This window comes from Streptomyces sp. NPDC031210, from assembly GCF_055570395.1.
Window position 1 is genome coordinate 114,615 of sequence record NZ_JBVIHH010000011.1, and the last position, 57,671, is coordinate 172,285.

Here is a 57,671-nt window from a genome sequence, read left to right on the forward strand (position 1 = left end):
GACCAGGCCGGAGCGGACGCCGCGGTGGTGGGTGCAGTTCAGGTCGACGCCGACGGCGAGCTTGGTGGGGCCGCCGTGGAGCATGGAGCCGACGGAGCCGAGGGTTTCGGCCAGGACGGCGGAGGCGCCGCCGTGCAGGAGGCCGTAGGGCTGGGTGTTGCCCTCTACGGGCATGGTGCCCACGACGCGGTCGGGCGCGGCTTCGAGGACCTGCACGCTCATCCGGCGGCCGAGGTCCCCGGCGGAGAACAGGGCGGGCAGGTCGAGGCCGAGGCCCGACCACTGGTCGAGGATCTCCTGCGGAAACTGCGTCGTGCTGTGCTCACCCATGGACTGCGGCTCCGTTCGCTCGCGCGTGATCGACGTTGATCTGTGCCCGTTCCTATCAGGCCCCTGAGCAAGCGCTCAGCGCGGGGTGGGAAGTCCCGCGCCCGGCCGCGGCCTGGCGCCCGGCTGTGATCGTCAGTCCTGGCGGGTGCTCTCCAGGCGGATGACCACGGACTTCGCGGCGGGCGTGTTGCTGGTGTCGGCGGTGTGGTCGAGCGGGATGAGGACGTTGGTCTCCGGGTAGTAGGCCGCCGCGCAGCCGCGGGCGGTGGGGTAGTGCACGACGCGGAAGCCGGGGGCGCGCCGCTCGCTGCCGTCGGTCCACTCGCTGACCAGATCGGCGTACGCGCCGTCGGCCAGGCCCAGGCGGCCGGCGTCGTCGGGGTGGACGAGGACGACCCGGCGGCCGTTCTTGATGCCGCGGTAGCGGTCGCTGAGCCCGTAGATGGTGGTGTTGTACTGGTCGTGGGAGCGCAGCGTCTGGAGCAGCAGGCGTCCTTCGGGGACGGCCGGGTACTCCACGGGCGCGGCGGTGAAGTTGGCCTTCCCGGTGGCGGTGGGGAAGCGGCGGTCGTCGCGGGGGCCGTGCGGGAGGGTGAAGCCGCCGGGGCGGGCGACCTTGGCGTTGAAGTCCTCGAAGCCGGGGACGACCCGCGCGATGCGGTCGCGGATCGTCGCGTAGTCCTTCTCGAACTCCTCCCACGGCGTGCGGCTGCTCTCGCCCAGGACGCGCCGGGCCAGGCGGGCGACGATGGCCGGCTCGGACAGCAGGCCGGGGCCGGCGGGCTCCAGGCGGCCGCGGGAGGCGTGCACCATGCCCATGGAGTCCTCGACGGTCACGAACTGCGCGCCGCCGGCCTGGAGGTCGCGTTCGGTGCGGCCGAGGGTCGGCAGGATCAGGGCGCGGGCGCCGGTGACCACGTGGGAGCGGTTGAGCTTGGTGGAGACGTGGACGGTGAGGCGGGCGCGGCGTACGGCGGCCTCGGTGACGTCGGTGTCGGGGGTGGCGGAGACGAAGTTGCCGCCCATCGCGAAGAAGACCTTGGCCTGCCCGTCGCGCAGGGCGCGGATGGCGCGGACGACGTCGAGGCCGTGTGCGCGGGGCGGGGCGAAGCCGAACTCCTTCTCCAGGGCGTCGAGGAAGGCGGGGGCGGGCCGTTCGAAGATGCCCATGGTGCGGTCGCCCTGGACGTTGCTGTGGCCGCGTACGGGGCAGACGCCGGCGCCGGGGCGGCCGATGTCGCCGCGCAGCAGGAGGAAGTTGACGACTTCCCGGATGGTGGGGACGGAGTGCTTGTGCTGGGTCAGGCCCATCGCCCAGCACACGATCGTGCGGCGGGAGGCGAGGACCATGCGCAGCGCGTTTTCGATCTCCGCGCGGGTCAGGCCGGTGGCGCGCAGCGTCTCGTCCCAGTCGTCGCCGGTGCGCGCGGCGGCGGCGAACTCCTCGAATCCGTGGGTGTGTTCGCGGATGAACTCCTCGTCGACGGCGCCGGGGGTGGTGTCCGAGGCTTCCAGGACGAGGCGGTTCAGGGCGCGGAAGAGCGCCTGGTCGCCGCCGAGGCGTACCTGGAGGAAGAGGTCGGTCAGGGCGGTGCCGCCGCCGGCCAGGCCGCGCGGGGTCTGGGGGTTCTTGAAGCGTTCCAGGCCGGCTTCGGGGAGCGGGTTGATCGAGATGATCTTCGTGCCGCCGGACTTGGCCTTCTCCAGGGCGGTGAGCATCCGGGGGTGGTTGGTGCCCGGGTTCTGGCCGGCGACGATGATCAGGTCGGCCTTGTAGAGGTCCTCCAGCAGGACGCTGCCCTTGCCGACGCCGAGGGTTTCGGTGAGTGCGGAGCCGGAGGACTCGTGGCACATGTTGGAGCAGTCGGGGAGGTTGTTGGTGCCGAATTCGCGGGCGAAGAGCTGGTAGAGGAAGGCGGCTTCGTTGCTGGTGCGTCCGGAGGTGTAGAAGACGGCCTCGTCGGGGGAGTCGAGCGCGGTCAGCTCCTCGCCGATGAGGTCGAAGGCGCGCTCCCAACTGACGGGGACGTACGTCGCGGCGCCCTCGGCCAGATACATGGGGTGGGTCAGGCGGCCCTGCTGGCCGAGCCAGTAGCCGCTGCGGTCGGCGAGGTCGGCGACGGGGTGGGCGGCGAAGAACTCCGGCGTGACGCGGCGCAGGGTGGCCTCTTCGGCGACGGCCTTGGCGCCGTTCTCGCAGAATTCGGCGGTGTGCCGCTGCTCGCCCTCGGGCCAGGCACAGCCGGGGCAGTCGAAGCCGTCCTTCTGATTGACGCGCAGGAGGGTCAGCGCGGTACGGCGTACGCCCATCTGCTGCTGGGAGACGCGCAGGGCGTGAGTGATGGCGGGCAGACCGACGGCGGAGTGCTGGGGTTCGCTGACCTCAGGCGCGTCCTGGACGGGGTCCGACGTGGGCGGCTTGCCTGCCATGGCGCTCTCCCTTGAGCCGTGTGCTGTGCGCTCTCCGCCGGGTCGCGGCGGATCGTTGCCGTACCCATAGATCCTGTCACGTGCGGCGGGAGGCGGAGTAGTGGCGAGCGGGTCGGCCGGTTACGGCGGGGTGGGTGGCGGTGGGCGGACGGTGACGGGGCGGGGATTGTCAGTGGGGCGTGGCAGGATCGGGGGCGTGGCAGCAAAGGCAGCGAAGATGAGTGAAGCGACCGGCTCCGACGCGGCGGGGGGCGCCCGGCGGCGTCTGCTCCTGATGGACGGGCATTCCATGGCATACCGGGCGTTCTTCGCCCTGCCCGTGGAGAATTTCACGACCGCCACGGGGCAACCGACCAATGCGATCTACGGCTTCGCGTCGATGCTCGCGAACACCCTGCGCGACGAGGCGCCCACGCACTTCGCGGTGGCCTTCGACGTCTCGCGCAAGACCTGGCGGTCCGAGGAGTTCCCCGACTACAAGGCGAACCGCTCCAAGACGCCCGATGAGTTCAAGGGCCAGGTCGAGTTGATCGGCGAGCTGCTCGACGCGATGCGGGTCAAGCGCTTCGCGGTCGACGGCTTCGAGGCCGACGACGTCATCGCCACGCTCACCACGCAGGCCACCGAGCAGGGCTTCGAGGTCTCGATCGTCACCGGCGACCGCGACGCCTTCCAGTTGGTCTCCGACCGCGTCACCGTGCTCTACCCCACCAAGGGCGTCTCGGAGCTGACGCGCTTCACCCCGGAGATGGTCGCCGAGAAGTACGGCCTGACCCCCTCCCAGTACCCGGACTTCGCGGCGCTGCGCGGCGACCCGTCGGACAACCTCCCCGGCATCCCGGGTGTGGGCCCGAAGACCGCCACGAAGTGGATCAACGAGTTCGGTTCCTTCGCCGCGTTGGTCGAGCGCGTCGAGGAGGTCAAGGGCAAGGCGGGGCAGAATCTGCGCGACCACCTCGAAGCGGTCAAGCGCAACCGCCGCCTGACGGAGATGGTGCGCGACGTCGAGCTGCCGTGCGGCCCCGACGCGCTGGTCCGCGAGTCCTACGACCGCGACGCGCTGTCGGTTTTCCTCAACGGTCTGGAGATCCGTAACCAGGGCCTGCGCGACCGGCTGCACGCCGTGGACCCGGGCGGGCAGGACAGCGCCGAGCAGGCCGCGCCGGCCGCCGGCGTCGAGGTGGACGGCACCGTCATCGGCACCGGCGAGCTCGCCCCGTGGCTGGCCGAACACGGCACCGAGACGCTCGGCGTGGCCACCGTCGACGTCTGGACCCTGGGCAGCGGCAGTGTCGCCGAGGTGGCGCTGGCCGCCGCCGGCGGACCGGCCGCCTGGTTCGACCCCTCCCAGCTCGACGAGACCGACGAGAAGGCGTTCGCGGCCTGGAGCGCGGACCCGGACCGGCCCAAGGTCATGCACAACGCCAAGGGCCTGATGCGGGTCTTCGGGGAGCACGGCTGGAGCATCGACGGCGTGTTCATGGACACCGCGCTGGCCGCGTATCTGGTCAAGCCCGGCCGCCGCTCCTTCGCGCTGGACGCCCTCTCCGTCGAATACCTCGGACGCGACCTCGCCCCGGCGGCCGCCGGCAGCGGGCAGTTGGCCTTCGGCGCCGACGAGGAGGCCGAGGCGCAGGCCCTGATGGGCCAGGCCCGGACGGTCCTGGACCTGGGGGCCGCGTTCGAGACGAAGCTCGCGGAGGTCGGCGCGGCCGAACTCCTGCGGGACGTGGAGCTGCCCACCAGCGTCCTGCTGGCCCGGATGGAGCGGGCCGGCATCGCCGCCGACCGCGGCTGGCTGGAGCGCATCGAGCAGCAGTTCGCGGGCGCCGTGCAGCAGGCCGTCAAGGAGGCGCATGCCGCCGCCGGCCACGAGTTCAACCTCGGCTCGCCCAAGCAGCTCCAGGAAGTCCTCTTCGGCGAGCTGGGCCTGCCCCGGACGAAGAAGACCAAGACCGGCTACACCACCGACGCCGACGCGCTGGCCTGGCTCGCCGCGCAGACCGAGAACGAACTCCCGGTGATCATGCTCAGGCACCGCGAGCAGGCCAAGCTGCGCACGACCGTCGAGGGCCTGATCAAGACCATCGGCGCGGACGGCCGGATCCACACCACCTTCAACCAGACCGTGGCGGCCACCGGCCGGCTGTCCTCCACCGACCCCAACCTCCAGAACATCCCTGTCCGCACGGACGAGGGACGGGCGATCCGGCGCGGCTTCGTCGTCGGCGAGGGCTTCGAGACGCTGCTGACCGCCGACTACAGCCAGATCGAGCTGCGGGTGATGGCCCACCTCTCCGAGGACGAGGGCCTGATCGAGGCGTTCACCTCCGGCGAGGACCTGCACACCACCGTCGCCTCCCATGTCTTCTCGGTCGACAAGCACCAGGTCGACCCGGAGATGCGCCGCAAGATCAAGGCCATGTCCTACGGCCTGGCCTACGGCCTGTCGGCGTTCGGCCTCTCCCAGCAGTTGGGCATCCAGCCAGACGAGGCCCACAAGCTGATGGACAACTTCTTCGAGCGCTTCGGCGGGGTCCGCGACTACCTCCAGCGCGTCGTGGAGGAGGCCCGCGCCACCGGCTACACCCAGACGATCCTCGGCCGCCGCCGCTACCTCCCCGACCTCAACAGCGACAACCGCCAGCGCCGCGAGATGGCCGAGCGGATGGCTCTGAACGCCCCCATCCAGGGCACCGCCGCCGACATCGTCAAGGTCGCCATGCTGAAGGTCGACGCGGCCCTGCGGGCCGAGCGGCTGCGCTCCCGCCTGCTGCTCCAGGTCCACGACGAAATCGTCGTCGAGGTCGCCCCCGGCGAACGCAAGAAGGTCGAAGAGCTGGTCCGCCGGGAAATGGCCGCGGCCGCCCAGCTCCGCGCCCCGCTCGACGTCTCGGTCGGCTGCGGCGCGGACTGGGAGTCGGCGGCGCACTGAGGGGTGGCGACCCTCCGGGCGGGCTGGTTCAGCCGCCCACCCGGAGAGCCACCGTCGCTCGACGTCGGCCCCGCCCGCCTTCGCGGGCCAGGACGTCCCCCGCGTCGGCCCACCTGCCTACCGTCACTCGGCGGCGGCCGGCGCGGACGCCGCGTCGAACTGCGGGCCGGAGCCCGGCGCGGCGTCGCTGCCGGCATCCGATCCGGTCCCGGAGGAAGGGCGACCGGGACCGGCGGCGTGCCCGGATATCGTCCCCTCGGCCCGGCCCGATCGGCGCCCCGGCCGGTCCCCGGTGACCGTCCGGGCCCGTACGGCGCGGCGGTGCAGCAGGCGCACGGCCACCGCGTACAGCGGCAGGGCGAGGAGCAGGCCGGCGCCGGCGCCGAAGAGGACGGTCGGGACGTAGTCGAACCACCGCGCCGAATCGTCGTAGAAGGCGTATGCCCGCACGGTGCGGTGGACGGCGCCGATCGTCACGCACGCGGCGAGCGGGGCGGTCAGCAGCAGCCGCTGCCGGAGGGAGAGCGCGGGAACGGCGGCCGGCGGCTGGGCGCCCGGCCCGGCCGGTCCCCCGTCACGGCCGTCACCGCCCCGCAGCGCCGTCCACAGGAACCAGCCGATCGCCGCCAGCGCCAGGGCGGAGGTGCCGTACTGGAGGTACGCGTAGACCGGCTGCCCGCCGACCACCACGTCCAGACCGGGCACGAGCCGGGTGCCCCAGCGGCCTGGGTGGGTGAAGGCGTCCCAGACGACATGACTGGCCGAACCGAGCGCCGCCGACAGGTAGAACCAGCCGATCAGCGCGGCGAGTCGGCGTGGGCCGCGCGCAGTCCACGCGCGGCCGCGGGCGAAGGCGTACGCGCGTGCCTGCCACCCCCGGGGCAGCAGCGCCAGCAGCGGCTCGCGCAGCAGCAGCCAGCCGCCGGCCATCGCGGCGGTGACCAGCACGTCCACGGTCAGCACACCGGGCAGGCCATGGGTGAACTCACCGAACCCCATGGCTCCGGGAACCAACGTGTCGGCGAAGTACGTCATATCCGGTGCGAACGAGCCCGCTACCAGTGCCGAGGCGACCAGCGGACCGCGCGCCGCGCCCGTCCGGCGGATGGCCGGAAGTACGGCGGCCGCATGGCTGAGCGTGAACGGCATATGCCTCTCCTTGATCGATTCAGATCATTATGTCGGCTGATGAGAGTGGTAGCTGATGGGCCCGAGTTGTCGTAGTGTCGCCGGAGTTGGAGCGCGAGGGGGCGCGGACACCGCGTCAACCACGCGGCGGGCCAACGCCGTAGGTCAACGCGGAGGGGACGGCACCACATGGCAGCCAGGTACGGACGACGGCTCCGGAGGGGGGCGGCCTCGACGGCCGTGGCGGCGCTGGTGCTGGCCGCCCTGACCGCCTCTCAGGCCCCGGGCGCCACGGCGACCACGGCCACCCAGGAAGACGACCCGGCCCCGCCCGCCGACACCGCGATCGATGGCGGCTCCACGTACTACACCGATCTGCCGCCGCTCAACAGCCCGGTACCGCACGGCGACGCGGACCGCCCCGGGCGCGGCGTCACCCTCGGACCCGCCGAAGCCGGCATACCGGCCACCGTGCTGGCCGCGTACAAGAAGGCCGAGTCGGACCTCGCCGCGTCCGATCCGGGCTGCCGGCTGCCCTGGCAACTCCTCGCCGCGATAGGCAAGGTGGAATCCGGCCAGGCGCGCGGCGGCGCGGTCGACGCCGAGGGCACCACCCTCCGCCCGATCCTCGGGCCCCAGCTCGACGGCAACGGCTTCGCCCGCATCACCGACACCGACCGCGGGCGCTACGACGGCGACCTCACCCACGACCGTGCCGTCGGCCCCATGCAGTTCATCCCCTCCACGTGGTCCAACGGCGGTCCCGACCGGGCCGGTTGGGGCGCCGACGGCAACGGCGACGGCAAGAAGGACCCCAACAACGTCTTCGACGCCGCGCTCGCCGCCGGCCGCTACCTCTGCGCCGGCGACCGCGACCTGTCCGCGCCGGCCGACCTCGACCGGGCGGTCCTCGGCTACAACCACTCCGGGGAATACCTGCGGATGGTGCTGTCCTGGTACACGTTCTACCGCAAGGGCACCCACGAGGTGCCGGACGGCAAGGGTGTGCTCCCGGTGCACCGCGACGGCCCGGGGACCGGGCGCGGCAACGGCGATCCGGGCGGCGCGGCGGGCACGGACCGCGGCAGGCCCGGCCGGACCGGCAAGCCGGGCGGGGCGCACGGGTCCGGCGGCCACAACGGCGGTTCGACGGGCGGTGGTTCGACGGGCGGTGGTTCGACCGGTGGCGGTGCCACCGGCGGCTCCAAGGAAGGCCCCAACGACCCCAGCCGCCCCCGCGACCCCAACGTCCCCGACGGCCCGTCCGGCGGCACCCACCAGCCCGCCCCGAAACCGGTCCCCACCACCCTCGAACGCGTCGGCGACAAGGACCTGTCGGCCACCGAGGGCACCGACTTCACCACGTCGCCGCAGGTCCGCGTCAAGGACGCGGCGGGCAAGCCGCTGGCGGGCGTCCCCGTACGCTTCACCCTCCTCGGCGCCACCGACGCCCGCTTCCCCGCCGACGCGACCGCCGTCACCGTCCGCACCGGCAAGGACGGCCTGGCCACCGCGCCCAAGCCGCACGCGGGCGACCGGACCGGCACGTTCATGATCCGGGCGTCGGCGGTCGGCCGCGACCTCCCCGGCGTCGACTTCCGCGCGACCGTCGAGGCCAGGCCGGCACCGAAGGCCGACGCGCTGACCCGCACCTCCCAGGAGGAGTTGACGACGACCGCCGGCCAGACGTTCGCCGAGGACGCGGTCGAGATCAAGGCGACGTGCAAGGGCAAGGCCGCCGCGGGCGTCGCCGTCACCGCGGCCCTGGTCACCGACGACCCCGAGAAGCCCGTCGAGAACGACAAGGGGCCCTACTTCAAGGACCCCGAGGCCACCGGAGAGGACAAGGACAAGCCGGTCCGCACCCTCACCACGCTCACCACGGACGCCCACGGCCTGCTGAAGCTCCCGAAGATCTTCACCGACACGCACACCGGGACGTTCCTGCTGCGCCTGACCACCGCCGACGGCGCCGTACTCACCCTCAAGCTCAACGTCACGGCCCCCGCCGCCCCGTAACGCCAAGCGCCCGCCCGCCGGCCACCCCTGCCCACCCACCGCCGTCCCGCCCCGCCCGGGCAGGACGGCGGTGCGACGCGTTCTCAGGAGGCGGTGCAACGTGTTCTCATCTTCGCCGCCCGTTGCTACGGTGCCCCCGCCCTGACGCCATCGGGGTCCGGGACGCCCCCGGACCTCAACAGCAGCTCTCCGGGAGGCCGCTCATGCGCGCCCTGATCGCAGCCGCGGCCGGACTCGGCGCGGCCCTCGCCCTGATCCTGACCCTCACGGCGACCGGCGCGCCCAGCGGCGAAACCTCGCCCGAGCCGCTGCTCACCACCGTCCCCGCACACCCCTGAGGGAGGGACGCCACCGCCATGCGCCGCACCGAGCCCACCCGGGAGGCAGACCCCGGGCCCCCGGCCGAGGCCGGCACCACCACCGCTCCGGGCCGTGTCCGCCGCGAGGCCAGGGGGATGCGCCGCCGGGCGAGCCTGGTGCTGCTCGCCTTCGCCGTCTTCTTCACCGCCCTGTCCCCTCTGCTGCGGTGGTACGCCTTCCCGCGCCTCGCCAAGATCCCGCCCGGGCAGTACCAGCACATGGTGCTGGAGGCGAAGCCCGCCACCCTCCTCGACTACGGGACGATGAAGGCCAAGCGGGTACCCAAGGTCACCATCGTGCAGACCCTCAAGGGCGACGTCGCCGAATCCGAGCGGATCGAGAAGACCGCGGGCCGCGACGTCGTCGTCTGGGACACGCTGTCCTACGTGGCCGGACCCGACGGCAAGATGGTCTCCGCGATCCCCGAGCGCTACCTCTTCGACGCGCACTCCCAGGAACCCGTCCACGCCACCGGCGAGATGGTCGACGGCGACCGGGTCCACCGCGAAGGCATCGAGTACAAGTGGCCCTTCCTCACCGAGAAGCGCGACTACACCTACTTCGACGCCCAGACCCGCAGCTCGGCCCCCATCCACTACAAGGGCACCCGCACCTTCCACGGCCTGGAGGTCTACTACTTCGAACAGACCATCCCCTGGACCAAGGTGGCGTTCCCCAAGAAGATGCCGGTCAAGGGCGTCACCGCGGAGTCCGTCGCGAAGATGGGCACCACCCGCTGGTACACCACCAAGCGGATGTTCTGGGTCGACCCGGTCACCGGGGCGCCCGTCAACGGCCAGGAGATCCACCGGGAAGAGCTGCGCGGCGGCGATCTGCTGCCCGGCGGCGGCAAGGTCACCGCCTTCGCCGGGCACGTGAAGATGCGCGACGACTACATCGACTCCACCGTCGCGCTCGTCACCACCCAGCGCACCCTCGTCCTGCTGCTCACCCGCTACCTGCCCTGGGGCTTCCTGGCCCTGGGCAGCGCGCTGCTCGCACTGAGCCTGCACCTCGAAGCCCGCGGCCGCCGACCGCACACCGGCCCCGCCTGACGAGGGCCGGGCCCTCAACTCCGCCGCTGGCGCGCCGCCGTGTGCCGCGTCGGCTCGGCCGTCGACGGGTCCTCCGGCCAGGGATGCCGGGGATAGCGACCGCGCAACTCCGCACGCACCGACCGGTAACCGTCCCGCCAGAAGGACGCCAGGTCGGCCGTCACGGCGGCCGGACGCCCGGCGGGCGACAGCAGATGCACCAGTACGGGCACCCGCCCGCCGGCCACCCGCGGCGACTCCTGCCGGCCGAACAGCTCCTGGAGCTTGACGGCCAGCACCGGCTGCTCGCCGGAGTAGTCCACCCGTACCCGCGAACCACTCGGCACCTCGATACGCTCCGGCGCCAACTCCTCGAAGCGGGCCGCCTCCCCGCCCGACCACGGCAGCAACCGCGACAGCGCCCCTCCCGCGTCGATCCGTTCCAGATCGGCCCGCCGCCGCGCCCGCCCCAGCTCCACCCCCAGCCACTCCTCGACCCGCTCCAGCAGGGCCGCGTCCGACACGTCCGGCCACGGCGCGCCCAGCTCGCGGTGCAGAAAGGCCATCCGCTGCCGCAGCGACACGGCGCCCGCCGACCACCGCAGCAGCCCCAGGCCCTCCTGCCGCAGCCCCGCCACCACCGCCTGACGCAGCAGACCGGGGTCGGGCGCCTTCAGCGGCCGGGCGGCCAGCTCGATCGCCCCGAGCCGGGTCACGCTCCGGGCCACCACGTCCCCGTCCGCCCAGCGGACCTCCTCACCCGAGGAGTACAGCGCCCGAGCCGCGGCACGAGCGGTCGCCTCGTCGATCACCGCCGCCAGCCGCACCCGCGCGGACGCCGCCGCCACCGGCCGGTCCGCCACCGCGACCGCCAGCCAGGCCGCGTCCCGCAGCGGCGACCCGCCCCCGCCGCCCGAAGACCCCGGGCGGTCCCCCCACCCGGCGCCCGCTCCGGCCAGTTCCGCCCCGGTCCCCGAAGCCATCAGGTAACTCCCCGCGCCCCGCGCCCGCGCCACCCGCTCGGGAAACGCCAGCGCCGCGACCAGCCCGGCGACGGCGTCATCCCCCGAACCGGCCCCGGCCCCGGGCGCCGAGTCGCCCACGGGCTCGGCGCCGGAACCGCCGCCGCGACCGGAGCCGCGCCCGCCGTCCTGCCGAGCACCGTCCGCCGACCGGGCACCCCCGTCCGTCGCCCGCTCCCCGGCGGCCGACGCCAGCCGGCGTGCCTCCTGCCGCCACCGGGCGGCATACGCGTCGCCACCCCGGCGTGCCGTACGCCACGCCGCCGCCAGATCGTCCCCGTAGGCCCGCGGCGGCTCCTCGCTCAACAGGGCCACCACCTCAGCGGCGCGCCGTACGCCGACCTCCCCGGCACCGTCCAGCAGGGCGCGGGCCAGCCGCGGATGGAGTCCGATCCGCGCCATCCGTACGCCACGCCCGGTGGCCCGGCCGTCCGCGTCGACCGCGCCGATCGCCGTCAGCACCTCGCGGGCGGCCGCCAGCGCGCCCGCCGGCGGCGCGTCCAGCAGGGCCAGTCCGGTGGCACCCGGATCGCCCCAGCAGGCCGCCTGCAACGCGAACGCCGTCAGGTCCGCGACCTTGATCTCCGGATCGGGGAAGCGCGGCAGCCGCCCGTCCTCACCCTCCGACCAGCAGCGGTACACGACGCCCGGCGCCTCCCGCCCGGCACGCCCGGCCCGCTGCCGGGCCGCCGCCCGCGAGGCCCGTACGGTCGCCAGCGCGCTGAGGCCCCGCGCGTGATCCATCCGCGGTACCCGCGCCAGCCCGCTGTCCACCACCACGCGCACACCCGGCACGGTCAGGCTCGACTCCGCCACCGACGTCGCCAGTACCACCCGGCGCACGCCGGCGCCGCCCGCCAGGACCGCGTCCTGCACCTCGGCCGGCGCCCGCCCGTGCACCTGCGACACCTCGGCATCGACCCCGGCCAGTTGCCCGGCCACCCGCCCGATCTCCCCGACCCCGGGCAGAAAACACAGCACGTCCCCCGCCTGCTCGCGCAGCGCCCGCCGTACCACCGCCGCGATATGCGTCAGCAGCGCCGGATCCACCCGCATCCCGTGCGGCGGCCGCACCGGCCGCTCCGGAGGCGCCCAGAGGATCTCCACCGGATGCGACACGCCCGCCGCCTCCACCACCGGCGCCGGCCCCCGCGCACCGCCCAGCAGACGCGCCCACCCCTGCGCGTCCGTGGTGGCCGACGCGGCCACCAGCCGCAGATCCGGACGCAGCGTTTCGCGCACGTCCAGCAGGAACGCCGCGGACGTATCGGCGTCGAGATGCCGCTCGTGGCACTCGTCGAGCACCACCACATCCACCCCGGCCAGCTCCGGATCGCGCTGCAACCGCTGGAGCAGCACCCCGGTGGTCACCACCTCCACGACCGTCCGGGGCCCGGCCAGGCGCTCGCCGCGCACCGTGAAACCGACCCGCTCGCCGGTCTTCTCACCCAGCAGCCACGCCATCCGCCGGGCCGCGGCACGGGCCGCGATCCGCCGCGGCTCGGCGACCAGCACCCGTCGCGCCGGCCCCTCGCCGGTCAGCCCCGCGAGGAACAGCGGCACCAGCGTCGTCTTCCCGGTGCCCGGCGGCGCGCAGAGCACCGCGGTGCCGGGCCCGTCGAGGGCCTCGCGCAACGCGGGCAGGGCGGCGCGTACGGGCAACTGGTCAAGGGCGTCGCCGGGGGTACCGCCGACCGGAGGCTGGGGGAGGATCACGCCCCCAGTCTGCCGCCCCGGCGCCCGGGAACGGCCCGGAGCCGGCCTCTCGCCCTCCCGGCCGTGCGACCGGGCCCTGTCGGCCGGGCGACCGGGCCCTGTCGGCCTGGCCCCTGCCCTAGGACCCTCAGGCCCATAGGACACCCCCAGGCCCCTAGGACCTCTCAGGCCGCCAGGACCTCTCGGGCCTCTAGGCCCCCGCCACGCACACGAAGATCGCCGTGCCCGGGATCAGATGCCCGCGCAACGGAGACCAGCCGCCCCACTCCTGGGTGTTCCATTCCGGCCATTCCGGCTCGACGAGATCCTCCAGACGGAACCCGGCGGCCACCACGTCCCGGACCCGGTCACCCAGCGTCCGGTGGTGCTCCACATAGACCGCCCGGCCCGCCTCGTCCTGCTCGACATACGGTGTGCGGTCGAAGTAGGAGGCGGCCACCGACAGGCCCTCGGGGCCCGGCTCGTCCGGAAAGGCCCACCGGACCGGGTGGGTGACGGAGAAGACGAACCTGCCACCGGGCCGCAGCACCCGGCGCACCTCGCGCAGCACCCGCACCGGATCGGCGACGAACGGGATCGCGCCGTACGCGGAACACGCCAGGTCGAAAGAGCCGTCACGGAACGGGAGCGCCCCGGCGTCCGCCTCCACCAGAGCGGTCTCCCCGTCCTCCCCCGCCGGCCGCCCGTCCGCTCCCTGGGCGATGCGGAGCGCGTGCTGGAGCTGGCGGTGGGAGAGGTCCAGCGCCACCGGGCGGGCGCCCTGGGCGGCCAACCAGCGGGAACACTGCGCCGCCCCGGCGCCGATCTCCAGCACCCGGCGCCCCTTGAGCTCCGCCACGGGACCGAGCAGCCCGGCCTCCGCCTCGTCCAGCCCCTCGGGCCCCCAGACGAACCGGTCGTCCCCGAGGAACGCGCCGTGTTCGCTCTGGTACTCGTCGGCGTTGCGGTCCCACCAGCCCCGGTTGGCCCGGCTGCTCTCGGTGTCCGTGGTGTGACGGCGGGTCGCTTCCGGCTCGTTCTCTTGGTTCATGGCGCCCGTCGTCGTAGTGTTCGCTCTGCTTGTGGTTGCGGGGACTGTGAGGCCATTCGACCTCGCGAGACATCGCGTGTGCCGGTTATGGGGCGTTCCGCCCCGGGTGTGCGCCTTCGCGCATTGACCGTGTCCGGCTGCCCCCGTATGCTACAAGTTGCGCTGCGGGCTTGCGCGCCTCAGACGGAGCAGGCCGCGCTCGCATCTGTATGTATGTCCCCTCGGTTTTTGAGGCGTTTCGGATTGCTCCGGCATTAGCGGGAGCGAATCGGAGGGTGCGCCTCTGACGCTGTCCGGCTTATGCAGAGGCGATACCGGCTCTCGGCGTAGCAGTACCTACGACTTCAATGTCCGCACCGGAGCCCTTTCCCACATGACGAGCAGCACCGAGACCACCGCCACCACCCCGCAGGTTGCGGTCAACGACATCGGTAACGAGGAAGCTTTCCTCGCCGCGATCGACGAGACGATCAAGTACTTCAACGACGGCGACATCGTCGACGGCGTCATCGTGAAGGTCGACCGGGACGAGGTCCTGCTCGACATCGGTTACAAGACCGAAGGCGTCATCCCCAGCCGCGAGCTGTCGATCAAGCACGACGTCGACCCCAACGAGGTCGTCGCCGTCGGTGACGAGATCGAGGCCCTGGTCCTCCAGAAGGAGGACAAGGAAGGCCGCCTCATCCTGTCCAAGAAGCGCGCTCAGTACGAGCGTGCCTGGGGCACGATCGAGAAGATCAAGGAAGAGGACGGGATCGTCACCGGTACCGTCATCGAGGTCGTCAAGGGTGGTCTCATCCTCGACATCGGCCTCCGTGGCTTCCTGCCGGCCTCCCTCGTCGAGATGCGCCGTGTCCGCGACCTCCAGCCCTACGTGGGCAAGGAGCTCGAGGCCAAGATCATCGAGCTGGACAAGAACCGCAACAACGTGGTCCTGTCCCGCCGTGCCTGGCTGGAGCAGACGCAGAGCGAGGTCCGCCAGACCTTCCTCACCACCCTCCAGAAGGGTCAGGTGCGCTCCGGCGTCGTCTCCTCCATCGTCAACTTCGGTGCCTTCGTGGACCTGGGTGGCGTGGACGGCCTGGTGCACGTCTCCGAGCTGTCCTGGAAGCACATCGACCACCCCTCCGAGGTCGTCGAGGTCGGCCAGGAGGTCACGGTCGAGGTCCTGGACGTCGACATGGACCGCGAGCGCGTCTCCCTGTCGCTCAAGGCGACCCAGGAAGACCCGTGGCAGCAGTTCGCCCGTACGCACCAGATCGGGCAGGTTGTTCCCGGTAAGGTCACCAAGCTCGTTCCCTTCGGTGCGTTCGTGCGCGTCGACGAGGGCATCGAGGGCCTGGTCCACATCTCCGAGCTGGCCGAGCGCCACGTCGAGATCCCGGAGCAGGTTGTCCAGGTCAACGACGAGATCTTCGTCAAGGTCATCGACATCGACCTCGAGCGCCGCCGCATCAGCCTCTCGCTGAAGCAGGCCAACGAGTCCTTCGGTGCCGACCCGTCGGCGGTCGAGTTCGACCCGACCCTGTACGGCATGGCCGCGTCCTACGACGACCAGGGCAACTACATCTACCCCGAGGGCTTCGACCCCGAGACCAACGACTGGCTCGAGGGCTACGAGTCCCAGCGCGAGGCGTGGGAGAACCAGTACGCCGAGGCGCAGCAGCGCTTCGAGCAGCACCAGGCTCAGGTCATCAAGTCCCGCGAGGCCGACGAGCAGGCTGCGGCCGAGGGTGCTGCGGCTCCGGCTGCCACCGGCGGCGCCAGCACCGGCGGCGGCAACGTCTCCGGCGGCTCGTACTCCTCGGAGTCGGCGGACAACTCCGGCGCCCTGGCGTCGGACGAGGCCCTGGCCGCGCTCCGCGAGAAGCTGGCCGGCGGCCAGAGCTGAACGCTCACCGCTGGGCACTAGCCGATAGGCGAAGTGGCTGACAGACGAAGGCCCGTTCCCTTGGGGGAGCGGGCCTTCGTCGTGTCCGGGCCTTCGCCGTGAGCGGGTCTCCGTCGTGTCCGGGGGAGGGGGCTGGCTACCGGAGCCATGCGGGCCCCTGGTGGTTTCAGCCCACCGGGATGCCCGGGTTGGCGGTACCGCGCCCGCCGGTGACGACGTTGTCGCCGGCGACGGTGACCGGGCAGCGCGCCGCGTCATAGTTGGTGATGTTGAAGCCGTAGCGCCCCGGACCCGTGGCGCCCTTCACGTCCGAGGTGTTGCCCCGGAAGACCGTGCCGCAGCCCCAGCCCGGCTGCTGGCTGTGCGTCTCGTAGCCGTTGTTCGTGGTGCGGCTGCCCCGGTTGTTCTCGACCAAGACGTCATTGCCCTTCACGTCCACCCACGAGTCGTCGAAATGCGCGCCGGTCAGCCCGCTGCCATCGAACGTGTTCCCGCTGATCCGGGCGCCGGTGGTGCCCTCCTTGATGTCGACGTTCTCGCCGCCGACGCCGGGCCCGATCGTGTTGCCGAGGATCCGGACGCGGTCGCTCTTGTCGTCCGTACCGCCCGCGCTCCCCACGTACACGCCCTCGCCCATACCGCTGCCGTTCTTGCCCGTGTCGCGGATGGCGGAGTTCTTGAGGGTGCCGTCCTTGCTGGACTTGCGGAAATGCACGCCCTCCATGTCCACGTCATGGACGGTGACGGCGTCGATGACGACACCGTTCGCCCCGTCCACCATGATCCCCTTCTGGCCACCGGTCACGGTGATGCCCTCGACCGTCCAGTACGAGGCGCCGTTCAGGTGCAGTCCGTAGCCGCCGCCCGCCGCCAGGACGGCCTTGGAGGAGCCGGTGAGGGTGATCCGGGACGCGGAACCGCCGGCGACGGATGTCTTGAAGTTGCCCGCGTAGGTGCCGTCGGCGAGCCGGATGGTGTCCCCCGGCCGGGCTGCCGCGAGCGCGCTCTTGAGCTGGGTGGAGGTGGAGACGTCGATCACTCGGTCGACCACTCGGAGGGGGGCGGGGGCGGTGGTTGCGGTGGCTGTGCCGGACGGGCCGACGGCGGCGGCCACGGTACCGACGGCCAGCGACGCGGCGGCCGCTACGGTCAGGAGGGAGTGGGGGCGCATTCAAGTGCCTTCCTGCGTATGAACGTTGGACGGACGTGCGAAGCGCGAGGGTGATCCGGGAAGCTAGGGCGCCGCCGCACAATCGTCAAGCGCCAACTGCGCGGGGTGGGCGGTAGTTCGCGTAGACGGGCTATCGGGGGCGGAGCGGAGGGGGAGACGCGGGCCGCCTCCGCTGATGGGGCTTCGGGTGAGGGGGCTTCGGGCTGTGGGGTGGGGGCTGCGGGCTTCGGGGAGCGTGGGGTGCTTGGGGCGTATGGGGCGCGGGGGTGCGGGAGATGTGCGGGTGCCGAGGGGTGGGAAAGCCGGTGCCTGAGTGGGTGCCGTCCCGGGCGTCCGTGCTCGGACCTGGTGGGGGACCGCATTCCCGTAGCCGGTGCGGGAATGCGGTGTGTGTTCTGGATGTTCTTGCAGACGGACATGAGGAGGAGCGGTCACTGTGTTGGATCCCCAGGGGTTGTACGAATGGGAGCCGAGCGGGCTCGCGGCGGTCGAGGCCATCGCGGCCGGCGACTCCGCCGGGCTGGTGCTGCTGTACCACTTCGACGGCTACATCGACGCCGGCGAAACCGGCGACCAGATCGTGGAGCGGCTGCTCGACGGCCTGACGCACCGCGTCATCGCCCGTTTCGACCACGACCGGCTGGTCGACTACCGCGCCCGCCGACCGCTGCTCACCTTCGAAAGCCACCGCTGGACGGCTTTCGAGGCGCCCAGCATCGAGCTGCGGCTGGTGGAGGACGCGACGGGTGCGCCCTTCCTGCTGCTGTCCGGCCCCGAGCCGGATGTGGAGTGGGAACGCTTCGCGGCGGCCGTGCGCGAGATCATCGAGCGGCTGGGGGTCCGACTGTCGGTCAACTTCCACGGCATCCCGATGGGCGTCCCGCACACCCGCCCCGTGGGCATCACCCCGCACGGCAACCGCACCGACCTGATGCCGGGACACGGCAGCTTCTTCGACGAGGCGCAGGTACCCGGCAGCGCGGAAGCGCTGATCGAGTACCGCCTTGCCGAGACGGGACACGACGTCCTGGGCGTGGCGGCGCACGTGCCGCACTACCTTGCCCGTTCCGCGTATCCGGACGCCGCGCTCACGGTCCTGGAAGCGGTGACGGCCGCGACCGGCCTGGTGCTGCCCAGCGCCGCCCACTCCCTGCGCACGGAAGCCCTGCGGACGCAGGAGGAGATCGAACGGCAGATCTCGGAAGGCGACGAGGAACTGGTCGCGCTGGTCAGCGGCCTGGAGCACCAGTACGACGCGGTGGCCGGCGCCGAGAGCCGGGGCAACCTGGTGGCGGAGACGGTGGAACTGCCGTCGGCCGATGAACTCGGCAGGGAGTTCGAACGCTTCCTGGCGGAGCGCGAGGGCGACGGAGGCGGGAGCGGGGCCTGAGCCGCTGCGGGAGGAATGGGCGTCGGGGTGGGTTTGGGGGATGGGCTTCACGACGGGGATGGGTTTACGACACCCTGGACAGGCCCTGGGACCTTTGGCGCGCGGACCGGCGGCGCGCGGACCGTATAGCGTGGGGCTCATGGTGAAGGTGGGGCTGACCGGAGGAATCGGCGCGGGCAAGAGCGAGGTCTCGCGCATGCTGGCGTCGTACGGCGCGGTGATCGTGGACGCGGACAAAATCGCCCGCGAGGTCGTAGCCGCGGGCACGCCCGGACTGGCCGCGGTCGTCGAGGAGTTCGGCGGGCAGGTCCTCGCACCGGACGGCACCCTGGACCGCCCCAGGCTCGGCGGCATCGTCTTCGCCGACCCGGCCAAGCTCAAGGCTCTGAACGCGATCGTGCACCCCCTGGTAGGCATCCGCTCGGCCGAACTGGAGGCGTCGGCGGGGCCGGACGCCGTGGTCGTACACGATGTGCCGCTCCTGACGGAGAACGGCCTGGCGCCGCTGTACGACCTGGTCGTCGTCGTGGACGCCGCCCCGCAGACCCAACTGGACCGGTTGGTACGGCTGCGCGGCATGACGGAAGACGAGGCGAAGTCCCGGATGGCCGCCCAGGCGACCCGCGAACAACGGCTGGCCGTCGCGGATCTCGTCATCGACAACGACGGACCGCTGGAGGCGCTGGAACCCCAGGTCCGAGCGGTATGGGAGCGCCTTCGAAGCGCTTGAGGCCGGACGATACCCTCACCGCCATGACTGCTACCGACCTTGACCGCAAGGCCCTTGAGCCAGAGTCCGACGCCGGCGCGGCCTCGGCGCCCGCGTCGTTCGTCGTCAGTGTCCCCGGCATGGCGGACGCCGACCTGGAGCCCGAACCGCTGGACCCCGACCAGGTCGTTTCCGGTGAGCCGGTCGTGACGGGCAAGGTGCTCTGGGAGTCCCCGGACGGTCGGCAGCTCCGCGGAATCTGGCAGATCACCCCGGGTGTGGTGACCGACACCGAGGCCAACGAACTGTTCGTCGTCGTCAGCGGGCGCGCCACCATCGAGGTCGACGGCGGCCCCGTGCTGGAGGTCGGCCCGGGCGACGCCTGCGTCCTGCGCCAGGGCGACCGTACGCGGTGGACCGTGCACGAGACGTTGCGCAAGGCGTACCACATCAGCCTCTAGGGACGCATGGACGCACGCACGCACGCACGGACGGCCAGCCAGGACGGACGGCCCGGCGCCCGGTGCCGGCCGAGTCCGGCGGGGCAGACCGTGATCGTGCGGGCGCGGGCGGTGCGAGCCCGCGCCTGCCGACGGGGAATGTGGCGGTTGAGGCAGGTGTTGTGCGGCGTGTACGGCCGTCCCCCGTCGGGCGGTCGGCCCGCCCGGAGGGTGACGACCGGCCTGCCCGGAGGGTGACGACGGAGAGGAGACGCCCGTGTCAGAGCGCAGCCCCGAGACGCACGTCATCGATTACCGCGCCGCGGAACGGCTGCTGGCCGCCCGTGACCCGCGCGGAGCGATTCGGCTGCTGGATTCCGTCATCGCCGCCCACCCGGAGAACACTGCCGCGCGATTGCTGCGCGCCCGCGCCTTCTTCCTCGCCGCGCAACTGCGCCCGGCGGAGCTTGAGTTCCAGATCGTCCTGGAACGCGAGCCGGACAATGCCTTCGCGCACTTCGCACTCGGCCGCACCCTGGAGCGCGCCAACCGCCCGGAAGAGTCGCGACGCCATTTCCGTCTCGCGGCGGCCCTGGAACCGCGCCCCGACTTCATCGAAGCGGCCCGCTTCGCCCCCGACCCCGACTCCGGCACGGGAGACGGCAACGGTGACCGCAGGGGCGACTGAGACGGCAACCCGGCCGGGAGAGTCCGGGGCCCTGGTTCACACGCCGAGGCCCTGCCCCAACGACCCAGCGCCCTGAGCCAGCGCTCTGACTCAACGGTGCCTGAGTCACCGACTCAGCGTGGCCTGGTTGAGCACGGCCTGTGACCTGCCGCTTTACCTCGTTTCACCATCCCGCCCCGCCGCGCCGGGAACTCCGGCCGCGCATGCTTCGCCCCGAGACGCCGCCCTCCCGACCGTGGCCTGGTTCGTCGGGGGGCTCGTAGGGGGGTATCTCCTTGCCGGGCTGGAAGTGCGGTCCCTGGCGGATGTGGCGGATCACCACGACCAGGTCCGTGCCCGCTACGGCGGCCAAGGCGGCACACGCCGCCGCCCAGCCGGGCCGCTCGGTCATGGCGAAAGCCACTGCTCCGGCGATGGCCCACAGCATTCCCCACAGCGCGAGCCCGCACCGTATTCTCAGCGGGCTGCGCGCCTGGCTCGGCTCATTTCCCGTACGCATCGGCACCCATCTCCCTCCTCAAGGATCCTCCCGATCGATGCGTCAGTCACGCGTTCGGTCGCTGCGCTGATCTCCCTCCTCGCGTCTCCGCCCTCGCTCCTCTCGTTCATTGGCGCGTCGCCCTCCTCGCGCCTCTGTGTCCTCGCGTCTCTCCTCCCTACGCGTCCCCCTCCCAGGCATCCCGTCACTTCGCGGTCCGTTCCTCCGCTGGACGCGGATCGCCTGCCGGGTGGGTGTTGATCCACGACAGGCCGCCGAGGTCCAGGCGGGACCGGGCCCGGGTCACCGCGACGTAGGCCAGGCGGGCCTCGTCGACGTCGATCGGCCCCGGCAGCGGGGCGCCGTCCTCGTCGCGCTCGTCAAGATCGTCGGGGGCGGCGAAGTCGTCCGCGATACGCACGTCGGCCCATTCCCGTCCCTTCGCCCGGTGTGCCGTGGACACGGTCACCTCGGCGGCGTCCTCGGGCGAGAGCCGGCCCAGGGCGCGGAGAACGGCTTCGGTGCCGTGCTCGTCGACGAGTTCCACCAGGGGCAGCAGGTCCCGGCCGGCCGGGTCGAACTCCGCGTACTCCCGTAGTTCGGCCCAGGACTCGAAGAGCATCAGCTCGGGGTGCGTGGTGCGGCGCCCGGCTTCCAGGTCGTGGGCCGCCCGGGCGAGGGCGCCGAGCGCCTCGCCGCCGCCGGCGAGCGCGACGCGGCGGCCCGCTTCGAGCTGGCGTATCACCTCCACCATCGCCCCGACGTTCGACCGGCACAAGATCGCCTCCGGCTCGCGAACGGTGGTCAACTCCGTCTTCAGCGAGGGTGATCCGGTGAGGCGGATCGGGGCTCCGATGATCGTCAGCCAGCGGTTGGCTTCGGCTGCCAGCGCCGGCCCGAAGCGAAAGGACTGTGACAGGCTGAGGTGTCTGCCGTCGAACCCGGTCATCACATCTCGCGCACCGCGCCAGCCGTAGATGGCCTGGGCGGAGTCTCCCACCAGGACCAACTGCGCATGCGCGCGTTGTGCCGTGAAGACCTGCTCGATCACGGGATTGGTGTCCTGCGCTTCATCGAGGAGGAGGAAATCCCCCGGGATCACCGGCTCGCTCAGCGCCCACATCTTGAGGTAGTGGTCGTGCTCGAAGCGGACGACGCCGTGGTCGGGGTCCTGAAGGTCGGCCCAGGCCTTGCGCGCGTAGGGCAGGACCAACCCGGCGAGATGATCGTGCAGGGCGTCCGATTCGGCGCCGCGCAAGGGAGGCACATGGTGGCGAGCGATCTCCTTGTCGGCCGACTGGCAGAAGCGGGTGACCGTGCGCAGGGCGGTGTAGGAGAGGGCCTTGTTGCTGACCTTGCGTGGTCCGACGCGTACGGAGGTGCCCTCGTCGATGCCTAAGGCCGCGCCCGTCTTCCAGCCCGCTTGCCGAGGGGCTTTCATCCGCGCTTGGTAGCCCCTGCCCACCGCGTTGTAGGCGAGGGCGTGGGCGGTGCCGCAGGCCACCTCGGCGGGGAATTTTCTGGTGGCGTCGCGGGCGATCGCTCTGTTGAAGGCGATGTAGCGGCCGACCCTGTGCTGACGTCGGGCGGCGTGCGCGAGCATCGCGAGCGTCGTCGTCTTTCCCGTGCCGGCACCGGCTTGGATGACGAGCGGGGCGCCGGTCGTGAAGGCTTCGGTCGCCGCGGTCTGCTCGGGCGTGGGGACGTGCATGGGTGCTCCTCACCGACATCGTTTGATTACCGAGAGTGATTTCGTCACTGACTGTAACGGATTTTCGCGGGCGAGTGGGAAGCGATTTTCGAGCTGTGGATAACTCCGTCCTGTCAGCCGCGCGGACGGGCGTTGTCAGTGCCGTCTGCTTCCATCGAACTCACGCTGAGCAGGCGCGGCGGTCGCACGCCGGCCGCGGGCTCGGGCCGGATCCGGGCACGGAAGGGGGAGCGGTGGGCGCGACCGTAGACTCGCAGGTCGGGGCCGCAGTGGGCGGTCAGGTCCGGCAGACCGGGCAGGCGCCGCGAGCGGCCCGGAAGCATCAAGATCTATGGGAACCGGCAGCAGGAGATCGCATGACGAGGCGGTGGGAGGCGACAGCGGGCGCGTTCCCGCCCGGAGCCGGAACGGTCCCAGGGGCGGCTGACGCGCTGACGGGCTGTGCCGCGGTCTTCCTGCCCGCGCAACCTCCGCGGGCCGGGCGGCTCGCTTTCTGGCGGCCCGAGGGCGGTCCGCTGCCGGACCTCGCGGCCGGGAGCGGTGAAGGCGTCGCCGGGGGCGCGGCGGGGGGAGGGGCGTCGGCCGGCGAGCCCGCCGAGCTGACCGTCGCCCGCCGCCACGGAAACGGCGCCCGCAGCCGCACGGTCCCCGCCGTGCTCCTGCCCCTGGCCGACGCGGTACCGCTCCTGGTCCGGGCCCGGCACGACCCGGCCGCCCACCCGGCCACCGCATGCTGGGGCGCGGCGACCCTTCACGCCCTCCACCTCGCCGCGCGCGGCAGACTGCTGCCGGGGCTGACCCTGGAGGACGCCGACGCCTGGCGCGCCGGCCCCCTCGACCCCGAAGACGTCGCCCACCTGCGGGCCATCGCCGCCGCCATGCCCGCGGAGGCGCACGCCGTCCCGCTCGCGGGCAGCCGTCCGCTCCAACTGCCCGACCCGGTCGCCCTGGTACGGCTCTTCGTGGACGCGGTCGCCGACACCCTGCCGCGCACCCCCGCCGCCGGGCTCGTGGCCGGCGGCCCGTACGCCGTGCGTGAGCCCCACCGTCTGCCCGGCGCCCGGGAATGGGCGGCGGAGGTCGCCGCCGGGGTCGACGCGGGCGTACGGCTCTCGCTGCGCCTCGATCTGGCACCGCACAAGCTCTTCGACACCAAGGAGGACGTGGAGAGGGGAAGGGGTGAGGGCGCCGACGAGGACACCGGGGAGGACGCTCGCACCGAGGAGCGCGGTGCGGCGGCCGCCGTCCTCCAGGTCCACAGCCTCACGGACCCCACCCTGGTCGCCGACGCCGTCAGCCTGTGGGAAGGCGAGGGCCCCGACCACTTCGGGCCGCGCTCCCGTGTCGACACCCTCCTCGCCCTGCGGCGCGCCGCCCGTGTCTGGCCCCCGCTCGCCCGCCTCCTGGAGCGGCCGGTCCCCGACGTCCTGCCGCTGAGCGAGAACGAGCTGTACGACCTGTTGGGGGAGGCCGCCCCACGGCTCGGCGCCGCCGGAGTGGCGGTTCACTGGCCCAAGGAACTGGCCCGCGGCCTGACCGCGGCGGCGGTGCTGCGCCCCGCCCCGGGATCGGCCGCGGACGGCTTCGGGTTCTTCGACACGGAGCAACTGCTCCAGTTCCGCTGGCAGGTGGCCATGGACGGCGTCCCGCTGACCGAAGCGGAAATGGACGCCCTCGCCGAGGCCCACCGCCCCGTGGTCCGCCTGCGTGACCAGTGGGTGCTGGTCGACCCGGCGCTCGTCCGCAAGGCGCGTAAGCGCGAACTGGGCTACCTGGACCCGGTCGACGCCCTCGCCGCGACACTCGGCGGCACCACGGAGGTGGAGGGCGAAGAGGTCGAGGTGGTGCCCCTGGGCGCCCTCGCCGCGCTGCGCACCCGCCTCACCACCGAGGCCCGCCCGCTGCCCCAGCCCCCCGGGCTGCGGGCAACCCTGCGCGACTACCAACTCCGCGGCATGGCCTGGCTCGACACGATGACGTCCACCGGCCTCGGCGGCTGCCTCGCCGACGACATGGGCCTCGGCAAGACCATCACCGTCATCGCGCTCCACCTCCACCGCAAGCCCACCGCCCCCGTCCTCGTCGTCTGCCCCGCCTCCCTCCTCGGCAACTGGCAGCGCGAGATCGAGCGCTTCGCCCCCGGCACCCCCGTACGCCGCTTCCACGGCGCCGGCCGCAGCCTCGACGACCTGCGCGGCGGTTTCGTGCTGACCACCTACGGCACGATGCGCGGCAGCGCCGCCCAACTGGCCGCCCGGCCCTGGGCGTGGGTCGTCGCCGACGAGGCCCAGCACGTGAAGAACCCGCGGTCCTCCACGGCCAAGGCGCTGCGCGGCATCAAGGCACCGGCCCGGATCGCCCTCACCGGCACCCCGGTCGAGAACAACCTCTCCGAGTTGTGGGCCCTCCTGGACTGGACCACGCCGGGGCTCCTGGGTTCGCTCAAGACCTTCCGGGCCCTGCACGCCCGCGAGGTCGAGGGCGGCGAGGACCCGGAGGCGGCGCGGCGGCTGGCCGGACTGGTGCGTCCGTTCATCCTGCGGCGCAAGAAGTCCGACCCGGGGATCGTGCCCGAACTGCCGCCGAAGACCGAGACGGACCACCCGGTGGCTCTCGGACGGGAACAGGCCGCGCTGTACCAGGCCGTCGTCCGCGAGACCCTCACCCGGATCGAGTCCGCCGAAGGCATCGCCCGCCGCGGCCTGGTCATGAAGCTGCTCACCGCCCTCAAACAGATCTGCAACCACCCCGCGCAGTACCTCAAGGAAGCCGCCCCGGGGCTGGCCGCGCGGTCCGGGAAGCTCGAACTCCTCGACGAACTGCTCGACACGATTCTCGCCGAGGGCGGCGCCACGCTCGTCTTCACCCAGTACGTGGGCATGGCCCGGCTCCTCGAACGCCACCTCGCCGCCCGCGGCATCGCCAACCAACTCCTGCACGGCGGCACGCCCGTCGCCGAGCGGGAGAAGATGGTCGACCGCTTCCAGGCGGGCCACGCCCCGGTCTTCCTGCTTTCGCTGAAGGCGGCGGGTACGGGCCTCAACCTCACCCGCGCGGGCCATGTGATCCACTACGACCGCTGGTGGAATCCGGCGGTGGAGGAGCAGGCCACCGACCGCGCGTACCGCATCGGCCAGACCCAGCCCGTCCAGGTACACCGGTTGATCGCCGAGGGCACCGTCGAGGACAACATCGCCCAACTCCTCGCCGCCAAGAGAGCCCTCGCCGACGCGGTGCTCTCCGGTGGCGAGAGGGCGCTCACCGAACTGTCCGACGCCGAACTGGCGGACCTCGTCTCCCTGAGGAGGACCGCATGAGCCCGTACCCATCTCCCGGCGGCCACCGGCCCCCCGGCGACGAGCCCCGCCGCCCCTCTGCCGACCGGGCCCGTATCCCGGGAGGCGCCGGCTTCCTGGGGCGGCCCGCCGCCTCCGAGCGGGCCGTGGCCGCCGACCGCCTGGCCCGCGCGGACCGCTCGCGCACCTTTCCGCCGCTGCCCGCGCCCACGGGGGCCGGTGGGGAGTTCGCCGCCTCGTGGTGGGGAAGCGCGTGGCTGGAGGCGTTGGAGACCACCGCTCTCGACCCGGCCCGGCTGGAGCGGGGCCGGACGTACGCCCGGGACGGCCACGTCGACACCATCAACGTCACACCGGGCCGCATCGTCGCCTCCGTACGCGGCAGCAAGCCCCGCCCCTACAGTGCGGAAGTCCGTCTGAGGACGCTCTCCGACGAGGAATGGGACGACCTCCTCGACGCGGTCGCCGCCGAGCCCGCGCAGCTCGCCGCGCTGCTGGCCAAGGAGTTGCCCAGAGCGCTGGCCGAAGGCGGGGCAGGGCTGCTCCCGGGGCCGGGAGACCTCGTTGCCCGGTGTTCGTGCCCCGACAACGGGCGCCCCTGCAAGCACGCCGCCGCCCTCTGTTTCCAGGTCGCCCGCCTCCTGGACGCGGACCCCTTCGTCCTGCTGCTGATGCGCGGCCGGGGCGAAACCGAACTCCTCGACGCCCTCTCGCGTCGCAACGCGACCCACACCGCCCGCGAAATCCACGCCCACAGCGTCACCGGTGCTGCGCCAGGGCGCGGCCCGGCCAAGGGCGCGCCCGGCCGCGAACCGGCCCCGCAATCCGCTTCCTCCGGTGCCACCGTGGCGGACCACGCCGCCGTAACCCGCGAACCCACCGCCCCCGCCTCTCCACCGGAGGGGGCCACCCGAGGAATCCCCGCCCGTGAAGCCCTCGCCGACCGTCCCCGGCCGGCGCTCCCGCCGCCGCTTCCGGCTCCCGCGCACGCCGGCCGGCCGCTCGCCCTCCCGGACGCCGAGGGCCTCCCCTTCGACCCCGCCGCCCTGGAATTCCTGGCCGCCGACGCCGCGGCCCGCGCCCATGCCTGCGTAACCGCCGCGGCAGCTCCCGCGGCCGGCGGCCCGCTCGCCGTCCGCAGCCCGTTTCCGGACCTTCCCCCCTGGGAGGACGCGATCCGGCTGGCAGCCACCGCCCACCCCACCGCGGGCCTGACCTCCACCACCCGCGCCCTCTACCGCGACCTGGCGACGGCGACCGGCCGCACCCCCGCGGACGTGGCCCGCTCCGTCGCCGCCTGGCGCCAAGGCGGCCGCGAAGGGCTCACGCTCCTCGAAGCACCCTGGGACCCTCCGGCGGGCGACTTCGACCGCGCCCGCAGCGCCCTTCTCGCCGCGGACCTCCCCGCCCTCCGGCCGCGCCACAACCACCTCACCGACTCCACCCGCACCCTCCAGCTCCGTTTCGGCCACGACAACCGCTGGTACCCGTACGAATCCGAGCCCGGCGCCGAGGACTGGTGGCCCACCGGCCCGGCGGACCCCGACCCCGTGGGCGCCCTCACCGCCCTGCTCGCCCGATGACTAACCTCAAGCCCGTGGAAGGTCTCGACACACTCACCCGGTCCCTGGCACAGCGCACCCCCGAACAGCTCGCCGCGCTCCTCACCCGCCACGCCGAGCCGCTCGCCCGCCGCCCCGCGGCCACCCGACTCCGCGACCTGGCAAGCGCGTTGTGGTCCTACGAAACCCTCCACCACCTGGTGCTCCATCTCGATCACCCACGGCTCCAGGTACTCGCCACCACGGCCCGCATCAGCCAGGAGCGAGCCGGGCGCGACGCCCCCACCCCCGCCGTACCCGCCCCGGGCGCCGACTACCAGTCCCTGATGGCACACCGGCTGTCCTTCCCCCACCTGGCCACCGTCCCCGTCCCACCCGAAGACGTCTACGCCGCCCTCGGCGCCACCACCCCGGGCCCCGCGCGCACCGCGGCCGAGACCGCCCTGCGCTCCCTCTACGACGACGCCCTCGCGGCCCCCGACGACGACGGCGCCGTCGTCGTGCCCCCGCGCAGTCCCCAACTCCTCGCCGCCCACGACCTCGGCCCCTTCGCCGCGCGGGCGCCGCGCCCCGTCGCGGACGAGGCGGCCGCTTCCCCCGGGCCGACCGGTGCCGTCCCGCCGGCCTCCCCGCACGACGAGTCCCGGGCCGCCGCGGCCGCCTCCGCCGCGGCCATGGAGCGCCTGCTCGCCTCCCTGGCGACGCGGCCCGCGGCACTGCGCAAGTCGGGCGGGCTGGCCGTACGAGAGATCAAGCGGCTGGCCAAGGAGGCCGGAGCCACCGAGCCGCACACCCGGCTCCTTCTCGACCTCGCGCTCGCCGCCGACCTCATCGCACTGACCCGCACCCCGGCCGGTATCACGGCGCTGCCCACGAGCGCCTACGACGAGTGGCTCGCCCGCTCACCGGGTGAGCGTCTCGCCCCCGTCCTGGCCGCCTGGTCCGCCCTGTGGGCCGTGCCGACCCACACGCCGGCCGGGCAGACACCGACCGCCATGGAACGCGGCGACGACCGGCACGCCCCCGCCCTGCGGCACGCCCTGTTGGCCGCTCTGGCCGACGTCCCCCTGAACCCTGGAGCGGCCCTGCCGCCCCTGACGGCCCCGGAAGCCCCCGAGCACGAACAGCGGGTCGACGCTTCCCTGGAACGGCTCCTGCGCGCGGCCCACTGGCACCGGCCCCTCGCCGTCACCGCTCAGCCGACGGCCGGGGCACGCGCCGCCCACACCCTCCACGAAGCCGCCTACCTGGGCCTCACCGCCCACGGCACGCTCACGCCCCTGGGCCGCGCGCTCCTCGCCGACCCCCGGTCTCTGAACGAGGCGCTGCGCGACCTGCTCCCGCCGCCCCTGGAACAGGCCCACTTCCAGGCCGACCTGACCGCCGTCGTCCCCGGCCGGCCCGCGACCGGCCTCGCCGTGCTGCTCAGCGCGTCGGCCGACCGGGAATCCGAGGGACACGCCGTCACCTGGCGCTTCACCCCCGCCTCCGTACGCCGCGCCCTGGACGCGGGCCACACCGCCGGCACCCTGCTCGACGACCTGACCGCGGCATCGGCCACCGGCACCCTGCCGCAACCACTGCGCTACCTCCTCCAGGACGCCGCCCGCAACCACGGCCGGATGCGCGTGCTGCCCGCAGCCTCCTGCATCCGTTCGGACGACGAGGCCCTCCTCGGCGAGCTCGCCGCCCACCGCGCCCTGCGCGCTCTCGGACTGCGTGCCATCGCCCCGACCGTCCTGGTCAGCGCCAGCCCGCCGGCCGCCACCCTGGAAGCCCTCCGCGCGGCCGGTTACGCCCCCACCCTTGAGTCCGACACGGGCGCCACGACCGTCGAGCGCCTCCCCGCACACCGCTCCAAGGCGCCCGCGCCGGCCCGCGACCTCAACGCGCCGCTCGCCCTCGCCCAACGCCTCCTGGGGTCCGAGAGGGAGCAACGGCAGGGTGCGGGAGCCGGCGGCGCCTGATCCGAGGCGGGTCCGTCCCGCCGGCTCGCCCGCACACGGTGACCTTCGGATCCGGCCAACTTTCCTTCCGGGCCGGCCACGCCGCCCAACGCCCTGCGGCGGCCGAAGGCCCGGTCTCCTAGGCGTTCCAGAACATCGGCCAGGGAATGCCGGTGCTTCCTGATGCGCCGATTCCTTGAGCTCCGAAAGCGAAGCGCCGACATGTCAATTCCCCGCTTTCTTTCTTAAGTTCCCTGAAGTGTCGTTAATCGGCGCTGTCTTGATCGAATTAAGGCTCTTCGGCGACCGACTCTCACCGGTGCCGCCCTGTTGTGATCGTGTCGCTGACCGCCGCGACCGCACGCGGCCCTCCGCCGCCGTCGCGTTGTCAGTGCCGTCAAGTAGCGTTCTGGCGTAAGGAATCGACGGGCGGATCGCGGAGAGGGCGGGGCGACGTGGGGGAGTCCGGGGCGGGAGAAGGCGGCGTACGGAACGATTTCGGCGGAAGCGCGCACGGGCACGTCGTGCAGGCCGGGGTGATCCAGGGCGATGTGCGGTTCGAAGTGACGCGGCCCAAGCTGCCGGTGCCCCGTCAGGTGCCGTCTGCCGTGGCGCAGTTCGTCGATCGCGAGCCGGTGCTCGACACCCTCACCGGCTGGGTGGCGGAAGACGGCGGTATGGCGGTCCTCAGCGGACTGCCGGGAGTGGGCAAGAGCGCGACGGTACGCAGATGGGCGCAGGGCCAGCGCGGCCGGTTCCCTGGCGGCGAGTTCTACGTCGATTTCGCCGAGCTGCGGGTGCGGGTGGGCGGGGATGTCTCGGCCGGGGTGAGCAGTTGCCTGCGGGCCCTGGGGGTGGAGGACCAGTATCTGCCGGGGACGCTGGGCGAGCTGTCCGGGATGTTCCGCAGCTACACGGCCGAAGAGCGCGTGCTGGTGGTCCTGGACGATGTGACCGAGCCGGCCCAGGTGCGCGCGCTGATTCCGGGCGCGCCGGGAAGCGTCGTCCTCGCGACGAGCCAGGGAACGCTCGGCGAGCTGCTGGAAGTGGGAGCGCGTCTGATGCCCCTGGAACCGCTGGAGCCCGAGCACGGCCTGAGGCTGCTCAAGCGTCTGTGCGGGCCTGAGCGGATCGCCGAGGGCGATCAGGACGCCGCGGAACGGATCGTGGAGAGCTGTGGGGGACTGCCTGTGGCGCTCCATGTGGCCGCCGCCCGCCTGGTGATGCACCCGAGGCTGGCGCCGGAGGCCCTCGCCGCGGAACTCTCCGACGAGCGCGGCAGGTTGAGCGCCTTGCGAAGAGGAGGGGAGCGGGCCGTGGCGGCCGTGTTCGGTGTGGCGTATGACGGACTGTCCGAGGAGGCCGCGCGACTGTACCGCCTGCTCGGGCTCTATCCCGGACGCCGCTGGGACGCCGGGGCGGCCGCTGCGGCAGCCGCGACGACGGTCCGGTGGGCACAGGAACAGCTCGATGTCCTGGAGGCGGCGAGTCTGATCACGGTGGCGGCCGACGGTCGGTACGACTTCCACGACCTGGTACGCCTGCACGCCCGGGAACAGGCCGCCGAAGTGGACAGCGAGGACGAGCGCACGGCCGCCGTACGCCGCACGGTGGACCACCTGCTCACCCGGGCCGCTCATGCGGACCTGGCCGTCATGGCACGTCGGATGCGCATCGGCCGTTACGTCGAGCGGTTGGGCCCTGACGACCGGGGCACGGGCTTCGACGACCGGCAGCAGGCCCTGGAGTGGCTGGACCTGTGGCGTGGGGAACTGCTGTCCGCCCAACGGGCCGCAGCGGAGCACGGATGGCACCGGGCGGCCTGGGAGTTGGCGGAGGCGCTGACCGCCCTTTACCTCAACCGCCGGTATCTCCACGACTGGATCGAGTCCGGTGAACTCGGGGCGCAGCAGGCGGCGGCGGACGGCGATCCGGCCGCCGAAGCGCGACTGCGTTCGCTCCTCTCCCGTCCCCTGATGGACCGCGAGGAGTTCGACCGGGCCCGCTCCGAGCTGGAGACGGCCCTCGCCCGCGCCGACGAGTCCGGCCACGCCCTGTTGCGGGCGTCCGTGCGCGAGTTCTACGGCCGGTACTGGGACCGCCGCGACCCGTCCCGCGCCATCACCACTTACGAGGAGGCGATGACGCTTTACCACGCCGCGGGTGACGAGCGCGGTATCGCCATCGGCCTGCATTTCATGGGCTGCGCGCAGGATGCCGTGGGCCGCACGACGGACGCGCTGGTCACGCTGCGGGACGCCTACGACCGGTTCATGGCCATCGATGACCGCCGGATGGGGGCGCGGGCACTGGCCGCCCTCGGCGGCGCGCAACGGAAGCTGGGGCATGGCGACGAAGCGGTCGCTTCCCTGGAAGAGGCGGTGCGGATGCTGCGGGCACGAGGCGCCGTCCATTACGAGGCACAGACCTGCGAGGCGCTGGCCGAGATAGCGGGGGAGCGCGGAGACCGGGAGGGGTGGCGGCGGCATCTGAGGCGCGCGCTGGAGATCTACGAGGCGGGCGGTGGCCCGCGCGCCACCGAGCTGCGGCGCAGGCTGCTGGAAGCCGTGGAAGCCGTGGAAGCCGTGGCAGAAGAGGAAGGCGGGGAAGACGGGGAAAGCCCGAAGGGCAGGGGGAGCGCGGATGACCTTGGGCACACGGAGGCGAGCGAGTTGGGAGGGACGGGAAGGGCAGGCGAGGCGGGCGTGTAGCACCGGAGCCAGGGGGCGCCAAGCTCGCCTGCCGTTCGCGGACCCGTGTTGTCCCGTACTGGCCCGTGCTGTTCGGGGGCCCACCGCTACCGGACGAGGCGCAGGGCGGCGTCTTCGGTGCGCTGACCGAGGGTGAAGCCGATGAGGCCCTCCGGCGGGCGGTGGGCGCGCAGGCAGGCGTAGACGACGGCGGCCAGGACTGCGGGGTCGTCCACGAGGCCGGTGGCGGACACCTCGACCGTCCGGCCGTCGCGGAGACCGACCCGGCATCCGCGTCCGGCGACGGCTGCGGCGGCGAGGAAAGAGCCGGGAAAACGGGCGAGGGTGTCCTCGATCCACCGGTCGGCGGCCACCGTTGTCCGGGCCGGTGAGCGGCGGAAGAGGACCGACGCGCTCTCCGAGATCCGCCGGTCCCGCTCATCGTCCGCGCACGAGAGATGACGCCACGGCCCGCCGGGAGCCTCGGCGGCAGAAGGGAGGGGGAGGCCAGGGGCGAGGAGATCAGGGGAGGCGAAGGCGGCGGCCGCGGCGGGGGTGCGCCGCACCGCGACCCAGGGGCCGGCGTCCCCGTCACCGAGGCGGGTGGTCACGTAGGTGGCGGTGACCGTGGTCGGGTCGTCCTGCGGCACCGGTGGTGCGGGGGCCAGGCGTGGGGGCGGCGGGCCGGTGGGTTCGGGCAGGTCCAACAGGTCGTAGACGGTGGTGCGGAGCAGTTCCAGGGCGCGGCCGGGCACGGCGAAGGCGCCTTCCCCGAGTTTGCGGAGGCGGTCGGCGCTGCCGTCGGAAGGAGGCTCGGGGCTGATCGCCCGCTCGATCTGCGGCAGTGGCGGGGACCGGTGATCGAGGCGGGGAGCGATCCGGCCCAGTTCCGCCATGGGCGTGCCGGGAACGGCTTCCGTTTCGCCGAACGCGCCGAGCAGCAGCGGCGTGCCGAGAGCGGCGCCGTAGAAGGTGACCGAGCCGTGGTCGCCGATCAGCAGGTCGCTGGCGAGCAGGGTGGCCTGCCAGCCGGCCGTCGGCGGGATGTGGAGCAGTCCCGCCTCCAGTGCGGAGTCGAGTAGCGAGCGGAGGGCGTGGCGGCCGTGTGCCGCGAGGATGTTGGGGTGGGTGACCAGCGCGACGGCGTACTCGTCCAGCGGCAGTTCGGCCAGCAGACGGGCCGGCAGTGCGGGATGCCGGCCCAGGAGGGAGCGCTCGCCCCAGGTCGAACTGAGCATGATCAGCCGTCGGCCGTCCTCGATACCGAGGGCGTCGCGGTAGACGGCGCGCAGGTCGCGTCCGTCGAGCAGGGCGTCGTAGCAGGGGTCGCCGACCAGGAGGGTGTGACCGGCCGTCGCGGGGTGGGCGGCGGCCAGTTGCGCGGCCTGGTCGGGGTGCGAGACGGCGAGCCGGGCGCGTCCGCTGCGCAGCAGTGCCTCGGGCACGACTCCGGCGAGCCGGTCCTGGTCGCTGCGGGAGTCGGGCACGACCTTGTGGAAGCCGACGCCGTGCGGGAGGACGAGCACGGGAGCGGTGTGGTCGGCGGTGGTGAGATCGGCGTTCTCGGAGGCCGTGATGATCAGATCGGGGGTGATGTGGCCGAACTGGTGCCAGGGCAGGACGCGGGCGCCGACGGAGCCGAGCAGAGCGTGGACGCCGTCGTTGAACGCGGAGGTGGGGTCGAAGGCGAAGACGAGTGAAACGCGTGGGTCGTCGCGGAAGACGGGGCGGAGCACGTCGAGGATTCGGACGGTCGAGGTGACCGTACGGGCCACGGCCACGACGACGCGCTCGCCGTGGAAGGTCTGCCATCGCTCGGGGTCCGCACCGACGGGCACCCGTAGCGGGGGTATCAGCCCGTGGCTGGTGTCGTGCCCGGCGTCATCGAATCCCGGTCCCCGCCCCGGCCCCGATCCGGACCCGGGCCCCGCACCCCCACAGCCGTCAGCGGCTCGCGGCTCGCGGCTCGCGGCTCGCGGCTCGCGGCTCGCGGCTCGCGGCCATGCTGCTGCTAGCGCCTCTCACGGATGTCCGCAACCCCCAGCGCGTGAGCGAATAGTGTCCCTGGCCGCCCCCACCGTAAAGCAGAGCCGGCGCGGGCAGGCGGCGAGGGGCGGCCGGCCGACCCCCGCCCACGCGCGGACGATGACCGAGCGGCCGGGGCCGACGACGGCTGGCCGCCGACCCCCGCCCGCGCGGACGATGAGGCCGACACCGGCCGCCGCGCACCCACCGGGCGTGGCGAGCCCCCCTACCCCCGTAAAGGGGGCTCGCGGTCTTGAGAAGCGCGTCTCCGGGCGCCGGGCGCGGGCCGGCTCGCGGGAACGCGCGGGCCACGACGGCGACCGGCCGAAGCGCAGCCGCAGCCGTCAGCCGCTAGCCGTCAGCCGTCAACTGTCGGCCGGTTTCCGCCGGCCGGCGCCGCCCCAGCGCCGTAAGGCCGTCGGCCCGAGGGCGAGCGGACGCGGAAGGCGCCGGGGCGCCGGTTCGGGGGCGGCAGGGGAGGAAGGAGCCGGGGACGAGGGGCGCCGTGGGACGGGTGGGGCGGTGGAAAGCGCCGTGGTCGACGGGACGGCGGGGACCGTGGACAGAGCCGACGGGCCACCCGGCGCCCCGGACGGGCCGGCGGCCGGCGGCACCTCGACCCGGGCCGGCAGCGAGGGCACGTCCGGCGACGCGCCCCTTCCCGGTGCGGCGGCGGTGCCCGGTGCCCCGCCGGGCGCCGACCGCGCGCACACCCGCCCCTTGACCAGGCCGAGCGCCGAGTCCCGCTGCGGGGAGCGAGCAGCGGCGGTACGGGGCGCCATCACGTCGATATAGCCGCGAAGGACGGGGGGAAAGCCGGTGACGGTGTGCAGGGCGCCGGTCAGCGCGCCGCGCACCAACCGGGCCGCCGCGAACGGCCGCGAGCCGGCCGGCCCCGGCGAGGAGAGCACCTCCGGGCCGGTCGCCACCGCCCACGGCGCCTGGACGAGGCGCCCGACGCTCCGCTGCACGCGGTGCGCCAGTGCCGGCGCGTCCATCCCGTGGCGGCGCAGCGCGTCGCCCAGTGCGGCGGCGCCGTGAGCGGCGAGGGCCAGGCCCTGGCCGTAGTCGGGCTGGAACGCGGCCACGGCGCCGCCGAGGGCGACGAATCCAGTGGGCCACGACTCCAACTGCTCATAGCGGCGGCGCCGGGTGGAGGTGTCGCGGGCGAGCCGTACCTCGCTCAGCGGCTCGGCGTCGGCGATGAGGTCGCCGATGAGGGAATTGCCGGTCCGGCGGGCGAACGGCACGAACCGGTCGGCGTGTTCGGTCGGCCGGTCGTCGCCGGTGCCGGTGAGGGTGACCAGCCAGCGGCCGTCCTCGATGGGGACCAGCGTCGCCGTCCGCCGGGGCACTGAACCGTCCGGGCTCCCGGCATCCGCACACGCCGTGATCACCGGGCAGTTCTCCGCACCTGCCGGGGCGCGGAAGACGCGCGTGGCGGAGACGACCCCGGAGTCCACCGTCTCCTCGTGGACAGCGGGCAGTCCGAGCGCGGTCAGCCGGCCCGGGGTGGTGGAATTCCGGCCGGTCGCGTCGACAACGAGGTCGGCGTCCAGGCGGTAGCTCTCGCCGGTGACGGTGTTGCGCACGCGGACGCCGGTGACATGCTCCGACGTGCCCGTCAGGCCCTCGGCCTCCGTCCCGTCGAGCACGGTCACCCCGGGGAAGGCGGCCACCTGCCGGCGTATGACCCGGTCCAGCAGGTCCCGGGAGCAGGCGATCAGATACGGCGCGCGCGGCCCGCGGCGTAAGCCGTCGCGCGGGGGCAGGCCGAGGAGTCCGGACGGCAGCGGGAGGCGCCGGGCGCCCTCGGCCAGCCACCGCTCGCCGCTGCCGGGCAGCAGGGTTTCGATGAGGCGGGCGCCGTCCGCGGCCAGCAGATGGGCGTGCCGGGCGTGGGGAAGGTCGGTGGGGCGCGCGGGCGTCCGCGGCAGCCGGTCCCGTTCGACGACGATGACATCGGCGTGCTCGGCCAGCGCCGCCGCGGCGAGCATGCCCGTGAAGCCGCCGCCCAGCACGACGGCGAGGTGCGGGTGGGTGAACTGGAGCCCGGTGCTGCTCGTACTGCTCGATGCGTTCATGGGCAGTCCCTTTCTCTGCGAAGGCGAGCGGTTCCCGGGCGGTAGCGGGCAGCGTCCAGATAGGGCGGTGCCGCGTTCGGGCGGGACCGTCGGCGCGCGGCGGCGATGACGGCGTCGGTGGCGGCCGTGAACGAGGCCGTGAGAGAGGCGGGCAGGGAAGCGGAGGCGGTCCGCAGACGGCGCAGACGCGCCGGGATCACCGGCAGCGCCCTTTGAGGTTCCCGGCAGGCCGGCGCGAAAGCCGGCCTGCCGCCCCCCGTTTTCCCCTTCATGATTCCCCCTCAGGCCGTGTCCGCCTCGCCATTCCCACGGCCACGTCCTCCGCCACCCGCCCGTGTCACCGGGTGGGGCAGGCGAGCACGGCTGCCTCGCGGAACGCGTTCCGCCCCTGGGAACGCAGCCGTCACATCTGGTCGACGGCGGACACAATTCCGGATCGTAGGCGGCGGAGATCACATGCGGAACCCGGGTTTTACCGAGGGGCGCGTGACAGCCACCCGGCGGATACCGATCGGTAGATCCCATGCAAAACGGCGCAATGGGCGGAAAGCGGCCTGCCCGTTTCTCGCGTCGCGAGAAAGCCGGTGGGCATTTCTCACGAGACGCGGCGATGCGCTTCCCGAAAGGCCGCATGGTTGGCGCGAAATGATCGCATGCCCACCGGGTCGGGGACGCCGTGCCTACCCTGTGCGGGCACAGCACTTGTGAACCAGAGGGAGAGTCGTGCGCGCGATTGTGATGCGAGAATTCGGCGGCCCGGAGGTGCTGCGGCTCGAGGACGTACCCGAGCCGGAGCCCCGCAGCGGCCACTCGCCGGTCGACGTGACCCTGGCCGGCATCAACTACGCGGACGTGCACGTACGCGGGGACTCCTACCTCGCCCCGGTCGAACTCCCGTACATACCCGGTAACGAGGTCGTGGGCACACTCGACGGCGGGCGGCGCGTCGTCGGCCTCTCCCGCGGCGGCGGATACGCGGAGCGGACGCTGCTGCACCGCCGGGTCACCTGGGACGTGCCCGACGAGATCAGCGACGAACAGGCCGTCGCCCTCGCGCTCCAGGGAAACAGCGCCTGGCACCTGCTGTTCACCTCGCTGTGCGTCACCGAGGGCGAGACCGTCGTCGTACCGGCCGCGGCCGGAGGCGTCGGCTCGCTGGCCGTCCAGCTCGCCGCGCACGCCGGGGCGAAGGTCATCGCCCTCGCCGGATCCGCCGAAAAACGCCAACTGGCCGCCGAGCTGGGCGCCCATGCCGTCGTCGACTCCACCGCCGAGGACCTCACGGAACGCATCGTCGACGCGGCCGGCGGCCCGGTTCAGGCGGCCCTGGAGATGACCGGCGGCGCCACCTTCGAACGGACCCTCGCCGCCGTGGCGCCCCGCGGCAGGCTCGCCGTCTACGGCTTCGCCGGCGGCGAGCTGGCGAGCGTGCCGACCCGGGACCTGATGGAGCGGTCCCTGACCGTCTCCGGTTTCTGGCTGCCCCGGCTCTACTCGGACCGCACCGCCCTGCCGACCTCCATGCGGGCGCTGTTCGACGCGGTCGCCGGCGGCCGGCTCAAGCCGCTGACCGGCGCCACCTACGCCCTGGGCGAAGCCGCCCGGGCACACCACGATCTGGCCGCACGCACCCCGACCGGGAAACTCGCCCTCGACGTCACCCGCTGACCGCGGGCGGGTGGGCGGCAGGGCCCCGGCGCCGTACGCCGGAGCCGCCCGCCGAGGGCCGCGGCCCACGCCGCGGACGAGGAGTGTGCCGGCTCGCACCGGAAATGCCGTGCGCCACAGGGCGCGCATCACTGCCAGGGGAGAGAGCACACGATGGGCAACAGCACCAAAGCGTCGGGAGCCGCGGCTTCGGCCGCCGCGTCCGCCTCGGGCACCACCGCAACGGCGCCGGGCGCCGCGCGCCGCGCCAAGAGCGTCCGCCGGCCGTCCAAGAGCGTCGCGGGCCCGCGGACCTCGGGATCCGGGCATGCCGAGCGGGTCTTCCTCGTCCAGACGGCCTTCGCCGAACTGGGCGGATCCGCGCACGGGCCCGGCGAGATCGCCGAGTTCACCGGCCTGGACGACTCCGTCGTCTACCGCATCCTGCAGTCCGGCATCTACCAGCGCATCTTCGAACGGGTGGACCGCGGCCTCTACCGGCTGCGCACCTCGGCCGCCCAGCTCGCCTTCACCGCGCTCGACCACCGCCTCGACGGCGCGACCTCCCAGACGGTGCTCCGCGAACTGCGGATGGCCACCGACGGCGGGCTGGCGTTCCTCTACATGGTCGCCCCCTTCGCCGGCGCCCAACGGCAGTGCGTCGACATGGCCGTCGGCGACTCCGACCTCGCCGAACTGGGGATGACCCCGCGCGACGTGCTGTCCGTGACGCGCTCCCTGCGGACCGGCGCCTCCGGGCGGACGATCCTGGCCTACCTGCCGGAGGTGGTCCAGCACCGGGTGCTGAGCGAGCCCGTACCCGAGCAGGCCGGTCCCGGCGTCTACCGCGACAACGCGGCCCTGCTGGCCTCCCTGGCGGAGGTCCGCGACCTGGGCCACGCGCTGGGCTACGAGGAGTGCATGGCCGGCTGGAACTCCTGCGCGGCGCCCATCATGTGGGACGGCTCCATCATGGGGGCGGTCCTCCTGCTCAAGCTCAAGTCGGTGATGCCCGTGGTTCCCGCCGAGGTGATCGAGGCGACCAAGGAAGCGGCGGCCGAACTGAGCCGCTACGGAGCCGCCCGGCCGGCCGCGGACCAGGTCTGAGACACGACGCGCCGTCGCAGGCCTGTTCATGGGCCCACCCACCTCTCTACCGTGGCCAGCGGAAACCGGCCCACGCACGAGGCACAAGGGGACTCGATGGAAGCGGAGTTGGTGGCGCTCGCTACGGCGGGGGCGACGACGCTGGTGCAGCAGATGGCGACGGAGGGCTGGGACACGGTCCGCCGGAGAATGGCGGCCTTCCTGGCCCGGCGCCGCGGCATGGCCGACGAAGAGGCCCTCGAAGGCGAACTGGAGGTCTCCCGCGCCGATCTGGAGACCGCGCGGGAAGAGGGTGACGCGGACGCCCTGGCGGGAGTGACCGCCGCCTGGAAGCTGCGACTGCGCCGGCTGCTCGCAGAGGACCCGGCCGCGGCGGCCGAACTGCGGGTCCTCCTGGACGAACTGCGGCCCGAGCAGGACGCCGCGACGGTGCGAGAGGTGCGCAACACCATCAGCGGCGGCGTGCAGCACGGCACGGTGATCCAGGCCGGCGTCGTCTCCGGGCTCACCTTCCCCGCACCGCCCGACCGGCCGCTCCCCGGCTGACCCCCCGCGCCCCGCGCGGCGCGTCCGGGCACAATGGCGGGGTGCGGCTCGAAGCGATCACCTGGGACCGGCTGACCGACGCGCTCGCCGACCGGATCGCCACGACGACGGCGCAGGACGGGAGCCCGTGGCTGCGTGTCGCGGTCGACGGGGCGCCCGCCGCGGCCCCCGGCGACCTGGCGGGCCGTCTCGCCCAGGCGCTGCGGGTCCGGGGGCGGGCCGTGCACCAGGTCGGCGCGTACGGCTTTCTGCGCCCCGCCTCGCTGCGGCTGGAGCACGGACGCGAGGACCCGGACGCCTACTACGACGAGTGGTTCGACCGGCGGGCCCTGTGGCGGGAGGTCTTCCAGCCGCTGGAGCCCGGCGGTTCCGGGCGGGTGCTGCCGGACCTGTGGGACCCGGTGGCGGACCGGGCCACGCGCAGCGCTTACGTGGAACTGCCGCCCGGCGGCGTCCTGCTGCTGCACGGTCCCCTGCTGCTGGGTCACTGGTTCCCCCTCGACCTCACCGTCCACCTGAAGCTGTCACCCGCCGCGCTGGCCCGCCGCACGCCGCCGGCCGAGCGCTGGACGCTGCCCGCGTTCGCGCGCTACGACGCCGAGACCCGGCCGGAGGAGGCCGCGGAGGTCGTCGTACGGGCCGACGATCCACGCCGGCCGGCCTGGAGCGGGCCGGGCTGAGCCCGCGGCCGGCACCGACCACGCGGTCGTCCTCCTCGGCCGATGTATGCGGCGCGGGAACCGGACGTTCCACGGGGGTTCGCAGCCGTGCAACTCGTGGAACTCGTGGGCGCCACCGCCCTCTTGGGACGGTTTCCGATACGTCGTGGTCCCTGACACGGCGACCCCCTCCCCGGACGGTCCCGACGACCGCCCCCCGCTGCTGAAAACCGTACGACCGACCACTGACAATCGACCGCGGACCGCCGGCCGGGGCCTCCGCCCCGACCGCTAGCGTGACCCCGTGACCACTTCATTCAACGCATCCGAGGAGTCCGTGGCGCTGCCCGGCAGCCACGGGCCCACCGCGACGGTCGAAGCCCTGCCGCGCTCCGTCGGCACCGTACGGACCTCCTACGCCCCCGACCCGGACGGCGACCCCGACCCCGGGGAGATCGTGTGGACCTGGGTGCCCTACGAGGAGAACGACGGCCGGGGCAAGGACCGGCCGGTGCTGGTGGTGGCCCGGGAGGCGGGCGGGACGCTGCTGGCCGTGCAGCTCTCCAGCAAGCGCCACAACAACGACCGGGAATGGGTCCCCATCGGGGCCGGCCCTTGGGACCGTGCGGGGCGCGATTCGTGGATAGCCGTGGACCGGGTGCTGCGGGTGCACCCGGCCGGGATGCGGCGCGAGGCGTGCGCCCTGGACCGGGGCCGGTTCAACCTGGTCGTCAACCGGCTGCGCGAGCGCTACGGCTGGCGCTGAGACCGCACTGGCCGTCAGGCGTCCGCCAGCGCCAGCAGCTTGGTGACGGTGTTCCAGTTGCGTGCGGTGGCTGTCACGCCCAGCCGGGTGCGGCTCACGGCGTCGGCCAGCTTGGAGCGGCCGATGCCGTGCGGGCACCACAGATACAGCTCCCGTCCGATCAGCTCATACCGGTCGGGCGCGAACGCCGCGGGGTCGAGCGCGTCGAGACCGGAGGTGTCGGCCGGCACCGCCGACAGGAAGGTGACGTGCAGCGTCCTGGGCTCGGGGACGGCCTGCGGGAACGGGTTCGCGGCGACGGCGGCGGCCAGCTCGTCGCGGGTGCGGACCTGGACCGGCACCGACAGGCCCAGCTCCGACTCGATCCGCTCTTCGAGCGCGCGGGCGGTCTCCTCCGGCGGCGTCCCCGGGTCGGCGAAGACGATATTGCCGGTCTGGAGCAGGACGGAGACGTCCCGGAGGCCCATCGACTCGGCGAGCTGGAGCTGCCGGGACTTGGGGAAGGCGTTATGGCCTCCGACGTTGATGCCGCGGAGCAGGGCGATCTGACGGGACATGGCGCTGCCTTCGTACGTAGGCGGTCGGAGCGACCGGGACAGGAAGAGCGGTAGCGGTCAGAACAGGGGCGCGGGCAGCACACCTTCCAGGGCCAGCAGCAGGCGCTTGGTCTCCAGACCGCCGCTGAAACCGCCGATGCCGCCGTCGCTGGCCACCACCCGGTGGCAGGGGACGACGACCGGCAGCGGATTGGACCCCATGGCAGCCCCCACCGCGCGCGCCGCCCCCGCCTCCCCGACCCGGTCGGCGAGGTCCTGATAACCCACGACGCTGCCGTACGGCACGCCGTCGGCGAGGGCGTGCAGGACCCGGGCCGCGAAGCCGGAGGTCAGGGACCAGTCCAGGGGAACGGTGAAGGCCCGCAGCCGCCCCGAGAAGTAGGCGGTGAGCTCGGTGGCGGCCGTCTCCAGGTGGGGTGTCTCCGCGAGCGGCGGTCCGGCGAAGAGCTGCTCCAGGCGGGTCACGGCGCGGCGGGTGGTCCGGTCGTCGCAATGGAAGAGGACCTGGACCAGCCCCTCCCTCGTCGCGGCCAGCAGCAGCGGCCCGAGGGGGGACTCCAGCCGCCGCCAGGCCCACTCGCGCCGCGGTGCCCCGCCGGTCGCGGGCGTCGCGTCCGGCGGTGTCGCCGGCTCCGGGACGTGCTCTGCGTTCGTCACGTGCTCAGGGTAGGACGCCCCACTGACAACGCGGGCGGCGAGCGGGCCGCCGGGGTCTCCGGCACCCGCTCGCCGCAGGTCGTGCGCGGTCAGCCGCCGCTGTTCTCCAGGGCGTCGCGTATCACGTCGGGCTTGTTGGTGATGATGCCGTCGACGCCCATCGCGGCGGCCTTCACCGCCGTCGGCCCGTCGTCGACGGTCCAGGTGTAGACCTCCATCGCGCGGTGGTGCGGCCCCTCCATGGCGTGGACGGCGGCGACGTACTCGGGCGTGAGCCCGGAGTACGCGGGATTGATCTGGTCGCAGAACGCCGCGTAGGAGGGGAGGTCGGCGACCGACGGCTTCCCGAGGAAGCCCGTCTTCAGACGCGGCCACAGCTTGTGCACGGTCTTGAGGGAGTCGGGGTTGAAGCTCTGGATGATCAGCCGGCGCTTGGTGTGCTTCTTGTCCAGCCAGCCCTCCCGGCGCAGCTCCATGAGCGTCTGGAGTTCGATGCCCGGGTAGAGCTCGGGCGACTTCAGCTCCATCAGCAGCTTCTGGCCGTTGTGCTCCACCTCGTCCATGTACTCCTCCAGGGTGGGCACGCGCTCACCCTGGAATTTCGGTCCGAACCAACTGCCCGCGTCCAGCTTCTCGATCTCGTTGAGGGTGAAGTCCCCGACCCGCCAGGGGGAGCGGCCGGGGAAGACCTCCTCGACGTTCGTGGTCCGCGCGAGCGAGGTGTCGTGCAGGATGACCAGCTCGCCGTCCTTGGTGCGCTGCACGTCGTTCTCGACCCAGTCGAAGCCGAGGCGGCGGGCCGCGTCGATCGAGGCGAGGGTGTTCTCGGGGGCGTACGCCGAGGCGCCGCGGTGGGCGATCGTCACCGTCTCGGACCCGTTGGTCGCGGCCTGGGCGGTGGTCGGGGAGAGGACGAGCGCGGACAGACCCATGACCGCACCGGTGACGGCGGTGGTGACGGGGCGGATACGCATGCGGACTCCTCGTGACGTCGTGGAAGTGAGCAGACGCGAAGTGAGGTGGGGGAGGGAAAGGGGCGGATGGGCCGAGGCTCGCAGCCGGGGGGTAGCGGGAGATAGGCGTGGGATGGCCAGATATTGAACGAGAAGTGACCGGTCATAGGTGTTTGAGCGCCGTGGCCGCAGGATGCCCGGAAATCGCCGTGCAACAGACGTACGTCCCGACGCCGTCCAACTTGCCGGAGCCACGGCGTCCGCGCATCTTGGCCGATGGTTCGTCACCCGTCGCGCTTCTGACCGGTTTTCGTCTTGCGGGTCGGCGCCGGCCGACCGTATCGGATCCGGGCGGCCGAGTGCCTCGTGTCCGGTCCCGAGTCGTGGCGGCCGACCCTCGCCGCCCCGGCCGCCGGGCGGACCGTGGTCCCTCGGCCCGGACCGGGCGGGCGAGGCCGCGAACGCCGGCCGGCCCTGGTCCGGGGGCCCGGAAAAACCGCTGGTCGGAGCATTTGCCACGCCGGTTGTCAGTGCCGGGTCGTACGGTGGATCCCATGCGGCCCGTATCAAAGATCGAACGCACGGTGGCGCCTTTCGAGGTCGTCAGCCCCTTCCAACCCAGTGGTGACCAGCCGGCGGCCATCGCCGAGCTGGAGCGGCGCATCCGCGGGGGTGAGAAGGATGTCGTCCTGCTGGGAGCGACGGGCACCGGCAAGTCCGCGACCACCGCATGGATGATCGAGAAGCTGCAGCGCCCGACGCTCGTGATGGCGCCCAACAAGACCCTCGCGGCCCAGCTCGCCAACGAGTTCCGCGAACTGCTGCCGAACAACGCCGTCGAGTACTTCGTCTCCTATTACGACTACTACCAGCCCGAGGCGTACGTCCCCCAGTCGGACACGTACATCGAGAAGGACTCCTCCATCAACGAGGAGGTCGAACGCCTGCGCCACTCCGCGACGAACTCCCTGCTCACCCGGCGGGACGTCGTCGTGGTCGCCTCGGTGTCCTGCATCTACGGCCTGGGTACGCCACAGGAGTACGTCGACCGCATGGTGCCGCTGAAGGTCGGCGACGAGATCGACCGGGACCAGTTGCTGCGCCGCTTCGTCGACATCCAGTACACCCGCAACGACGTGGCGTTCACCCGAGGCACGTTCCGGGTCCGCGGCGACACCATCGAGATCTTCCCGGTCTACGAAGAGCTGGCCGTGCGGATCGAGATGTTCGGCGACGAGGTCGAGGCGCTGTCCACGCTGCACCCGCTCACCGGCGAGGTCATCAGCGATGACCAGGAGCTCTACATCTTCCCCGCCAGCCACTACATCGCGGGCCCCGAGCGCATGGAGAAGGCCATCGCCGGGATCGAGGCCGAGCTGGCGGAGAGCCTCGCCACGATGGAGAAGCAGGGCAAGCACCTGGAGGCGCAGCGCCTGCGCATGCGCACCACGTACGACATCGAGATGATGCGGCAGATCGGCTCCTGCTCCGGCATCGAGAACTACTCGATGCACATGGACGGCCGCGAGCCCGGCTCCGCGCCCAACACCCTCATCGACTACTTCCCCGAAGACTTCCTCCTGGTCATCGACGAGTCGCACGTCACCGTCCCGCAGATCGGCGCGATGTACGAGGGCGACGCCTCCCGTAAGCGCACCCTGGTCGAGCACGGTTTCCGGCTGCCCTCGGCCATGGACAACCGACCGCTGAAGTGGGAGGAGTTCCTGGAGCGCATCGGCCAGACCGTCTACCTGTCGGCGACCCCCGGCAAGTACGAGCTCGCGCGCGGCGACGGTTTCGTCGAGCAGATCATCCGCCCCACCGGGCTGGTCGACCCCGAGGTCGTCGTCAAGCCCACGCACGGGCAGATCGACGATCTGGTGCACGAGATCCGGGCGCGCACGGAGAAGGACGAGCGGGTCCTGGTCACCACCCTGACCAAGAAGATGGCGGAGGACCTCACCGACTACTTCCTGGAGCTCGGCATCCAGGTCCGCTACCTGCACAGCGATGTGGACACCCTGCGGCGCGTGGAGCTGCTGCGCGAGCTGCGGGCCGGCGAGTACGACGTCCTGGTCGGCATCAACCTGCTGCGGGAGGGGCTCGACCTGCCCGAGGTGTCGCTGGTGGCCATTCTGGACGCCGACAAGGAGGGCTTCCTGCGCTCCGGCTCCGCCCTGATCCAGACGATCGGGCGTGCGGCGCGCAACGTCTCCGGCCAGGTGCACATGTACGCCGACAAGATCACCCCGGCGATGGCGAAGGCCATCGACGAGACCAACCGGCGCCGCGAGAAGCAGCTCGCCTACAACAAGGAGCGCGGCATCGACCCGCAGCCGCTGCGCAAGAAGATCGGTGACATCGTCGCGACGATCGCCCGGGAGGAGATCGACACCCAGGAACTCCTGGGCTCGGGCTACCGCAAGGCATCCGACGGAAAGGACGCCAAGGCGAAGGCGCCCGTCCCGGTGCTCGGCGCCAAGGCGGCCAAGGGCAAGGGCGCCCGGGCCGGCGCGGCGGTGACGGACCGCCCGGCGGCCGAACTGGCCGGGATCATCGAGGAGATGACGGAACGGATGCGGGCCGCCGCCGCCGAGCTGCAGTTCGAGGTCGCCGCCCGGCTGCGGGACGAAGTGGGCGAGCTGAAGAAGGAGCTGCGCCAGATGAGGGAGGCGGGGGTCAAGTAACGGGCGGCGCCCGGCCCGCTCGTCCGGACCGGCCGCGCCGCCCCGCGCACGCGTCGCCGCACGTCGGCGCGGTGGTCGTCCGCGCCGCCCGCCCACGGCGGCTCTGTCGCAGAAATGCCACAGAACGCGGGCCTTGGGCCTCCTCGGCCCGCCGTCGTGCGTAGGGTCGAGGGGCCGCCGGAAGGGCGGGCGGGGATCAGTAGGAGAGAGAGGGGACGGCGCGTGTCGGTCAATTTGTCCAAGGGACAGGGCATCAGCCTGGAGAAGTCCGACGGAGGGACCCTGACCGCGGTGCGGATGGGGCTGGGCTGGCGCTCGGCGCCGCGGCGTGGGCTGTTCGGGCGGCGCACCAGCGAGATCGACCTCGACGCCTCGGCGGTGCTGTTCGCCGGCAAGGAGCCGATCGACGTGGTCTTCTTCCGGCACCTCGTCAGCGACGACGGCTCGGTGCGCCACACCGGCGACAACGTGGTCGGCGGCGCGGGCCAGGGCGGCGACGACGAGGCGATTTTGGTGGACCTGGCGCGGGTGCCGGTGCACATCGACCAGATCGTCTTCACCGTAAACTCCTTCACCGGCCAGAGCTTCGCCGAGGTGCAGGACGCGTTCTGCCGTCTGGTGGACGAGAACAACGGCCAGGAGCTGGCCCGTTACACCCTCACGGGTGGCGGCAACTACACCGCGCAGATCATGTCCAAGGTGCACCGTGCCGGCAACGGCTGGCAGATGACCGCCATCGGTGAGCCGGCCAACGGCCGTACGTTCCAGGACGTCGTGCCGGCGATCGTGCCGCACCTGTAAACCACCACCGGCCCGGGACGCGGAACACCACGGCCCGGGACGCCACACCATCAGGGGGAACACCGATGACGGCCCAGCTCGTCCGGGGACAGAACCATCCGCTGGACCGGACCCGTGTGGAGATCCGGGTCACGGCGGGCGGGCCCGTCATGGCCGGGGTCACGCTCGGCGACGAGCGGGGCAGGCTGCCGGGCGCCGAGGCCGTGGCCCACCCCGGCGCGCCCCGGCTCCCCGGCATCGAGGTTCCCCGGCAGGCCGCGGCCGAGCACCGCATCGCCGTGGACCTCGGCGCGCTCTCGGACGCCGTACACCGGGTCAACGTGCTGCTGGCGCTGCCCGCCGGCCCCGGCCGCCCGGCCGGTTTCGGCGCGACCGCCGCCCCGTCCGTCGCCGTCACCGGCCTCGACGGCAGCCCGCTGGCCCGCTACACCCTCACCGGCCTGGGCGCCGAGTCCGCCGTCGTCGCCGTGGAGTTGTACCGCCGGCAGGGCGCCTGGAAGGTGCGCGCCGTGGGGCAGGGCTACGCCGGCGGCCTCGCCGCGATGCTGCACGACCAGGGCCTGCCCCGGGCGGCGGAACTGGCCGCGGAGATCGAGGCGGCGGTCAGCGCCGGCCACGCGCGGGCGGTCCCCGCGCCGGTCGCCGCCCACCGCGCCGAGCGGCCCGGGGAACACCCGGCGGGCGCACCCGCCACGGACCCGCCCGTGCCCCACGGCCCGTCCACGCCCGCCGCCCCCACCGCCGGCCTGGCCCCCACCGCGGCCACGCCCGCCCCGGCTACCCCACCACCCGCCGACGCCCCGGCCGCCGGCCCCATCGACTACCGGCACCCCAAGCGCCGCCCGGCCACCCCCAAGACCGCGACCACGACCTCAGCGGCGCCGCCCGGGGGCGCCGCCGCCTCCGACGGCCCACCTCCGCCGGTAGCCGGTGACGCCGCCGGGTGGAGCATGGAGGAACGGCTCTACAACCAGGTCTGGGGCATGTTCGAGGACCTGGCGCGCTCGGTCGCCGCCTACCGCAGCGCCTCCGACTTCGCCGAGTCCCGCCTGGAGCAGGAGCTCGACAGGGCCCTCGCCGACCCCCGCAACCGCCTCGGCACGGCCGCCGACGCGGCGCGCGCCACCGCCCGCGACAAGCACGCCTCGCTCCTCACCCAGGCCCGCGCCGCCCTCGACCGGGACCTCGCCCAGCTCGCCGCCGAATCACAGGTGGTGGAGCCCGCGCTGCCGCCCGCCTTCGCCCGCTGGGACCACCCCGTATGGCAGGGCTACCACGTGCCGCTGGAGCGGCCGATGGCACTCCGCCTGGGCGATCTGCACCTTCCGGAGGTCCTGGACCTGCGCATCCCCATGCTCGTACGCCTCCCCCTGGAGCGCGGACTGTGGATCGACAGCGGGCGCCCCGCCCACCCGCACGGCGGCGGTCGCGAACCCGAGCGCGCGTACGGCCGCCGGGAGTTGGGCAGCGCGCTGACGGACGGTCCGCCGGACGAGGCCGAGCTGCGCCGCCTCGCCCTGGAGACCGCCGTCGCCATCGCCGCCCGGCTGCTCGCCATCCATCCCGCGGGCGACTTCGCCGTCCAGGTCATCGATCCCGGGGGAACGGCGGCGCCCGCGCTCGCCCCGCTGCTGGAGACCGGCGCGCTGCGCGAGGCGCCGGCCGCCGGGGCGAAGGGCGTGACCGACGTTCTGGAGGCGTTGATCCGGCGCGTTGACCTGATCCAGATGGCGGTGCGCAACCGGGCCGCGGATTCCCTGCCGCCGGACCTGGACACCGCCGAACAACTGCTGATCGTCCACGACTTCCCGCACGGCTTCGACGACCGGGCCCTGACCCAACTCCGCTATCTGGCCGACGAGGGCCCGGCGGTCGGCGTGCATCTGATGATGGTCGCGGACCGGTCCCAGTCGCAGGAGTTCGGTCCGGTCCTGGACCCGCTGTGGCGGGCGCTGCTGCGGATCACGCCCGTACCCGACGCGCATCTCGCCGATCCCTGGGTCGGGCATGCCTGGACGTACGAGCCGCCGCTCGCGCCGCGGGGCAGCCGGGTGGTGCGGCAGGTGCTGGGCCGGCTCGCCGAGGCCCGCCGGGCCGACCCGAGCTGACCGCCCCCGACCGTCGCGGCACCGAAGCCGCCACTCCTTGCCAGCAAGCCACTGACCAGCAGTTTTGCCCTTACCTTTACTATTACTTTCCCTTCCTTTACCTTTGGTGGTGCGGAGGGAAGCCCTCCAGCAGCGACGACGCTGTCAGTGCCGTATGAACTGCCGGAGGAGAAGTGGACGTATCCCTGACCGTGTGGGCGCTGACCATTCTTGGTCTGTGTGCCCTCATCACCGCCGATTTCTTCATCGGCGGACGCAAACCGCACGAGGTCTCCCTCAAGGAGGCCGGCATCTGGACCGGTGTCTGGGTCGCGCTCGCCGCGCTCTTCGGCCTTGGCCTGTTCCTGTTCGGCGGCGGCGCGCCCGCCGGTGAGTTCTTCGCCGGCTTCCTCACCGAGAAGTCCCTGAGCGTCGACAACCTCTTCGTCTTCGTGCTGATCATGGCCAAGTTCGCGGTCCCGGCGATCTACCAGCAGCGCGTCCTGATGGTCGGCGTCCTGATCGCGCTGGTGCTCCGGGCCGGTTTCATCGGCGCGGGCGCGGCGATCATCGCCAACTTCTCCTGGGTGTTCTACGTCTTCGGCGCGTTCCTCGTCTGGACGGCCTGGAAGCTCATCAAGGAGGCGCGGGCCGAGAAGGCGACCGCGTCGCAGGAGGAAGCGGAGTTCGAGGAGAACCGCTTCCTGAAGCTGGTCGAGAAGCGATTCCCCTCGACCGACACCTACCACGGCACCAAGCTGTTCACGGTCGAGAACGGCAAGCGGCTGATGACGCCGATGCTGATCGTCATGCTGGCCATCGGCACCACCGACGTCCTCTTCGCGCTGGACTCCATACCGGCGATCTTCGGCCTCACCCAGGACCCGTACATCGTCTTCACCGCGAACGCCTTCGCGCTGATGGGCCTGCGCCAGCTTTACTTCCTCATCGGTGGCCTGCTGAAGAAGCTGGTCCACCTCTCGTACGGCCTGTCCGTCATCCTCGGCTTCATCGGCGTGAAGCTGGTGCTCCACGCCCTGCACGAGTCGGGCCTGAGCGTTCCGGAGATCAGTATTCCGGTGTCGCTGGGCGTCATCTGCGCCGTCCTCGCCTTCACGACGGTCACCAGCCTGCACGCCTCCAAGAGGCAGGCGGCGGCCGAGGCGGAGTCACGGGAGAGCGTCGACGCCTGACGTGCGGGGCGCGTCGCGGTGGGAGCCGGGCGGCGCCGGCCCGGCTACCAGCCGCGCTCGCGCCACTCCGCCAGATGCGGCCGCTCGGCGCCGAGCGTGGTGTCGTTGCCGTGTCCCGGGTAGACCCAGGTCTCATCGGGCAGCCGGTCGAAGAGCTTGTTCTGCACATCGTCGATGAGGCGCGCGAAGTCCTCGGCGTCGCCCCGGGTGTTGCCGACGCCGCCGGGGAAGAGGCAGTCACCGGTGAACAGGTGCGGGGCGCCGTGCGGGTCGTCGTAGACCAGCGCGATGCTGCCCGGGGTGTGGCCGACCAGGTGGCGGGCGGTCAGGGTGACGCGGCCGACGGTGAGGGTGTCGCCGTCGTCCAGCAGCACGTCCGTGGGGACGGGGATGCCCTCGGCGTCGTACCGCCCCGCGTACGTCCGCGCGCCCGTCGCGTCGACGACCTCGCGCAGCGCACCCCAGTGGTCACCGTGCTGGTGCGTGGTGACGACGGAGGCGAGGCCGCTGTCGCCGATCAGCGACAGGAGGGTGTGCGGTTCGGCGGCCGCGTCGATCAACAACTGCTCGTCGGTCGCCCGGCACCGCAGCACGTAGGCGTTGTTGTCCATCGGACCGACCGCGACCTTGGAGATCATCAGGTCGGTCAGCTCGTGCACGTCGGCCGGTCCGCCGACCTTGACTGCTCCGCTGTAACCCATGAGGCCACTCTAGAGGGGCGGGACGGCGGGCAGCGCGCAGCCGTGGGTGTCGAGTTGGCCCCCGTCGTCGCGTCCGGTGAGCCAGCCGACGAGGGCCGCCGGGGAGCCCGTCACGACCACCGGCGCGACCTCGTCGCCCGGCCCGGGGTCCGCGCGCCCGGTGCGCCACCGCCGGCCGTCCGTGGTCCGCAGCTCCAGGGCGGGCAGATCCGGATGCCCGGCGAACTTCACCTCCGACAAGAACGCCAGCTCGCTGTCGAGGAAGGCGGCCGGCAGCTCGGTGAGGGTGTAGCCGACGCCGAGGTCGACGTGGTGCAGCTCCACCTCGGCCAGCCGTCGCAGCGGCAGCCGGTCGGCCCGCTCGATGACGCCGTTGCGCATCTCGACCTCGTACTCCCGGCGCTCGGCGGGCAGCGCGTCCGCCGCGGCGTCGAACCGCGCGGCGCTCTCCCGCAGGTCGCGCAGATGTGCGGCGAGCGAACGGTCCGCGTCCCGGGCGATGTCGGCGTCGCGGGCCGCGGCACCGGCGTACATGGGCGTGGGTACGCCGGTCCTCGCCCAGGTGAGCAGGTTGACCAGCGCGTCCGCGTTGCGCGCGAGATGGGCCAGGACATGGCCGCGGGTCCAGTCCGGCAGCAGCGACGGTTCGCCGATCGCCTCGTCGTCGAGCTTTCCCACCGAGACCAGCAGCCGGTCGGTGGCCTCGCGGACAGCGGCCGCGTCGTGCGCGAAATCTGGCGGAGTCTGCGTCATGGTCCGACGCTAGCGCCGCGAGGCCGAGTTAGGGAGTCGGCAGGCATGGATCCGGGCGTACGCGGGTGGCGCGGCAGGGGGCGAGCGGGCGGCGGGCGGCACGGCCGAGATCGCCCGCGCGGTGGGCGCGGGGTGTGACGAGGACTGCGCCGGGGCCGGGAAGGTTGTGGGGCCGCCACACGTTTGGGTGAAGTGGGCTTGCCAAGACCGTAAATCGAATGTGCGTGCTATAGGCTCGTGTGTGGCATCCCAAAGACAGTGCCGCGGCGGTCCCCATACCCTGGGGCGTGGGCTCCGCTCCGCTCCGCCGCCCGTGCTCACTCACCGAGCGGCGGACGCAGAGCCGCGGCTCCCCGCCCTCTCCAGAAAGGTGCGACCGGCGTGGCCGACCGTCTCATCGTCCGTGGCGCTCGCGAGCACAACCTCCGCAACGTCTCGCTCGACCTCCCCCGCGACTCCCTCATCGTCTTCACGGGGCTCTCCGGGTCGGGCAAGTCCTCGCTCGCGTTCGACACGATCTTCGCCGAGGGGCAGCGACGCTACGTCGAGTCACTGTCCTCCTACGCCCGGCAGTTCCTCGGACAGATGGACAAGCCCGATGTGGACTTCATCGAGGGCCTGTCCCCGGCGGTCTCGATCGACCAGAAGTCGACCTCGCGCAACCCGCGCTCGACGGTCGGCACGATCACCGAGGTCTACGACTACCTCCGCCTGCTCTTCGCCCGCATCGGCAAACCGCACTGCCCCGAGTGCGGCCGGCCGATCGCCCGCCAGTCCCCGCAGGCCATCGTGGACAAGGTCCTGGAGCTCCCCGAGGGCAGCCGGTTCCAGGTGCTCTCGCCGCTGGTGCGCGAGCGCAAGGGCGAGTTCGCCGACCTCTTCTCCGACCTCCAGACCAAGGGCTACAGCCGGGCCCGGGTCGACGGCGAGACCATCCAGCTCTCCGAGCCGCCCAAGCTCAAGAAGCAGGAGAAGCACACCATCGAGGTGGTCGTCGACCGCCTGACCGTCAAGGAGACCGCCAAGCGGCGGCTGACCGACTCCGTGGAGACGGCCCTCGGGCTCTCCGGCGGCATGGTCATCCTCGACTTCGTCGACCTCGACGCCGACGACCCGCAGCGCGAGCGGATGTATTCCGAGCACCTGTACTGCGCCTACGACGACCTGTCCTTCGAGGAGCTGGAGCCCCGCTCCTTCTCCTTCAACTCGCCCTTCGGCGCCTGCCCCGACTGCACGGGTATCGGCACGCGCATGGAGGTCGACCCCGAGCTGATCATCCCGGACGAGGACAGGTCCCTCGATGACGGCGCGATCCACCCCTGGTCGCACGGCCACACCAAGGAATACTTCGGCCGCCTGGTGAACGCCCTGGCGGACGCCCTCGGATTCCGTACGGACATCGCCTGGGCCGGACTGCCGCAGCGGGCGAAGAAGGCCCTGCTGCACGGCCACAAGACCCAGATCGAGGTCCGCTACCGCAACCGTTACGGCCGCGAGCGGGCCTACACCACCCCCTTCGAAGGCGCGGTGCCGTTCGTCAAGCGCCGGCACAGCGAGGCGGAGAGCGACAGCAGCCGCGAGCGCTTCGAGGGCTACATGCGCGAGGTGCCCTGTCCGACCTGTGAGGGGACGCGGCTCAAGCCGATCGTGCTGGCGGTCACGCTCCACGGGAAGTCGATCGCCGAGGTCGCGGCCATGTCGATCAGCGACTGCGCCGACTTCCTGCGCGAGATGAAGCTCAACGCCCGCGAGAAGACGATCGCCGAGCGGGTCCTGAAGGAGGTCAACGAACGGCTGAGGTTCCTGGTCGACGTCGGCCTGGACTACCTCTCGCTGAACCGCGCCGCGGGCACCCTCTCCGGCGGCGAGGCCCAGCGCATCCGCCTCGCCACCCAGATCGGCTCCGGCCTGGTGGGCGTGCTCTACGTCCTGGACGAGCCGTCGATCGGCCTGCACCAGCGCGACAACCACCGCCTCATCGAGACGCTGGTACGCCTGCGCGACATGGGCAACACCCTCATCGTGGTCGAGCACGACGAGGACACCATCAAGGTCGCCGACTGGGTCGTGGACATCGGTCCGGGCGCGGGCGAGCACGGCGGCAAGGTGGTGCACAGCGGTCCGATGAAGGAGCTGCTGGCCAACAAGGAGTCGATCACCGGCCAGTACCTGTCCGGGAAGCGGGCCATCCCGATGCCGGACATCCGCCGCCCCGCCGACCCGGCCCGCCGGCTGACGGTGCACGGCGCGAAGGAGAACAACCTCCGCGACATCGACGTCTCCTTCCCCCTCGGGGTGCTGACGGCCGTCACGGGCGTCTCCGGTTCCGGCAAGTCGACGCTGGTCAACGACATCCTCTACACCCACCTGGCGCGCGAGCTGAACGGCGCCAAGTCGGTGCCCGGCCGGCACACCCGGGTGGACGGCGACGACCTGGTGGACAAGGTCGTGCACGTCGACCAGTCGCCGATCGGCCGGACGCCGCGCTCCAACCCGGCCACGTACACCGGGGTCTTCGATCACGTCCGCAAGCTGTTCGCGGAGACGATGGAGGCGAAGGTCCGCGGTTATCTGCCGGGCCGCTTCTCCTTCAACGTCAAGGGCGGCCGCTGCGAGAACTGCTCCGGCGACGGCACGATCAAGATCGAGATGAACTTCCTCCCGGACGTGTACGTCCCGTGCGAGGTCTGCCACGGTGCGCGCTACAACCGCGAGACGCTGGAGGTGCACTACAAGGGCAAGTCCATCGCCGAGGTGCTGGACATGCCCATCGAAGAGGCGCTGGACTTCTTCGAGGCGGTGCCGACCATCTCCCGGCACCTGCGGACGCTCAATGAGGTCGGCCTGGGCTACGTCCGCCTGGGCCAGTCCGCGCCGACCCTCTCGGGTGGCGAGGCGCAGCGTGTGAAGCTGGCAAGCGAGCTCCAGAAGCGTTCGACCGGCCGCACGGTCTACGTCCTGGACGAGCCGACCACCGGTCTGCACTTCGAGGACATCAGCAAGCTGATCACGGTGCTGTCCGGGCTGGTCGACAAGGGCAACTCCGTCATCGTCATCGAGCACAACCTCGATGTGATCAAGACGGCCGACTGGGTTGTGGACATGGGCCCGGAGGGCGGCAGCGGCGGCGGACTGATCGTCGCCGAGGGCACGCCGGAGGAGATCGCGGCGATCCCGGCCAGCCACACCGGCAAGTTCCTGCGGGAGATCCTCGGCGACCGCGTCAGCGATGCCGCACCCGCCCGGAAGCCGGCGAAGAAGGCCGCGGTGGCCAGGACCTCGGCGGCGGCCCGTAAGGCCACGGCGAAGACGGTCACGGCCAAGACGGCGACGGGCAAGACGGCGACGGGCAAGACGGCGACGGCGAAGAAGCCCGCGGCCAAGAAGACGGCGACGGGGGCCCGCCGGGCCACCTGACGCCGCCAAGCTGTCCCGGCCGGGCTCGCGCCCCGCCGAGCTGGCCGCCGCCTCCTCGCCACGTGTCGCGAGGACGGCGGCGGCCCGTCGGCTGCCGCCCTCCTCGGGGGGACGGGGCTACGGCCGCACGGCCATAACCGGACGGGACCGTACCGGTATCGTCGGGCCGGGTGCTCACGGGCTCACGGACCCACGGCCCACAGGCCCACGGCCCACAGGCCACGGGCCACGGGCCCCTGCGGCCCCCGGAATCGCAGACCGCCGATCACCACCCTTCGCCACTCCTCGCCCCGACCTACTGGAGAAGTCATGAGCCAGCCCCCCGCCCGCCGGACCGTGCTGCGTGGGGCCGCCGCCGCGGGTGCCGCCGGTTTCGGGGTGGCGGCTTGCTCCCCGTCCGGCTCGGATGCCGGGGCGGGGCCCACCGAGCCGGTCGATCTGGGAGCCGCCGCCGACGTTCCGGTCGGCGGCGCCAAGCTCTACCGCGAGGAACGGCTCGTGGTGTCGCAGCCGGCCAAGGGCGAGTACAAGTGCTTCAGCGCGAAGTGCACCCACGCGGGCTGCGTGCTGACCGAGGTCGACAAGGAGCAGGGCCGGTGCCCGTGTCACGGCAGCCGCTTCGACGTCACGACCGGCGAGGTCGTCGAGGGCCCGGCGTCCCAGCCGCTGCCCGAGGTCCCCGTCAAGGCCAAGGCAGGCAAGCTGATCGCGGGCTGACCGCCCAGCGGCCCCGCCCCTCGCTCACCCCCAGTCCCACCCGATCCCCAGGATCCCGGGCCGCACCCCCTGCTCCACCAGATGCACGGCCGGGTGCCGTCCGCTCAGTGTCAGCTCCTGCTGGGCGCTGCGCGGGGCGGTCGCGGAGGACTGCGCGAAGCGGCGGCAGCGTACCGGCAGGGCCGCCTCGTCGAAGCGGACCTGGAGGACGTACTGGCCGCCGGCGAAGCTGAAACCGCGGACGTACTCGCTGCTCGGGCCGCCGCTGCCGTCCTCGAAGACATAGCCGAAGACATGGGTGTCACCGGCCCGCAGCCGGGTGTCGAAGAGCAGCTCGGCGACCACCACCCCGGTGCCGGCGTCCCCGCGCACCCGCCCCAGCCGGCAGTTCTCCGCGGCCCGCACCACCACCCGCGTGGGATCGCAGCCGGTGTCGCCGCGATGGATGGCGACGTAGCGGTCCACGCCGTCCCGGTGCGCCCGGACCACCTGCAGCGACTCCCGCTCGCTCAGCTCGCGCCGCGGTCCTATCCGGACCCGCTCGTGATGCCCGACGGTGTGCAGGCCGCCGTCCGCGGGCGTCCCCAGCTCGGCGAAGAGCTGGCGCAGCGCGTCGGCGGGCGCGACCAGCGAACGGTAGGAGCGGCCGGCCGGCCGCTCGGCCTCGGGGCGGGCACCGGCCTCGGGCACCAGCAGCCGGTGCAGCGAACGCGGGGGCAGGTCGAGTACCTCCTCCAGGGCGCGCACCGCCCGCAGCGACTCGGGGCGCTGCGGGCGCCGGGCCCCCTGCTGCCAGTAACTCAGGCTCGTCACGCCGACCTTGATGCCGCGCTGGGCGAGCTTGTGCTGGATACGGTGGAGGGCGAGGCCGCGCGCGACGAGGGCGCTGCGCAGCGCGAGATGGAACGGACCGGTCCGCAGCAACTGGGCCAGCTCGGCCGACTCGGGGACGTTCTGTGCCATTGCCTCAATCCTCCGGCGCGCGGGTGAACGTTCACAACCGGATCGCGCGCCGTGCGCTCTCCCCGCTTGTTCACCGCGGTACGCCGGGCACCGGTCGTTCACATCCGGGCCCGCTCGTTCACACGCCCATGTCATCCCGCATTGAAGCGTGTTGACCTGCCTGCGACAACACCTGATGCTCCTCATCAGCATCCGGATGCGCTCCTCTCACCCCTCACCCCCCTCCGGGAGGAACGCCATGACCCGTGCGCCTTTCGCACGCCCTTCGCGGCGCAGATGGCTGTCGGCCGCAGCCCTCGCCACCGCCGCACTGACCGCGCTCCCCGTGACCACCGCCTCGGCGGCCACGCCCCCCGCGCCCCCGGCGCACACCGCGTTCGCCGCCAACCGCCTCGACATCTCGATGCAGGCCCAGGAGAAGACCAACTGGTGCTGGGCCGGCTCCGGCAACACCATCGCGTCCTGGTACGGCAGGAACTACAGCCAGAACCAGTTCTGCAACGCCGCCTTCCGCCGCCAGCAGGGCACCACCTGCCCCAACAACCAGGCGACGCTCGGCAACGTGCAGAACGCCTTCGACTGGATGGGCATCAACTCCGGCTCCTACGTGACCGGGTATCTGCGCTACAGCACCGTCCAGAACGAGATCAACGCCAACCGGCCCATCGAGACCCGCATCCAGTGGTCCTCCGGCGGCGGCCACATGCACGTCGTCTACGGCTTCGACACGGACCGGAACTGGGTCTACTGGGGCGACCCGTGGGGCTCCAACAACCGCTACAACTGGGGCGACTACGACTACTACGTGAACGGCAGCTCCTTCTCCTGGACCCACTCCCTCTACCGGATAGGAGCCTGAGGCCATGACGAAGCGCACCGTCGCACGCGCCGCCGCCACCGGCACGCTCGCCACCGTTCTCCTCGGCCTCGCCCCGTCGTCCGCGCAGGCCGCCGACACCCCGGCGCCGCCGAAGGCACCGGCCCCCGCCGGCGTCGCCGCCGCCCACCGGGCCGCCGCCGACCCCGCGACGCTGGCCACCCTCGCCCGGTTCTTCGCCCAGGACCGGGCCGGCGGCGCCCACGCCGCCGCTCCCGGCGCCGCGCAGGCCGCCCCGCGTATCGAGGGCGACGCCGTCCCCGTCTACGTCCTGTCGCCGGACTTCGTCCGCGGCAAGGCCGGCGCCCCCGTCGCCCGCCTGGAGTTCCTCGCCAGCCGGGCGGTCGCCGCCGACGGCCGCAAGGCATCGGTGTGGACCGCGCGGCAGGGCGCCGCGTGGAAGGTCGTCAACATCGCCAGCGGCGACGACGAGACCCGCTACACCGCGGCCGGTGCGGCGAAGGGCGGCCGGGGCACCGTCTTCCACGAGCCGCAGAT

General features: G+C 72.7%; 42 protein-coding genes (2 of these 42 cut by a window edge). 26 read left to right on the forward strand and 16 right to left on the reverse strand.

Going from position 1 to position 57,671, the window contains the following annotated elements; translation table 11 throughout:
• A protein-coding gene (locus ACZ45Z_RS21085) for a PaaI family thioesterase (RefSeq protein ID WP_468364441.1) crosses the window boundary here: on the reverse strand, positions 1-330 show its 5' portion. 144 nt of this gene lie to the left of the window's left edge; 330 of the gene's 474 nt are visible here — the first part of the coding sequence; it begins with the start codon at positions 328-330; the stop codon falls past the left edge of the window.
• Positions 331-462: 132 nt separating this feature from the next.
• The gene (locus tag ACZ45Z_RS21090; protein ID WP_468364444.1) at positions 463-2,760 is read right to left on the reverse strand and encodes an FdhF/YdeP family oxidoreductase; all 2,298 of its coding nucleotides are present in this window, start codon (positions 2,758-2,760) and stop codon (positions 463-465) included.
• A 196-nt stretch (positions 2,761-2,956) separates the two neighbouring features.
• On the opposite strand from ACZ45Z_RS21090, the gene polA reads away from it, so the two are divergent.
• Entirely contained in the window at positions 2,957-5,695 is a 2,739-nt protein-coding gene (gene polA, locus ACZ45Z_RS21095; protein ID WP_468364446.1) for a DNA polymerase I, read from the forward strand.
• Positions 5,696-5,818: 123 nt separating this feature from the next.
• Here the strand turns inward: polA and ACZ45Z_RS21100 are convergent, their stop codons facing one another.
• Positions 5,819-6,844, reverse strand: coding sequence for a DUF4184 family protein (locus tag ACZ45Z_RS21100; RefSeq protein WP_468364449.1), 1,026 nt, complete (start codon positions 6,842-6,844; stop codon positions 5,819-5,821).
• A gap of 168 nt (positions 6,845-7,012) precedes the next feature.
• On the opposite strand from ACZ45Z_RS21100, the gene ACZ45Z_RS21105 reads away from it, so the two are divergent.
• From ACZ45Z_RS21105 to pgfA, 3 genes are all read left to right on the forward strand, one after another.
• A complete protein-coding gene (locus tag ACZ45Z_RS21105) occupies positions 7,013-8,842 on the forward strand; it encodes a lytic transglycosylase domain-containing protein (RefSeq protein WP_468364451.1) in 1,830 nt (609 codons plus the stop codon).
• A 203-nt stretch (positions 8,843-9,045) separates the two neighbouring features.
• On the forward strand, positions 9,046-9,180 hold the full coding sequence (locus tag ACZ45Z_RS21110; protein ID WP_468364453.1) for an SPW_0924 family protein: 135 nt from the start codon (positions 9,046-9,048) through the stop codon (positions 9,178-9,180).
• A 117-nt stretch (positions 9,181-9,297) separates the two neighbouring features.
• A complete protein-coding gene (pgfA, locus tag ACZ45Z_RS21115) occupies positions 9,298-10,257 on the forward strand; it encodes a cell envelope lipid trafficking protein PgfA (protein WP_468364817.1) in 960 nt (319 codons plus the stop codon).
• A gap of 14 nt (positions 10,258-10,271) precedes the next feature.
• On the opposite strand, the gene ACZ45Z_RS21120 is transcribed toward pgfA, so the two are convergent.
• Together ACZ45Z_RS21120 and ACZ45Z_RS21125 are read right to left on the reverse strand one after the other, a co-directional pair.
• A complete protein-coding gene (locus ACZ45Z_RS21120) occupies positions 10,272-12,974 on the reverse strand; it encodes an ATP-dependent RNA helicase (RefSeq protein WP_468364456.1) in 2,703 nt (900 codons plus the stop codon).
• Between the two features lie 190 nt (positions 12,975-13,164).
• Positions 13,165-14,004 carry a class I SAM-dependent methyltransferase gene (locus ACZ45Z_RS21125; RefSeq protein ID WP_468364459.1) on the reverse strand — a complete coding sequence of 280 codons (840 nt, stop codon included), beginning with the start codon at positions 14,002-14,004 and terminating at the stop codon, positions 13,165-13,167.
• Positions 14,005-14,377: 373 nt separating this feature from the next.
• Between ACZ45Z_RS21125 and rpsA the strand changes: the two genes are divergently transcribed.
• Positions 14,378-15,895: a 30S ribosomal protein S1 gene (gene rpsA / locus ACZ45Z_RS21130; RefSeq protein WP_468364461.1), complete on the forward strand. Its 1,518-nt coding sequence runs from the start codon at positions 14,378-14,380 to the stop codon at positions 15,893-15,895.
• Positions 15,896-16,061: 166 nt separating this feature from the next.
• Here the strand turns inward: rpsA and ACZ45Z_RS21135 are convergent, their stop codons facing one another.
• Positions 16,062-17,066, reverse strand: a complete 1,005-nt coding sequence (locus ACZ45Z_RS21135; protein ID WP_468364463.1) for a right-handed parallel beta-helix repeat-containing protein — start codon at positions 17,064-17,066, stop codon at positions 16,062-16,064.
• Between the two features lie 436 nt (positions 17,067-17,502).
• Here ACZ45Z_RS21135 and ACZ45Z_RS21140 point away from each other — a divergent pair, with 436 nt between their 5' ends.
• From ACZ45Z_RS21140 to ACZ45Z_RS21155, 4 genes are all read left to right on the forward strand, one after another.
• Positions 17,503-18,456: a PAC2 family protein gene (locus ACZ45Z_RS21140; RefSeq protein WP_468364466.1), complete on the forward strand. Its 954-nt coding sequence runs from the start codon at positions 17,503-17,505 to the stop codon at positions 18,454-18,456.
• A gap of 139 nt (positions 18,457-18,595) precedes the next feature.
• Positions 18,596-19,186 carry a dephospho-CoA kinase gene (coaE, locus tag ACZ45Z_RS21145; RefSeq protein WP_468364469.1) on the forward strand — a complete coding sequence of 197 codons (591 nt, stop codon included), beginning with the start codon at positions 18,596-18,598 and terminating at the stop codon, positions 19,184-19,186.
• A gap of 119 nt (positions 19,187-19,305) precedes the next feature.
• A complete protein-coding gene (locus ACZ45Z_RS21150; RefSeq protein ID WP_468364819.1) occupies positions 19,306-19,626 on the forward strand; it encodes a cupin domain-containing protein in 321 nt (106 codons plus the stop codon).
• A 256-nt stretch (positions 19,627-19,882) separates the two neighbouring features.
• Positions 19,883-20,293 carry a tetratricopeptide repeat protein gene (locus tag ACZ45Z_RS21155; RefSeq protein WP_468364472.1) on the forward strand — a complete coding sequence of 137 codons (411 nt, stop codon included), beginning with the start codon at positions 19,883-19,885 and terminating at the stop codon, positions 20,291-20,293.
• Positions 20,294-20,456: 163 nt separating this feature from the next.
• Here ACZ45Z_RS21155 and ACZ45Z_RS21160 read toward each other — a convergent pair whose 3' ends face one another.
• Entirely contained in the window at positions 20,457-20,792 is a 336-nt protein-coding gene (locus tag ACZ45Z_RS21160; protein WP_468364821.1) for a DUF6343 family protein, read from the reverse strand.
• Between the two features lie 184 nt (positions 20,793-20,976).
• Positions 20,977-22,482, reverse strand: a complete 1,506-nt coding sequence (locus tag ACZ45Z_RS21165) for a UvrD-helicase domain-containing protein (RefSeq protein ID WP_468364474.1) — start codon at positions 22,480-22,482, stop codon at positions 20,977-20,979.
• A gap of 356 nt (positions 22,483-22,838) precedes the next feature.
• Between ACZ45Z_RS21165 and ACZ45Z_RS21170 the strand changes: the two genes are divergently transcribed.
• The 4 genes from ACZ45Z_RS21170 (at position 22,839) to ACZ45Z_RS21185 (ending at position 31,997) form a co-directional block, all read left to right on the forward strand.
• A complete protein-coding gene (locus ACZ45Z_RS21170; protein WP_468364476.1) occupies positions 22,839-25,799 on the forward strand; it encodes a DEAD/DEAH box helicase in 2,961 nt (986 codons plus the stop codon).
• The gene (locus tag ACZ45Z_RS21175; protein ID WP_468364478.1) at positions 25,796-27,361 is read left to right on the forward strand and encodes an SWIM zinc finger family protein; all 1,566 of its coding nucleotides are present in this window, start codon (positions 25,796-25,798) and stop codon (positions 27,359-27,361) included. The genes ACZ45Z_RS21170 and ACZ45Z_RS21175 overlap by 4 nt, the downstream gene beginning before the upstream one ends.
• Positions 27,362-27,375: 14 nt before the next feature.
• Entirely contained in the window at positions 27,376-29,307 is a 1,932-nt protein-coding gene (locus ACZ45Z_RS21180; RefSeq protein WP_468364479.1) for a helicase-associated domain-containing protein, read from the forward strand.
• Positions 29,308-29,741: 434 nt separating this feature from the next.
• Positions 29,742-31,997 carry a hypothetical protein gene (locus tag ACZ45Z_RS21185; RefSeq protein ID WP_468364481.1) on the forward strand — a complete coding sequence of 752 codons (2,256 nt, stop codon included), beginning with the start codon at positions 29,742-29,744 and terminating at the stop codon, positions 31,995-31,997.
• Between the two features lie 86 nt (positions 31,998-32,083).
• Here the strand turns inward: ACZ45Z_RS21185 and ACZ45Z_RS21190 are convergent, their stop codons facing one another.
• Together ACZ45Z_RS21190 and ACZ45Z_RS21195 are read right to left on the reverse strand one after the other, a co-directional pair.
• On the reverse strand, positions 32,084-33,814 hold the full coding sequence (locus tag ACZ45Z_RS21190) for a CDP-glycerol glycerophosphotransferase family protein (protein ID WP_468364484.1): 1,731 nt from the start codon (positions 33,812-33,814) through the stop codon (positions 32,084-32,086).
• A gap of 552 nt (positions 33,815-34,366) precedes the next feature.
• Positions 34,367-36,085 carry an NAD(P)/FAD-dependent oxidoreductase gene (locus tag ACZ45Z_RS21195; protein WP_468364486.1) on the reverse strand — a complete coding sequence of 573 codons (1,719 nt, stop codon included), beginning with the start codon at positions 36,083-36,085 and terminating at the stop codon, positions 34,367-34,369.
• A 723-nt stretch (positions 36,086-36,808) separates the two neighbouring features.
• On the opposite strand from ACZ45Z_RS21195, the gene ACZ45Z_RS21200 reads away from it, so the two are divergent.
• From ACZ45Z_RS21200 to ACZ45Z_RS21220, 5 genes are all read left to right on the forward strand, one after another.
• Positions 36,809-37,753, forward strand: coding sequence for a quinone oxidoreductase family protein (locus ACZ45Z_RS21200; protein WP_468364489.1), 945 nt, complete (start codon positions 36,809-36,811; stop codon positions 37,751-37,753).
• Between the two features lie 153 nt (positions 37,754-37,906).
• Positions 37,907-38,839 (forward strand): IclR family transcriptional regulator domain-containing protein, encoded by a 933-nt coding sequence (locus ACZ45Z_RS21205; protein ID WP_468364491.1) that lies wholly within the window; start codon positions 37,907-37,909, stop codon positions 38,837-38,839.
• A gap of 96 nt (positions 38,840-38,935) precedes the next feature.
• Positions 38,936-39,385, forward strand: a complete 450-nt coding sequence (locus tag ACZ45Z_RS21210; RefSeq protein WP_468364494.1) for a hypothetical protein — start codon at positions 38,936-38,938, stop codon at positions 39,383-39,385.
• A gap of 41 nt (positions 39,386-39,426) precedes the next feature.
• The gene (locus tag ACZ45Z_RS21215; RefSeq protein WP_468364497.1) at positions 39,427-40,065 is read left to right on the forward strand and encodes a nucleoside/nucleotide kinase family protein; all 639 of its coding nucleotides are present in this window, start codon (positions 39,427-39,429) and stop codon (positions 40,063-40,065) included.
• Positions 40,066-40,348: 283 nt separating this feature from the next.
• Positions 40,349-40,810, forward strand: a complete 462-nt coding sequence (locus ACZ45Z_RS21220; protein ID WP_468364499.1) for a type II toxin-antitoxin system PemK/MazF family toxin — start codon at positions 40,349-40,351, stop codon at positions 40,808-40,810.
• Positions 40,811-40,824: 14 nt separating this feature from the next.
• Here ACZ45Z_RS21220 and ACZ45Z_RS21225 read toward each other — a convergent pair whose 3' ends face one another.
• The 3 genes from ACZ45Z_RS21225 to ACZ45Z_RS21235 form a co-directional block, all read right to left on the reverse strand.
• Positions 40,825-41,367 carry a DUF1697 domain-containing protein gene (locus ACZ45Z_RS21225; RefSeq protein ID WP_468364501.1) on the reverse strand — a complete coding sequence of 181 codons (543 nt, stop codon included), beginning with the start codon at positions 41,365-41,367 and terminating at the stop codon, positions 40,825-40,827.
• A 57-nt stretch (positions 41,368-41,424) separates the two neighbouring features.
• A complete protein-coding gene (locus tag ACZ45Z_RS21230) occupies positions 41,425-42,024 on the reverse strand; it encodes a methylated-DNA--[protein]-cysteine S-methyltransferase (RefSeq protein WP_468364504.1) in 600 nt (199 codons plus the stop codon).
• Between the two features lie 89 nt (positions 42,025-42,113).
• Positions 42,114-42,998 carry a glycerophosphodiester phosphodiesterase gene (locus ACZ45Z_RS21235; protein ID WP_468364506.1) on the reverse strand — a complete coding sequence of 295 codons (885 nt, stop codon included), beginning with the start codon at positions 42,996-42,998 and terminating at the stop codon, positions 42,114-42,116.
• Positions 42,999-43,531: 533 nt separating this feature from the next.
• On the opposite strand from ACZ45Z_RS21235, the gene uvrB reads away from it, so the two are divergent.
• From uvrB to ACZ45Z_RS21255, 4 genes are all read left to right on the forward strand, one after another.
• Positions 43,532-45,664 carry an excinuclease ABC subunit UvrB gene (gene uvrB / locus ACZ45Z_RS21240; RefSeq protein ID WP_468364509.1) on the forward strand — a complete coding sequence of 711 codons (2,133 nt, stop codon included), beginning with the start codon at positions 43,532-43,534 and terminating at the stop codon, positions 45,662-45,664.
• 222 nt (positions 45,665-45,886) lie between these two features.
• A complete protein-coding gene (locus ACZ45Z_RS21245; RefSeq protein WP_468364512.1) occupies positions 45,887-46,465 on the forward strand; it encodes a TerD family protein in 579 nt (192 codons plus the stop codon).
• Positions 46,466-46,530: 65 nt separating this feature from the next.
• Positions 46,531-48,573: a TerD family protein gene (locus tag ACZ45Z_RS21250; protein ID WP_468364514.1), complete on the forward strand. Its 2,043-nt coding sequence runs from the start codon at positions 46,531-46,533 to the stop codon at positions 48,571-48,573.
• A 173-nt stretch (positions 48,574-48,746) separates the two neighbouring features.
• A complete protein-coding gene (locus tag ACZ45Z_RS21255; protein ID WP_468364517.1) occupies positions 48,747-49,745 on the forward strand; it encodes a TerC family protein in 999 nt (332 codons plus the stop codon).
• Positions 49,746-49,789: 44 nt separating this feature from the next.
• Here ACZ45Z_RS21255 and ACZ45Z_RS21260 read toward each other — a convergent pair whose 3' ends face one another.
• Both ACZ45Z_RS21260 and ACZ45Z_RS21265 read right to left on the reverse strand, forming a co-directional pair.
• Positions 49,790-50,446, reverse strand: coding sequence for an MBL fold metallo-hydrolase (locus tag ACZ45Z_RS21260; protein ID WP_468364519.1), 657 nt, complete (start codon positions 50,444-50,446; stop codon positions 49,790-49,792).
• Positions 50,447-50,455: 9 nt separating this feature from the next.
• Complete coding sequence (locus tag ACZ45Z_RS21265; protein ID WP_468364522.1) at positions 50,456-51,199, reverse strand: maleylpyruvate isomerase family mycothiol-dependent enzyme; 744 nt, start codon at positions 51,197-51,199, stop codon at positions 50,456-50,458.
• 381 nt (positions 51,200-51,580) lie between these two features.
• On the opposite strand from ACZ45Z_RS21265, the gene uvrA reads away from it, so the two are divergent.
• The gene (gene uvrA / locus ACZ45Z_RS21270) at positions 51,581-54,616 is read left to right on the forward strand and encodes an excinuclease ABC subunit UvrA (RefSeq protein WP_468364525.1); all 3,036 of its coding nucleotides are present in this window, start codon (positions 51,581-51,583) and stop codon (positions 54,614-54,616) included.
• 309 nt (positions 54,617-54,925) lie between these two features.
• The gene (locus ACZ45Z_RS21275) at positions 54,926-55,333 is read left to right on the forward strand and encodes a Rieske (2Fe-2S) protein (RefSeq protein ID WP_468364527.1); all 408 of its coding nucleotides are present in this window, start codon (positions 54,926-54,928) and stop codon (positions 55,331-55,333) included.
• Positions 55,334-55,357: 24 nt separating this feature from the next.
• Here the strand turns inward: ACZ45Z_RS21275 and ACZ45Z_RS21280 are convergent, their stop codons facing one another.
• Positions 55,358-56,296, reverse strand: coding sequence for a hypothetical protein (locus ACZ45Z_RS21280; protein WP_468364529.1), 939 nt, complete (start codon positions 56,294-56,296; stop codon positions 55,358-55,360).
• Between the two features lie 238 nt (positions 56,297-56,534).
• Between ACZ45Z_RS21280 and ACZ45Z_RS21285 the strand changes: the two genes are divergently transcribed.
• Together ACZ45Z_RS21285 and ACZ45Z_RS21290 are read left to right on the forward strand one after the other, a co-directional pair.
• A complete protein-coding gene (locus ACZ45Z_RS21285; protein WP_468364532.1) occupies positions 56,535-57,155 on the forward strand; it encodes a papain-like cysteine protease family protein in 621 nt (206 codons plus the stop codon).
• 4 nt (positions 57,156-57,159) lie between these two features.
• Positions 57,160-57,671 carry the 5' portion of a hypothetical protein gene (locus ACZ45Z_RS21290; RefSeq protein WP_468364535.1) on the forward strand. 370 nt of this gene lie beyond the right edge of the window, so the window shows 512 of its 882 coding nt (coding positions 1-512); the start codon lies at positions 57,160-57,162; the stop codon falls past the right edge of the window.

Coding starts and splice junctions, on each gene's coding strand:
- ACZ45Z_RS21090 (WP_468364444.1), bottom strand. CDS start 2,760: ATGGCAGGCAAGCCGCCCACGTCGGACCCCGTCCAGGACGCGCCTGAG.
- ACZ45Z_RS21100 (WP_468364449.1), bottom strand. CDS start 6,844: ATGCCGTTCACGCTCAGCCATGCGGCCGCCGTACTTCCGGCCATCCGC.
- ACZ45Z_RS21105 (WP_468364451.1), top strand. CDS start 7,013: ATGGCAGCCAGGTACGGACGACGGCTCCGGAGGGGGGCGGCCTCGACG.
- ACZ45Z_RS21110 (WP_468364453.1), top strand. CDS start 9,046: ATGCGCGCCCTGATCGCAGCCGCGGCCGGACTCGGCGCGGCCCTCGCC.
- pgfA (WP_468364817.1), top strand. CDS start 9,298: ATGCGCCGCCGGGCGAGCCTGGTGCTGCTCGCCTTCGCCGTCTTCTTC.
- ACZ45Z_RS21125 (WP_468364459.1), bottom strand. CDS start 14,004: ATGAACCAAGAGAACGAGCCGGAAGCGACCCGCCGTCACACCACGGAC.
- rpsA (WP_468364461.1), top strand. CDS start 14,378: ATGACGAGCAGCACCGAGACCACCGCCACCACCCCGCAGGTTGCGGTC.
- ACZ45Z_RS21135 (WP_468364463.1), bottom strand. CDS start 17,066: ATGCGCCCCCACTCCCTCCTGACCGTAGCGGCCGCCGCGTCGCTGGCC.
- coaE (WP_468364469.1), top strand. CDS start 18,596: ATGGTGAAGGTGGGGCTGACCGGAGGAATCGGCGCGGGCAAGAGCGAG.
- ACZ45Z_RS21150 (WP_468364819.1), top strand. CDS start 19,306: ATGGCGGACGCCGACCTGGAGCCCGAACCGCTGGACCCCGACCAGGTC.
- ACZ45Z_RS21160 (WP_468364821.1), bottom strand. CDS start 20,792: ATGCGTACGGGAAATGAGCCGAGCCAGGCGCGCAGCCCGCTGAGAATA.
- ACZ45Z_RS21165 (WP_468364474.1), bottom strand. CDS start 22,482: ATGCACGTCCCCACGCCCGAGCAGACCGCGGCGACCGAAGCCTTCACG.
- ACZ45Z_RS21170 (WP_468364476.1), top strand. CDS start 22,839: ATGACGAGGCGGTGGGAGGCGACAGCGGGCGCGTTCCCGCCCGGAGCC.
- ACZ45Z_RS21175 (WP_468364478.1), top strand. CDS start 25,796: ATGAGCCCGTACCCATCTCCCGGCGGCCACCGGCCCCCCGGCGACGAG.
- ACZ45Z_RS21195 (WP_468364486.1), bottom strand. CDS start 36,085: ATGAACGCATCGAGCAGTACGAGCAGCACCGGGCTCCAGTTCACCCAC.
- ACZ45Z_RS21205 (WP_468364491.1), top strand. CDS start 37,907: ATGGGCAACAGCACCAAAGCGTCGGGAGCCGCGGCTTCGGCCGCCGCG.
- ACZ45Z_RS21210 (WP_468364494.1), top strand. CDS start 38,936: ATGGAAGCGGAGTTGGTGGCGCTCGCTACGGCGGGGGCGACGACGCTG.
- ACZ45Z_RS21225 (WP_468364501.1), bottom strand. CDS start 41,367: ATGTCCCGTCAGATCGCCCTGCTCCGCGGCATCAACGTCGGAGGCCAT.
- ACZ45Z_RS21235 (WP_468364506.1), bottom strand. CDS start 42,998: ATGCGTATCCGCCCCGTCACCACCGCCGTCACCGGTGCGGTCATGGGT.
- uvrB (WP_468364509.1), top strand. CDS start 43,532: ATGCGGCCCGTATCAAAGATCGAACGCACGGTGGCGCCTTTCGAGGTC.
- ACZ45Z_RS21250 (WP_468364514.1), top strand. CDS start 46,531: ATGACGGCCCAGCTCGTCCGGGGACAGAACCATCCGCTGGACCGGACC.
- ACZ45Z_RS21260 (WP_468364519.1), bottom strand. CDS start 50,446: ATGGGTTACAGCGGAGCAGTCAAGGTCGGCGGACCGGCCGACGTGCAC.
- ACZ45Z_RS21265 (WP_468364522.1), bottom strand. CDS start 51,199: ATGACGCAGACTCCGCCAGATTTCGCGCACGACGCGGCCGCTGTCCGC.
- ACZ45Z_RS21275 (WP_468364527.1), top strand. CDS start 54,926: ATGAGCCAGCCCCCCGCCCGCCGGACCGTGCTGCGTGGGGCCGCCGCC.
- ACZ45Z_RS21280 (WP_468364529.1), bottom strand. CDS start 56,296: ATGGCACAGAACGTCCCCGAGTCGGCCGAGCTGGCCCAGTTGCTGCGG.
- ACZ45Z_RS21285 (WP_468364532.1), top strand. CDS start 56,535: ATGACCCGTGCGCCTTTCGCACGCCCTTCGCGGCGCAGATGGCTGTCG.